The sequence below is a fragment of the Rhodothermales bacterium genome (assembly GCA_040221055.1).
In the GTDB taxonomy this organism is placed as follows: Bacteria; Bacteroidota; Rhodothermia; order Rhodothermales; family UBA10348; genus 1-14-0-65-60-17.
Window position 1 is genome coordinate 230344 of the sequence record JAVJVN010000014.1, and the last position, 57671, is coordinate 288014.

At 61.8% G+C, this 57671-nt stretch carries 51 protein-coding genes (2 of these 51 only partly in view); 19 read left to right on the forward strand and 32 right to left on the reverse strand.

The window, feature by feature from the left end; all coding sequences use genetic code 11:
- Positions 1-1075: the 5' portion of a carboxypeptidase gene (locus RIE53_08670; GenBank protein ID MEQ9104757.1), read on the reverse strand. The gene continues 401 nt to the left of window position 1, outside the view; only the first 1075 of its 1476 coding nucleotides appear in the window; it begins with the start codon at positions 1073-1075; its stop codon lies off the left edge, out of view.
- A gap of 308 nt (positions 1076-1383) precedes the next feature.
- Here RIE53_08670 and RIE53_08675 point away from each other — a divergent pair, with 308 nt between their 5' ends.
- Positions 1384-1689 carry an RNA-binding protein gene (locus RIE53_08675; GenBank protein ID MEQ9104758.1) on the forward strand — a complete coding sequence of 102 codons (306 nt, stop codon included), beginning with the start codon at positions 1384-1386 and terminating at the stop codon, positions 1687-1689.
- 139 nt (positions 1690-1828) lie between these two features.
- Positions 1829-4135, forward strand: coding sequence for a DPP IV N-terminal domain-containing protein (locus RIE53_08680; protein ID MEQ9104759.1), 2307 nt, complete (start codon positions 1829-1831; stop codon positions 4133-4135).
- Here RIE53_08680 and RIE53_08685 read toward each other — a convergent pair.
- The 3 genes from RIE53_08685 to RIE53_08695 all read right to left on the reverse strand — a co-directional run bounded on the left by RIE53_08685 (position 4132) and on the right by RIE53_08695 (position 9634).
- Complete coding sequence (locus tag RIE53_08685) at positions 4132-5031, reverse strand: prolyl oligopeptidase family serine peptidase (protein MEQ9104760.1); 900 nt, start codon at positions 5029-5031, stop codon at positions 4132-4134. The genes RIE53_08680 and RIE53_08685 overlap by 4 nt on opposite strands.
- A gap of 77 nt (positions 5032-5108) precedes the next feature.
- On the reverse strand, positions 5109-8228 hold the full coding sequence (locus RIE53_08690; protein MEQ9104761.1) for an efflux RND transporter permease subunit: 3120 nt from the start codon (positions 8226-8228) through the stop codon (positions 5109-5111).
- Between the two features lie 26 nt (positions 8229-8254).
- The gene (locus tag RIE53_08695; GenBank protein MEQ9104762.1) at positions 8255-9634 is read right to left on the reverse strand and encodes an efflux RND transporter periplasmic adaptor subunit; all 1380 of its coding nucleotides are present in this window, start codon (positions 9632-9634) and stop codon (positions 8255-8257) included.
- Between the two features lie 216 nt (positions 9635-9850).
- Between RIE53_08695 and RIE53_08700 the strand changes: the two genes are divergently transcribed.
- Positions 9851-10399 carry an HmuY family protein gene (locus tag RIE53_08700; protein ID MEQ9104763.1) on the forward strand — a complete coding sequence of 183 codons (549 nt, stop codon included), beginning with the start codon at positions 9851-9853 and terminating at the stop codon, positions 10397-10399.
- 103 nt (positions 10400-10502) lie between these two features.
- Here RIE53_08700 and RIE53_08705 read toward each other — a convergent pair whose 3' ends face one another.
- Entirely contained in the window at positions 10503-11003 is a 501-nt protein-coding gene (locus RIE53_08705) for a plastocyanin/azurin family copper-binding protein (protein MEQ9104764.1), read from the reverse strand.
- A 121-nt stretch (positions 11004-11124) separates the two neighbouring features.
- Complete coding sequence (locus RIE53_08710; GenBank protein MEQ9104765.1) at positions 11125-12678, reverse strand: AbgT family transporter; 1554 nt, start codon at positions 12676-12678, stop codon at positions 11125-11127.
- Positions 12679-12793: 115 nt separating this feature from the next.
- On the opposite strand from RIE53_08710, the gene RIE53_08715 reads away from it, so the two are divergent.
- Entirely contained in the window at positions 12794-15199 is a 2406-nt protein-coding gene (locus tag RIE53_08715; protein MEQ9104766.1) for a choice-of-anchor B family protein, read from the forward strand.
- Between the two features lie 167 nt (positions 15200-15366).
- Positions 15367-15819, forward strand: a complete 453-nt coding sequence (locus tag RIE53_08720) for a DUF2231 domain-containing protein (GenBank protein MEQ9104767.1) — start codon at positions 15367-15369, stop codon at positions 15817-15819.
- Between the two features lie 25 nt (positions 15820-15844).
- Here the strand turns inward: RIE53_08720 and RIE53_08725 are convergent, their stop codons facing one another.
- The 11 genes from RIE53_08725 to RIE53_08775 all read right to left on the reverse strand — a co-directional run bounded on the left by RIE53_08725 (position 15845) and on the right by RIE53_08775 (position 26427).
- Entirely contained in the window at positions 15845-16129 is a 285-nt protein-coding gene (locus RIE53_08725; protein MEQ9104768.1) for a hypothetical protein, read from the reverse strand.
- Positions 16126-16617, reverse strand: a complete 492-nt coding sequence (locus tag RIE53_08730) for a VOC family protein (GenBank protein ID MEQ9104769.1) — start codon at positions 16615-16617, stop codon at positions 16126-16128. The genes RIE53_08725 and RIE53_08730 overlap by 4 nt, the downstream gene beginning before the upstream one ends.
- Positions 16614-18278 (reverse strand): SulP family inorganic anion transporter, encoded by a 1665-nt coding sequence (locus RIE53_08735; protein MEQ9104770.1) that lies wholly within the window; start codon positions 18276-18278, stop codon positions 16614-16616. Before RIE53_08735 ends, RIE53_08730 begins: the two co-directional genes overlap by 4 nt.
- 2 nt (positions 18279-18280) lie before the next feature.
- A complete protein-coding gene (locus RIE53_08740; protein ID MEQ9104771.1) occupies positions 18281-20248 on the reverse strand; it encodes a proline iminopeptidase-family hydrolase in 1968 nt (655 codons plus the stop codon).
- A gap of 48 nt (positions 20249-20296) precedes the next feature.
- Positions 20297-21643, reverse strand: coding sequence for a DUF5009 domain-containing protein (locus RIE53_08745; GenBank protein ID MEQ9104772.1), 1347 nt, complete (start codon positions 21641-21643; stop codon positions 20297-20299).
- Positions 21636-22250 carry a carbonic anhydrase gene (locus RIE53_08750; protein MEQ9104773.1) on the reverse strand — a complete coding sequence of 205 codons (615 nt, stop codon included), beginning with the start codon at positions 22248-22250 and terminating at the stop codon, positions 21636-21638. Before RIE53_08750 ends, RIE53_08745 begins: the two co-directional genes overlap by 8 nt.
- Positions 22247-24313, reverse strand: a complete 2067-nt coding sequence (locus RIE53_08755) for a cation:proton antiporter (GenBank protein MEQ9104774.1) — start codon at positions 24311-24313, stop codon at positions 22247-22249. The genes RIE53_08750 and RIE53_08755 overlap by 4 nt, the downstream gene beginning before the upstream one ends.
- Before the next feature lie 72 nt (positions 24314-24385).
- Positions 24386-25414, reverse strand: coding sequence for a lyase (locus RIE53_08760; GenBank protein ID MEQ9104775.1), 1029 nt, complete (start codon positions 25412-25414; stop codon positions 24386-24388).
- Positions 25411-25809, reverse strand: a complete 399-nt coding sequence (locus RIE53_08765) for a hypothetical protein (protein ID MEQ9104776.1) — start codon at positions 25807-25809, stop codon at positions 25411-25413. The genes RIE53_08760 and RIE53_08765 overlap by 4 nt, the downstream gene beginning before the upstream one ends.
- Entirely contained in the window at positions 25802-26170 is a 369-nt protein-coding gene (locus RIE53_08770; protein MEQ9104777.1) for a hypothetical protein, read from the reverse strand. The genes RIE53_08765 and RIE53_08770 overlap by 8 nt, the downstream gene beginning before the upstream one ends.
- Entirely contained in the window at positions 26167-26427 is a 261-nt protein-coding gene (locus RIE53_08775) for a DUF2164 domain-containing protein (protein MEQ9104778.1), read from the reverse strand. Before RIE53_08775 ends, RIE53_08770 begins: the two co-directional genes overlap by 4 nt.
- Positions 26428-26530: 103 nt before the next feature.
- Between RIE53_08775 and RIE53_08780 the strand changes: the two genes are divergently transcribed.
- Positions 26531-28714 carry a right-handed parallel beta-helix repeat-containing protein gene (locus tag RIE53_08780; GenBank protein ID MEQ9104779.1) on the forward strand — a complete coding sequence of 728 codons (2184 nt, stop codon included), beginning with the start codon at positions 26531-26533 and terminating at the stop codon, positions 28712-28714.
- Here RIE53_08780 and RIE53_08785 read toward each other — a convergent pair.
- The 3 genes from RIE53_08785 to RIE53_08795 are packed head-to-tail and all read right to left on the reverse strand — an operon-like array spanning position 28687 to position 32056.
- Positions 28687-30186: a Na/Pi cotransporter family protein gene (locus tag RIE53_08785; protein ID MEQ9104780.1), complete on the reverse strand. Its 1500-nt coding sequence runs from the start codon at positions 30184-30186 to the stop codon at positions 28687-28689. The genes RIE53_08780 and RIE53_08785 overlap by 28 nt on opposite strands.
- A gap of 45 nt (positions 30187-30231) precedes the next feature.
- Positions 30232-31338 carry an acyl-CoA desaturase gene (locus tag RIE53_08790; protein MEQ9104781.1) on the reverse strand — a complete coding sequence of 369 codons (1107 nt, stop codon included), beginning with the start codon at positions 31336-31338 and terminating at the stop codon, positions 30232-30234.
- A gap of 37 nt (positions 31339-31375) precedes the next feature.
- On the reverse strand, positions 31376-32056 hold the full coding sequence (locus RIE53_08795) for a hypothetical protein (protein MEQ9104782.1): 681 nt from the start codon (positions 32054-32056) through the stop codon (positions 31376-31378).
- A 60-nt stretch (positions 32057-32116) separates the two neighbouring features.
- Here RIE53_08795 and RIE53_08800 point away from each other — a divergent pair, with 60 nt between their 5' ends.
- Entirely contained in the window at positions 32117-33829 is a 1713-nt protein-coding gene (locus RIE53_08800) for a GMC family oxidoreductase (protein MEQ9104783.1), read from the forward strand.
- Positions 33826-34437, forward strand: coding sequence for a gluconate 2-dehydrogenase subunit 3 family protein (locus RIE53_08805; protein MEQ9104784.1), 612 nt, complete (start codon positions 33826-33828; stop codon positions 34435-34437). The genes RIE53_08800 and RIE53_08805 overlap by 4 nt, the downstream gene beginning before the upstream one ends.
- Positions 34438-34457: 20 nt before the next feature.
- Here RIE53_08805 and RIE53_08810 read toward each other — a convergent pair whose 3' ends face one another.
- From RIE53_08810 to RIE53_08820, 3 genes are read right to left on the reverse strand one after another with little or no spacing between them, the layout of a single operon-like run.
- Positions 34458-35084 carry a thioredoxin family protein gene (locus RIE53_08810; GenBank protein ID MEQ9104785.1) on the reverse strand — a complete coding sequence of 209 codons (627 nt, stop codon included), beginning with the start codon at positions 35082-35084 and terminating at the stop codon, positions 34458-34460.
- 55 nt (positions 35085-35139) lie between these two features.
- Positions 35140-35910: a creatininase family protein gene (locus tag RIE53_08815; GenBank protein MEQ9104786.1), complete on the reverse strand. Its 771-nt coding sequence runs from the start codon at positions 35908-35910 to the stop codon at positions 35140-35142.
- Positions 35911-35923: 13 nt separating this feature from the next.
- Positions 35924-36814, reverse strand: a complete 891-nt coding sequence (locus tag RIE53_08820) for a hypothetical protein (GenBank protein ID MEQ9104787.1) — start codon at positions 36812-36814, stop codon at positions 35924-35926.
- A 35-nt stretch (positions 36815-36849) separates the two neighbouring features.
- Here RIE53_08820 and RIE53_08825 point away from each other — a divergent pair, with 35 nt between their 5' ends.
- Complete coding sequence (locus RIE53_08825) at positions 36850-38121, forward strand: T9SS type A sorting domain-containing protein (GenBank protein MEQ9104788.1); 1272 nt, start codon at positions 36850-36852, stop codon at positions 38119-38121.
- Here RIE53_08825 and RIE53_08830 read toward each other — a convergent pair whose 3' ends face one another.
- The 5 genes from RIE53_08830 to RIE53_08850 form a co-directional block, all read right to left on the reverse strand.
- Positions 38122-40074 (reverse strand): hypothetical protein, encoded by a 1953-nt coding sequence (locus tag RIE53_08830; protein ID MEQ9104789.1) that lies wholly within the window; start codon positions 40072-40074, stop codon positions 38122-38124.
- A gap of 56 nt (positions 40075-40130) precedes the next feature.
- On the reverse strand, positions 40131-40835 hold the full coding sequence (locus RIE53_08835) for a DUF305 domain-containing protein (GenBank protein ID MEQ9104790.1): 705 nt from the start codon (positions 40833-40835) through the stop codon (positions 40131-40133).
- Between the two features lie 16 nt (positions 40836-40851).
- Complete coding sequence (locus RIE53_08840) at positions 40852-42168, reverse strand: serine hydrolase (protein MEQ9104791.1); 1317 nt, start codon at positions 42166-42168, stop codon at positions 40852-40854.
- 98 nt (positions 42169-42266) lie between these two features.
- The gene (locus RIE53_08845) at positions 42267-43340 is read right to left on the reverse strand and encodes a hemolysin family protein (protein ID MEQ9104792.1); all 1074 of its coding nucleotides are present in this window, start codon (positions 43338-43340) and stop codon (positions 42267-42269) included.
- Between the two features lie 35 nt (positions 43341-43375).
- Complete coding sequence (locus RIE53_08850) at positions 43376-43942, reverse strand: fibrobacter succinogenes major paralogous domain-containing protein (GenBank protein ID MEQ9104793.1); 567 nt, start codon at positions 43940-43942, stop codon at positions 43376-43378.
- A gap of 94 nt (positions 43943-44036) precedes the next feature.
- Here RIE53_08850 and RIE53_08855 point away from each other — a divergent pair, with 94 nt between their 5' ends.
- The 3 genes from RIE53_08855 (at position 44037) to RIE53_08865 (ending at position 46485) form a co-directional block, all read left to right on the forward strand.
- On the forward strand, positions 44037-44435 hold the full coding sequence (locus RIE53_08855) for a PCYCGC motif-containing (lipo)protein (protein ID MEQ9104794.1): 399 nt from the start codon (positions 44037-44039) through the stop codon (positions 44433-44435).
- Between the two features lie 113 nt (positions 44436-44548).
- Positions 44549-45376, forward strand: coding sequence for a DUF2911 domain-containing protein (locus tag RIE53_08860; GenBank protein ID MEQ9104795.1), 828 nt, complete (start codon positions 44549-44551; stop codon positions 45374-45376).
- A 164-nt stretch (positions 45377-45540) separates the two neighbouring features.
- Complete coding sequence (locus RIE53_08865; protein MEQ9104796.1) at positions 45541-46485, forward strand: hypothetical protein; 945 nt, start codon at positions 45541-45543, stop codon at positions 46483-46485.
- Here the strand turns inward: RIE53_08865 and RIE53_08870 are convergent.
- The gene (locus tag RIE53_08870; protein MEQ9104797.1) at positions 46479-47327 is read right to left on the reverse strand and encodes a hypothetical protein; all 849 of its coding nucleotides are present in this window, start codon (positions 47325-47327) and stop codon (positions 46479-46481) included. The two genes, RIE53_08865 and RIE53_08870, sit on opposite strands and share 7 nt — an antisense overlap.
- Before the next feature lie 178 nt (positions 47328-47505).
- Here RIE53_08870 and RIE53_08875 point away from each other — a divergent pair, with 178 nt between their 5' ends.
- On the forward strand, positions 47506-47874 hold the full coding sequence (locus RIE53_08875) for a hypothetical protein (GenBank protein ID MEQ9104798.1): 369 nt from the start codon (positions 47506-47508) through the stop codon (positions 47872-47874).
- 2 nt (positions 47875-47876) lie between these two features.
- The gene (locus RIE53_08880; protein ID MEQ9104799.1) at positions 47877-48290 is read left to right on the forward strand and encodes a hypothetical protein; all 414 of its coding nucleotides are present in this window, start codon (positions 47877-47879) and stop codon (positions 48288-48290) included.
- An 18-nt stretch (positions 48291-48308) separates the two neighbouring features.
- Here the strand turns inward: RIE53_08880 and RIE53_08885 are convergent, their stop codons facing one another.
- Entirely contained in the window at positions 48309-48443 is a 135-nt protein-coding gene (locus tag RIE53_08885; protein ID MEQ9104800.1) for a hypothetical protein, read from the reverse strand.
- Between the two features lie 492 nt (positions 48444-48935).
- Here RIE53_08885 and RIE53_08890 point away from each other — a divergent pair, with 492 nt between their 5' ends.
- From RIE53_08890 to RIE53_08910, 5 genes are all read left to right on the forward strand, one after another.
- On the forward strand, positions 48936-50816 hold the full coding sequence (locus RIE53_08890; protein ID MEQ9104801.1) for a T9SS type A sorting domain-containing protein: 1881 nt from the start codon (positions 48936-48938) through the stop codon (positions 50814-50816).
- A gap of 48 nt (positions 50817-50864) precedes the next feature.
- A complete protein-coding gene (locus RIE53_08895) occupies positions 50865-54815 on the forward strand; it encodes an ATP-binding protein (protein MEQ9104802.1) in 3951 nt (1316 codons plus the stop codon).
- 89 nt (positions 54816-54904) lie between these two features.
- The gene (locus RIE53_08900; GenBank protein ID MEQ9104803.1) at positions 54905-55102 is read left to right on the forward strand and encodes a type II toxin-antitoxin system VapB family antitoxin; all 198 of its coding nucleotides are present in this window, start codon (positions 54905-54907) and stop codon (positions 55100-55102) included.
- Positions 55099-55446 carry a type II toxin-antitoxin system VapC family toxin gene (locus RIE53_08905; protein ID MEQ9104804.1) on the forward strand — a complete coding sequence of 116 codons (348 nt, stop codon included), beginning with the start codon at positions 55099-55101 and terminating at the stop codon, positions 55444-55446. The genes RIE53_08900 and RIE53_08905 overlap by 4 nt, the downstream gene beginning before the upstream one ends.
- A 134-nt stretch (positions 55447-55580) precedes the next feature.
- A complete protein-coding gene (locus tag RIE53_08910) occupies positions 55581-55979 on the forward strand; it encodes a hypothetical protein (protein ID MEQ9104805.1) in 399 nt (132 codons plus the stop codon).
- On the opposite strand, the gene RIE53_08915 is transcribed toward RIE53_08910, so the two are convergent.
- Together RIE53_08915 and RIE53_08920 are read right to left on the reverse strand one after the other, a co-directional pair.
- A complete protein-coding gene (locus tag RIE53_08915; protein ID MEQ9104806.1) occupies positions 55937-56995 on the reverse strand; it encodes a WYL domain-containing protein in 1059 nt (352 codons plus the stop codon). The two genes, RIE53_08910 and RIE53_08915, sit on opposite strands and share 43 nt — an antisense overlap.
- A 107-nt stretch (positions 56996-57102) precedes the next feature.
- A protein-coding gene (locus tag RIE53_08920; GenBank protein MEQ9104807.1) for an FTR1 family protein crosses the window boundary here: on the reverse strand, positions 57103-57671 show its 3' portion. It continues 1393 nt past the right edge of the window; the window shows 569 of its 1962 coding nt (coding positions 1394-1962); the start codon falls outside the window, past its right edge — the gene reads right to left on this strand; its stop codon occupies positions 57103-57105.

The window sequence follows — 57671 nt, forward strand, 5'->3', positions numbered from 1 at the left end:
CGGTCAGGGCGGGATCGAAATCGTACCGTTCGCCTGCATCCACGGCGTCCTTTCCACGGTATCGGGAGTCCAGACGGCCAACCGTCAGGCCTTCGTCACGCATGAGCTCCTTCCAGAAGAACGAGGTGGATACGCGCAGGTTGTGCTCCAGGAGGACGTCGGCCGAAAGCCCGGACCAGCGCGCCATTTCGGCCGCCAGCTCCCGGCGCTCCGATTCCGGCAGTGAACCTCCGCGTGCCAGGGCGGGAAGGACGGTGTCCAGGGTATAGGCTTCCACGACGGGGAGCAGTTCGTCCAGGTCCTGCTGCTGCAGGTCCGGGGGCAACTGCCCGTGGTACCAGGCGGTCGCCGTGAAATAGGGGAGATACAGTGCATCGCTGACCGGGCCGCTCCGCTCCACCCCCAGCCCCGTCGGAGACACGAGGATGACGCCGTTCAGGTACATCCAGTGGCTGTTCTGCAACCGGTTCGCGAGGCCCGACACGCGGGTCGTGCCATACGATTCGCCGATCAGGAACTTGGGGGAGGGCCAGCGCTCTTTCCGGTTGACGAAGGTGTTTATCCATTCGGCGAGGTACTCGATATCCTCGTTCACACCGAAAAACTGCTTGTCGTCCACGCCCGGCAGCGCCCGGCTGAGCCCCGTATTCACCGGGTTCACGAACACGATATCCGCCGCATCAAGGATGGAGGACGGATTGTTCCGGACGCCGTAGGGACGGACGGGGAAGCCCTCGTCATCGATGACCAGCTGTTGGGGGCCGGTGTACCCGATGTGCATCCACAACGAAGCGGAGCCCGGCCCCCCATTGAACGAAATCACCAACGGGCGGACAGCCGTGTCCTCGATCCCGTTGCGGGTGTAATACGTGTACTGGAGCGCGGCGATCGGCTGTCCTTCATCTCCGTACACCGGCTGGAACCCGAATTCACGGGTGTAGGCAAACGTCTGCCCGTTGATGGTGGCCCGGTGCTGGGACACGATGGCCGTATCCACCGGTACATGCGTGGACTGGGCGTGCGTGGCCACGGGAAGGGCGATGACGGCGAGCAGAAGAACGATGAAAAGTCGCATGGAAAGACGTGGGTGCGGTGGCAAATTCAATTCAAATACGGCGCAATTACGAAGGTCCGATTGCAGCGCCCCGGGAAGGAGACTGCACGAAAAGTAGGGTATTTCGGGGTATACTTGCATCATGGGCGGGGTGATGACGTATATTGCTTCTTGATTCCATATCTCCGCCCCGCACTCTGCGGCTCGCTGCGCTCTGAAGTTGGTTTGTCTGACCCAGGTACGTTCCGAATCCAGTCCATGTAAGGTGTAGATCCGGAATCGGTAACCCTGTTAGATAAAACTGAGCCTTTCAGGCTCGAATGACCGATATGAAAAAGCTTTTTGTGGGCAACCTGCCCTGGGGTGTTGATGACCAACAGCTCGAAGAAATGTTCGCTTCCTATGGACCTGTGGCCTCGGCCAAAGTCATCCTGGACCGCGACACGGGCCGTTCCCGTGGATTTGGATTCGTTGAAATGGCCGACGGCGCTGCTGCCGACGATGCCACCAACGGACTCAATGGACACGAGATTGATGGTCGCCCACTGCGCGTCAACGAAGCCAATGACCGTCCCCCGCGTCGTGAGAACGACCGTCGTGGCGGTGGTGGTGGCGGCGGTGGAAACCGCTGGTAGTCTGACGTCGCACTCCGACTGACGGAAAAGGGGCGGGCCGAAAGGCTCGCCCCTTTTCTTATGCCCTGACGGCACGTCCATGCTGAATTTGCATGCTGGTTGTACCTTCCCATTTCCCGTTCACCATGCCGCGCCAACCATGAAGCACGTTCCCGCATTCATCCTGATCCTGATCGGCCTCACGTTGACCGTTCCTGTCACCGCTCAGTCACTGACGGCCGAGGATTATGCCCGCGCCGAAGGATTCCTTTCGCGCTATATGAGTCCGTTGGTCCACCGGGCCGATGTCTCCCCCGAATGGATGGAAGATGGTCGCTTCTGGTACAGCGTCTCGGTCCCCGGCGGGAACGAATTCGTCGTGGTGGATCCATCCGCACCGTCCCGGGGCCCGGCCTTCGACCACCGCCGAATGGTGTCATCAGTGAATGCAATATCGGGCGGCGGCCAGATGGAGGCCCTTCCATCCGGATCGCTTGACTTTGCGACCGGGCAAGCCACGTTCCAGGCGGGACGTCAGACGGTCATCTGCTCGATGTCGTCTTACACGTGTACGCGTTCCGAGGATGGCGACGGATCCGGGGCCAACGGCGGCGGCCGGTTCTTCCGCAGTCCGGACGTGGCGTCGCCCGATGGTACCATGGAAGCCTTCATCCGGGACAACAATCTGTGGGTGCGTGTGACATCGTCCGGCGAGGAATTCCCGCTCACCACGGACGGCGCCGAAGATTACGGCTATGGTACCAACAATGCGGGCTGGACCAAGAGCGACCGACCGGTCCTGGAATGGTCTCCGGACTCGAAGAAAATCGCCGCGTTCCGGCACGACGGCCGCCAGGTCAGCATGATGTACATGGTGAATACGCAGGTGGGTGCTCCGGAACTGGAGGCCTGGCGTTATCCGTTCCCTGGGGACGACCATATTTTCATGATTGAGCGCGTGGTCCTGCACGTGGAGGACCGGAAGGTGGTCACATTGGATATGCCACCGGATGCGCACCGATCCACGATCACGGACCACGTAGCCTACGGTGGCGGATGGGCCGACATACAGTGGTCCGACGATTCCGAGCGGCTGTTCTTCGTATCGAGCTCGCGCGATCACAAGCGTGCAGCCCTCCGTGAGGCCGACATCCACACGGGTGCCGTGCGTGACATCCTGGATGAAACGGTCGACACGTTCTTCGAGTCAGGCTACCGGAACATCAACTGGTCGGTGCATCCGGATCGCAACCAGGTCATCTGGTATTCCCGGCGTTCGGATTGGGGACACCTGTACCTGTACGACCTGCAGACCGGATCGCTCATCAAGCCGCTCACGGAGGGGGACTGGAACGTCCTGGCCGTGGACACGGTCGAGGACAACCACATCGTGTTCACGGGCGCGGGACGCGATGGGTCCGATCCGTATTACCAGTACCTGTACCGCGTGGACATGCGGACGGGGGATCTCGTCCTGTTGACCCCGTCCGTCGGCAACCACAGCATCCAATGGTCTCCCGGAAGGGACTACTTCGTGGATACGTGGTCCACGCCTGTTGAGCCCCCCGTGTCCATCCTCCGCTCGGCGGATGGCCGGGCCGTGATCGAATTGGAATCGGCCGACATTTCGGCGCTCCTGGCGGCCGGTTGGCAGCCCCCCACCCGTATCCAGGCCAAGGCCCGCGACGGCGAAACGGATATCTACGGGCTCATGTATACGCCGACGCACCTGGACCCCGCGAAGAAATACCCCGTTCTGAACTACGTCTACCCGGGGCCGCAGAGCGGCAGCGTCGGTTCGCGATCATTCTCGGCCGCTCGCGGCGACAAGCAGGCCATTGCGGAACTGGGCTTCATAGTGATTGAAGTCGATGCCATGGGCACGCCCATGCGGTCGCAGTCCTTCCATGAGGCCTACTACGGCGACATGGGCGACAACGGTATTCCGGATCAGATCGCGGCCATCCGGCAGATGGCGGCTGCGCATCCGTACATCGATCTGGACCGCGTCGGGATCTGGGGCCACTCCGGCGGTGGATTCGCCTCGACGGCGGCCATCCTGGACTATCCCGATTTCTACAAGGTGGCCGTCTCCCAGGCAGGTAACCACGACAATGCCACGTACGAGGACGACTGGGGGGAAAAGTGGCATGGCCTGCTCGAAACGTACGAAGATGGCTCGACGAACTACGACTCGCAGGCCAACCACATGAAGGCGCACAAGCTCAAGGGCAAGCTGTTGTTGGCGCACGGCACGCTGGACGGCAATGTGCCGCCGAACAATACGCTCCTGGTGGTGAATGCGCTGATTGATGCGAACAAGGATTTCGACCTCATCATGTTTCCGAACCGCCGACACGGATTCGGCAACGAGCCCTACATGATGCGTCGCCGTTGGGACTACTTCGTCGAGCACCTCATGGGCGCCGAGCCTCCAAAGGAGTTTTCCTTCGGTCAGCGGGACTAGCGCCGGTTGGAGAGCATCCAGTCGTACAGGTCCTGGCCCGCGTATACGCGTTTCCATGCGTCGTGGCCCATGTCCTCGTGGATGGTCAGCCGGATGTCCGGATGGCCGGCGTCCTCCAGCGCCGCGGCCATCGTGTACAGCCAGTGGGGCTTGATGGCGGTGTCTGCACCCCCGCCGAACATCCAGATGGGGGTGCCGGCCTGGGCCAGTCGCGGGGCATCGGCCGGATTCCCGGTGCCTACGATGGGTGCGATGGCCGCCCACCGGTCGGGAAAGCGGGCCGCGTAGTGCAACGCACTGAATCCCCCGTAACTCAGGCCCGTGACGTAGACCCGGTCGGGGTCTCCGTTCCAGCGTGCCAGCACGGAATCCACCATGGCCATGACATCCTCGGCCACCAATTCCCAGCCCTGAGGCAGGAGGCCGTTCTCGGGGTAGTCGCCATAGCGCTCATGGGAGCCGGACGGGAACGATGCCGCATTGTCGCGGACCAGGGGCGTAGCCGCCTTGAACTCGGGATTGGCCTGTCGTCCATGGGGTGGTCGCGGTGCGGGCGGTCCGTCCGGGCGTGAGAGGTCCGGCGCCGTCCTGTCCGGATTGTACGCGGGTTGGTCGAACTGCGGCAGTTGCGGGGCGATCATGATGAACGGCAAATCCCGCTTGCGTTTCCACGCCTCCATGAGGGGTCCGTGGACAATGGCATGTCCCAGGTCTTCGCGACCGTTCCCCCGCTCCCCGTTGCCGTGGAGGAAAAGGATGACAGGCCATTGCTGCGTACCGTCCGTGTGTCCCGATGGCAGGTACAGCAGGAATTCGCGGGTATCGCCACCGGTGGCCGTGCTCGTGTACGGCACGCGCACGAGGGCGGGTTCGGGCGGAGCGGCTTGTTCAGGCATGGGTGGGGCCGAGGACGACGGCGTGCAGGAGGCCAGGAACAGGGCCAACACGCCGACGGTGTATCGTAGCCCGGCCATCAACCCGTCGCCGTTACCGGACGTTCCTGGAGGGCACCGCGACGCGCATCCCGCCAGTCACGTACGCGGTCGAGCATGCCGTGTGTGGAGACGTACACCGAGGGAATAAGGACGAGCGTTACGAGCGTCGATGCCGTCAAGCCGCCAATCACAACGCGGGCCAGCGAGGCCTGGATTTCCGCACCAGCCCCGAAGCCCAGGGCGAGCGGAAGCAGTCCCAGGATGGTGGTCAGCGTGGTCATCAGGATGGGGCGCAACCGCAAACGGCCAGCCTCCACCACGGCGTCCATCACATCCATGCCTTGCTCGCGGCGCAGCAGGTTGATATAGTCCACGAGCACAATGGCATTGTTCACCACGATGCCGACCAACATGACGACCCCCATGATGCTCTGCATGTTCAGGCTCGTACCGGTCAGGAGCAGCGTCGGGACCACGCCCACGATGGCCACCGGAACGGAGAACATCACGATGAGCGGATCCAGGAACCGTTCGAACTGGCCGGCCATGACCATGTAGATGAGTACGAGCGCCAGTATGATGGTCAGCAGGAAGTCGCGTTGGGCCCGTTGCTGTTCTTCATATTCCCCCCCGATGGACGCGGAATACCCGCGCGGGAAGGTCATCTGTGCAAGATTGGATTGGACAAGCTCCACGACGTCTCCCAGGGGCACACCGTCTTCCAGGTTGGCATTCACGTAGGTGACGCGCTGGCCGGATACCCGCTGGATGGTGGTGGGGGCTCGGGATCGGTCATTCCGGATGAGCGTGGAGACGGGAATGGTCTCCCCGTTGCCGGCGCGGACCGAGATGTTGTCCAGGTCCTGCAGGCTGAGCCGGTCTTCGGGCCGCAGGCGCACCATGATGGGAAATTCCTCGCCGTCCACCCGGAACTGTCCGGCCCGACTGCCGCCCAGACTGGTCTGAACGGCCCGTCCGACCTGCTGGATGGTCAGGCCGAGGTTGGCAATCTTCTCCCGATCGAAGACCAGGTTCTCTTCAGGACGGCCTTCACGGCGGCTCAGACGAGCGTCGGCCACGCCCGGAATGGCTTCCAACCGGTCGCGGATTTCGCGAGCCAGGGCATCGGCAACCTTGAGATCATAGCCCCGGATTTCAACTTCCACCGCCTCGGTCCCTCCGCCTGAGCTGAACAGACGCCGCAAGATCCAGAGTCCGCCCTGGGCATTCACCCGAAGTGAGACGCCGGGCAGGGTGCCCTCCAGTTGCCCCCGGAGTTGGTCGGCCAGTGCGGAAGGATCGATGGTCCGTTCGCCGGCCGGCTTCAGGTTGACTTCGATGGAAGCGTTGCCCCAGCGCACCTCCGTCGCTACATCTTCGATCTGATCCATGGGGAGCAGGGGCAGGACGCGGGTCTTCAACTCGTCCAGGTACGTCTTGACGACCGCGATATTGGTGCCCTCGGCCATGTCCATGCTGATCTCGATCTCGTCCGCCTCGGTGGGTGGTGCGAGTTCAACCGGGATGAGGGGGAGTGCCAGGACGGAGCCCACGACCAGGACGACGGCGGTCCCGAAGACGATCCAACGGCGGTTGACGGCGGTCTTGAGGGACGACGAGTAACTGGATTCCAACCGGGTAAAGAATCGCTGGAACGCCGATTTCTTCTGGTGCTTCTCGTCCCCGGCCGTGAGAAAACGGGACGCCAGGACCGGTACCAGCGTGATGGCCACCAGGAGCGATGCGGCCAACGCAAACACCACGACGATGGCGAGTGCCTGGAACATGTCACCCGTCGTGGAGCGCATGAACACCAGCGGGACGAAGATGACACAGGTGGTCAGCGTGGAGGCGATGATGGCGCCCACGACCTCCCTGGAACCGGTACGCGCGGCTTCCATGAGCGAGGCCTTCTTTTCTTCCCGGTGTCGGACAATGTTTTCCAGGACCACGATGGCATTGTCCACCATTAATCCAATGCCGAGCGCCAGTCCACCGAAGGTCATCTGATTGAGGGTCATGCCGCCGAAGAACATCAAGCCGAAGGTCGCGATCACCGATATCGGTATGGCCAGCGCAATGATGAACGTGGAGGAGCCGTTCCGCAGAAAGATGTACAGCACGAAAATGGCCAGCAGGCCGCCCCATAGCGCGGATGACTGCACGTTCGAGATGCTCTGCCGGATGAACGTGCTCTGGTCGCTGATGACGTGGAACGTCATTTCGGTCTGCTCGGCGTGAATGCGCTCCACTTCCCGCATGACGTTGTCCGCGACCTCGACCGTGTTGGCACCGCTCTGCTTCTGGATATCGAGACGCAGGACGGGGATGCCGTTCAGTTCCGACATCCGGTCGATGTCGGAAAAGCCGTCCACGACAGTGGCCACATCCTGGACCCGAACCGGCTTGTCACCGACGTACCGAATGACGGTATTCGCAATCTGCTCGACCGATTCGAATTCGCCGGAAGAACGGACGTACAGGTCTTTCACTCCTTCCTTCACGTTGCCCCCGGGCAGCTTCACGTTTTCGGCCGAGAGGGCCGACTGGACATCCTGCGGGGTGAGGCCGGCGGCCTGGAGCTTGTCCCGCTCCAGTTCAATCCGGATTTCCCGTTCGATGCCACCGCGGAGTTCGATAGTGCCGACGCCCGGAATCTGTTCGAATCGCTGGGCGAACTCCCGTTCAATCTTGCGGGTGGCTTCGTCGAGAGGGAATGTGGACTCCACGGCCAGCGTGACCACGGAGATGTTGTTGGGATCGAATTTCCAGATGCCGGGCGCCTGCACTTCGGGGGGCAAGCCGCTCCGGATCCGGTCGAGGGCAGAGCGGACGTCGTTGGCCGCCTCGTCGGTGTTGGTCCCCTGGACAAACTCCAGGGTCACGCGCGAATTGCCTTCCGACGAACGGGACGTGACCCGCTCCACGTTGGGGATGCCGGCTACGGCGTTCTCAATGGGGTCCGTGACGATTTGTTCGATCTCTTCGGGTCCGACATTCGGGTAGTTCGCGAAGATGGTCAGCCGAGACAACTCAATGGGAGGCAACAGGTCGACCGGCAGATACCTGAATCCTGCCATCCCGATGGTGATGATGATCAGGTAGAACATGGCCGTCGCTACCGGACGGCGGACAGAGAGGTCGGTCAATGAGGACATGGGCGCTCCCGGTTACGCTGGTGGTATTACTCTGCTGTGGCGGCCGCTGCTGCGGAAGACGGTGCTGAAGCTGCATCCGTCGTGGATCCCGAGGATCGGACGCTGTCGGCCAATCGCTGCTGCTTTTCCATGAACTGCAGGAGAAGGTCCTGGTCCTGGAGTGCCTGCAGGCTGGCCACGCGCTGCCACGGCACGGGCCGTGCGCGTGCCGACACATCCCCGGTGCGGCTGGCCAACATGTCCTGACCGACCGTGACGACCCAGTCGCCCATGACTATGCCCGTGACACCGGCAACGCCGCGCCCGCGCGCCATGACATTCACCGGCCGGAACTGCACCGGCGTCGCCTCCGTGAGGGGTGGTGGATTTGACGGATCGAATTCATCCGGCTCTTCAATGGGCGTTTCCTGGGCAAGGGAGGGCGCTACAAAGACGCCCATGAGCCCGGACGTCGGGTGCTCGAAGAGGGCGCTTTCCGGGACGAGGGTCGCCTGTTGCGATTCGCCATACAGGACGTCCACGGCAACGAACATGCCCGGTCGCAGGACACGTCCGGGATTCGGTACGTCGATTTCAGCCGATGCGCTGAAACTACCCGCCTCCAGGAACGGCGAAATCCGGGACATGCGCGCGGTGATGAGCGTATCCGGGCGGCCATCAATGGAAATCAGGGCCGTCTGCCCGCGTTCAATGCGTGACATCATTCCGTCGGTAATGGAGACCTCCACCCGGACTTCGTCGAAATCACCGATCATGAAGAGCGGTGTGTTGGTGTCCACGCGTTGCCCGGCATCCACATTCCGCTGACCGACCATGCCGGAAAAGGGTGCCCGGACGATCGTTCTGCGGAGTGCCTCCTGGCGTTCCCGCACCGTGGATTCCGCCTGTGCAATGCGGGCGAGTGCTTGCAGGTGCGCCGCGCGGGCCGACGCGACGTCGGTCATGGCCGCGTCGAATTGTTGCTGGCTCTGCAATTCTTTCTTGAACAGTTCCTCGGCGCGTGCAAACCGGGCTTCGGCCTCGTTGAGGGCCGCCTGTGTGCGCTCGGCGTCGGCTTCATTCAACTGGAGCTGAGCTTCGGCCTGCCGAAGCTGATCCTGGAACTGCTGGTCGCGCAAGTAGACCAACGCATCGCCGGCCTGGACGGTGTCGCCGTTCCGGACGGCCACTCGTTCCACCGGCGCCGAAATTTCGGGGTAGATCATGACCTGGTTGACCGCGCGAACAATACCGGACAGGCGCTGCTCCAGCGGGAGGGAGCCTACGCGCGCCTGGATGACTTCCACGGCCGGAGTGGTCGGTGCACCGAACCGACCCATGGGTCCGCCCCCCGAAGGGCTTTCAGAGCCGCAGCCGGAAAAAAGCAGGAAAACAGCGGCCGCGGTAAAAACAAAACGTGGGGACATGTCGAATTTGGCAGGTAGAAACGTTCAGATCAGAACTTTGAATGATTCTGTAAGTGTTAGACGCCCGGACGGTTCTGTCCATTCCATCGAAATGACGACGTTTATCGTAAAGAATCGGGGAAGTTGACGCCTCAGAGGGTACATCCCGATCGTTGAACGGTTTGCAAACGGATGATCATATCCGAAACTCACATTCCACCAGTCATGCAGCGCATCATGAAACCTTTCATCGCAGCTTGTCTCCTGGCCGTATCATTCGTGGTGCCGGTCCAGGCCCAACCGGCTTCCGCCGTCCGGACGGCATCGTTCGTCGACGCCTCCGGCGATACGCCGGTCTTCTATTCATTGGAATCCAATACGCCGGTTTCGGCGACTCAAGCTGAGTTCGGCGGATGGGACATCTCCATGAAAGGCACGGAGTTGCGTGTGAACGGGGGTGTTGTCATGGTCGATTCGGCATTTGCTGAAGTCACCGAAGCCCCCGCTGACGGTTACGTCTCCGATACGCCTGAACAGACGGCCATTCCCGGCGGCAGCGGGAAGGGGTGGTTCAATTACGATCCGACCACACACATCATTACGCCGGTCGAGAACCGGACGTTCGTGCTGAAACTGAAGAACGGTCGCTATGCCAAACTGCGTGTGACGGACTACTACCGCCAGGAGTTCACGGCCGCGGGACCGCAGCCGGTCCCGCGCCACTGGTCGTTCCGGTTCGAACTGGCCCCGGAAGGTTCGCGGCAGTTCGAGGCAGCGAAGGACTGACGGGCATGGCTGGTTCGTCCGGAACCAGCCTGCTCACGCGTCAAGCATAAAAAAAGGGGGCGTCCTCACGGACGCCCCCTTTTTTACATCAGCCTGTTGAGGCTTATTCGACGATCATGACACCGCGCATGGTGCCATAGTGACCGGGGAACGTGCAAAGGAACTCATAACGTCCCGGCTCGCTCGGAGCCATGAACGTGATGGTGTCTTCCTCGCCCGGGCCCAGGAGGGCCGTGTGTGCCAGGGTCTGGCTCATGTCCATTGGAAGGTACTCGTTGTCGGCATTGGCCATGGCACCGGTGGCGTATTCGACCAGGTCGACACCCGCGTTCAGGAATACCAGGTTATGGCCGAACGTTTCTTTCGGCAGCGAGCCGACGTTCTGCAGCGTGACCGTGACTTCTTCGCCCGCCGCAACCGTGAACTCGGTTACACTGAACTGCAGCTGGTCGTTGGCTTCAATGACAATGGCGTCAGACGCCGCTTCTTCCATGGCCGGAGCCTGCTCTTCAGCCGTTTCGGCGGATTCGCCACCGCAACCGATGAGGGCGACAGACAGGAACAGCGCAAAAAAGAGCGTTGTCGGGGTAGAAAACAATTTCATGATAGTGGGTTTTGGTAGGATGGGACAACACCGGTCCTACCGGAAATCCGAGGGACAGATCCTCCCTGATTGCCTGTTCGGGCGAATTCGGGAATGGTTCACACTCACGTGTCGACAGGCCCTACATCGGCGGATAGGTATAGGAAGCCCCGAACCCGAGCGGGATACCCAGTGTCCAGTACAACAGCAGGAAGGCCGTCCAAAGCACCAGGAAAACGATGGTATAGGGCAGCATCATGGACGTGAGGGTGCCGATACCCGTCCGTTTCACATACCGCTGGCAATACACCACGACCAACGGGAAGTACGGCAAGAGCGGCGTGATGATGTTCGTGGACGAATCTCCAATCCGGTAGGCGGCCTGCGTAAGGTCCGGAGAGATGCCCACCTGCATGAGCATGGGAACGAAAATGGGGGCGAGGAGCGCCCACTTGGCCGATGCCGAACCCACGAACAGGTTTACAAAGCCGGCCAGGAAGATGATGCCGATCATGGTGACGGATCCGGGGAGGGCGAGGGCTTGCAACAGGGAAGCGCCCTTGAGTGCGAGCAGCGCCCCGATGTTCGATGCGCCGAACGCATACACGAACAATGAACAGAAGAAGGCCATGACAATGTAGTAGGACATGCCGTGCATGGCCTTGGTCATGGCATCCACCATGTCCTTTGCCTTGGTGAAAACGCCGGCGACGTATCCGTAAACGACACCCGGAAGCAGGAACAGCAGGAAGATGAGGGGCACGATGGACTGCATGATGGGCGCGGAGAACGAATTCAGCGAGCCCGTCGCATCCCGCATGGGAGAACTCTCGGGAATGAGCACAAGGACCAACAGGGCCACGCCGGCCAGCAGCGTGGCGGTGCCGGCGAAGAAGGCCCTGCGCTCGCGCGGACCAATGGTGTCCATGTCACCCGAGCCCTCGGCATCGGTGTCGACCGGGGTATTCCGGTTCAGCCGCGGCTCAATGATCCGATCGGTCACGAACCAGCCCATGAGCACCACGGGAATACTGGAGATGGCCGTAAAGAAGTAGTTGTTCAGCGGATTGACCAACATGTCGGGGTCAATGAGCTGCGCTGCCGGTTGGGTAAAGCCCTGCAACAGGGGATCGAGTGCGCCGGGAATGGGATTGGCACTGAATCCACCCGATACGCCCGCGAAGGCGGCTGCAATGCCCGCGAGCGGATGGCGACCGGCTGCATGGAAGATGATGCCACCAAGCGGAATGACCAGCACATAGCCGGCATCGATGGCGCTGTGGCTGATGAGTCCGACCAGGATGACGGCCGGAGTCAGCAAGGCGTCGGGGGTGACCCGAAGCATCAACTTGATGCTGGTATTGAAATACCCGGCCTCGTCTGCCACGCCGACGCCGAGCATGGCCACCAGCACGACGCCCAGTGGAGCGAAACTGGTGAAAATGGTCACCATCTGGGACAGGAACGTAGCCAAGGCCGAACCCGTGAGCAGGTTGATGACACTCAGAGGCTCACCGGAACGGGGGTCGATTTCACTGAAGGATATGGGCGCGAGCAAGGCCGAAAGGACCCAGACCACGAACAGGGAAATCAGGAACAGCATGGCCGGATCGGGCAACTTGTTGCCGATCGTTTCGATGTGACCGAGACTTCGGTTCACCCACCCGTTCTGTTTGGCGGACGCGTTGTTGGACATGGCAGCAGGGGATTGTGACGATCGCCAAACCTACGGAATCGGTTCGATGGATGCGAACCGGAATTTCACAATGGAGTATGTTCCATCCGGCAACCCATCAACCTGACCGAAGATCATGATATCCACATTTCGGGCGTTCACCGCCCTTTTTCTTTTCCTGGCCGTTCCGGCCGCCCCGACGGCCATGGCCCAGACCTTTCCGGGCTCGTCCGCGGAGTACATGACCGGCCTTGGTTTTGGCGGTGCGTTGGCCGCCGGAGAGCATGAGATTTTCGCCGGTTCGGCGCCCGTGGGCTGGCCCCGTGGTGACGAGCCCGCCGGCGAGGTGTACCAGTTTGTGCTTTCTGAAGGCGCATGGACCGAGGCAGCGCGCATGACGGCCCCCGAGGCATCCATCGGCGATGATTTCGGCCGCACCATCGCGCTCCAGGGAGATCGCCTGGTGGTCGGTGCACCGGGTCTGGCGACCGCGTATGTCTACGCCCGTGCTTCTGACGGCTCCTGGACCGTGGAGGGACGCTTGACGCCCTCGATCCTGGAAGGCGATGCGGAATTCGGTGGTGCCTACGCCCGTGGTGGTGCCCGGCGTCAGAATATTGCCATCGGCGACGGGTTCATTGCCGTTACGGCCTATGATGCGACGGTCAATTCCGGAGCGGTCCACGTGTTTGTTCACCAGGGAGATGGTTGGCATGAGACGGCCCGTCTGGATGTGGACGGGGGTGAGGCCGACCGGTTCGCATTTGCCATTGCCGCACATGGTGCCCACCTCGTGATCGGTGCGCCCGGTGAGGACGAGCGTAAAGGCGCCGTGCACGCGTTCCGCATTGACGTGGCCTCGGGAGCCGCCGAGCCCCTGGCGCGCATGGTGCTGGAGGGCGTTGACGGTCCTGCAGGATTGGGCAGCAGTCTGGGCATGCATCTGGACCATGTCGTGGTGGGCGCCCCCATGCTGGACCGCACGGGAGCCCTGGTCGTATTCGACGGTTACAATGGCTGGGTGGAAATGGCCCGTGCCGCGGCGCCCGACATGGAGGGCGTCCGCATGTTCGGATTCGGATCGGGTCTTGCCGTCTCGCGGACCGATGTGGCGGTGAGCACGTCCACAGGTGCCGTCCTGGTGTCTCCGTTCGCGGCCGAACCCCGGTTCTCGCTGATCACGGCACCCGACGAGCGCCGTACGCCGAGCTTCGGTACCGGCTTGGCCATCCACGGCGATGTGCTGGCCATAGGTTCACCGGGTGCGGATTTCGAGGCCGGTGTGGCCTCGGCCTATGAGCGGAGCGCGGCCTCCGGGCGCTGGATGGACGCCGGCATCCTGACCAGCGACGTGTCGTATCTGGATGCGATCACCGGAGGCGAGGTGAAGTGTGAGGATGGCAAGGCCGGTACTTTCGGATGCGAGGGGGTGGACCTGGTCGCCTTCCTGCCCATTTCGGACGTGTCATCCAACCGGGGCGTCGGCATGACCGACATCTGGGGATGGACCGATCAGGAGACCGGTAAGGAGTGGGTGCTCGCCGGTCGTACGGAGGGCATTTCCTTCATCGACATCAGCAATCCGTCGAATCCGGTCTACGTGGGCGAATTGCCCAAGACAGCCACGTCTCCCGGAAGCGGCTGGCGCGACGTGAAAGTGTACAGGGACCATGCATATGTGGTCGCCGATGGCGCGCGTCACCACGGTGTCCAGATTTTTGACCTGCGGCAACTCCGTGATGTGGATCCGGCCGACATGCCGGTTACGTTCATGCAGACGAACTGGTACGGTGGCGTGGCCAGCACGCACAACTTCGTGATCAACGAGGAGTCCGGTTTCGGATTCGCCGTCGGGAACGGTTCGGGCGGTGAAACCTGTAACGGGCAGCTGCACATGCTGGACCTTCGCGATCCAGCCAACCCCGTGTTCGCCGGGTGCTATTCACACCCGGAGGCGGGCGGCACGCACGATTCGCAGTGTGTGAACTATCACGGACCCGATGCGGAGTATCAGGGCCGTGAAATCTGCCTCAACTCCAATGGATCATCGTTCATCGTGGCGGACGTGACCGACAAGGCGAATCCGGTCACCGTAGCGCGGGCCACGTATCCCCTGACGGCCTACACGCACCAGGGGTGGCTTACGGAAGACCACCGGTATTTCTACATGAATGATGAGCTCGACGAGTTGAACAACCTCGTTTCCGGCACGCGTACGCTCATCTGGGACATGCAGGACCTGGACGATCCGCTGCTGGTGGGTGAATACACCGCCGACAACAATGCGAGTGATCACAATCTGTATGTCCGCGGGAATCTGATGTATCAGGCCAATTACCAGGCCGGCCTGCGGATCCTGGACATATCAGACCCGCTGAACCCGATTACGGTCGGACACTTCGACACCGTCCCTTTCGGCGAGAACGAGGCTGGCTTCGGCGGCGCGTGGAGTGTGTTTCCGTATTTCGAGAGTGGCGTGTTGCCCGTCACGAGCCGCGGCGAGGGCCTGTTCCTGCTGCGCAAACAGGAGCAGGATCTGTAGGAGCCAGGGCGTAGTGTGAACACGCCCTGATTGAACCCGGCAACCTGACGCTCTGGCCCGGCACGGCCCGTAGGCGATCTCCCCGCATGGCATGGGCCAATTCCCCCCCTGTTGCGGGTCGGGCAGCATGTGTATGCTTCCGTTCGGTAAACCAAACGGAAAAACACATGCTGCCCGACCCGCTTCACCCCGCAGTGGTCCACATGCCGATCGCGATGGCTGTCCTGGCTCCCGTGTTGGTCCTTGTGGCGTTGGTCCTGATCCGGAAAACCGGATCCATCGTGGCCCCATGGCTGCCCGTGGTGGTCGTCGCCCTCATGATGGGTGGCTCGGCGTATATGGCTCTTGAAACCGGCGAAGACGAGGAAGACCGTGTCGAGCAGGTGGTCTCCCGGGACGCCATCCACGAACATGAGGAGCGCGCCGAACTCTTCCTGTGGTCTGCGGTCGTCCTGGCCGTGGTCGCACTCGGCGGACTGCTGAAGGGGAAATGGGGATCCATGTTTCGATGGACCGCCCTGGCCGTATGTCTCGTCGCCCTCGTCCTGGCCGTCCGGGTCGGCGGCTCGGGTGGCGAACTCGTCTATGATCACGGAGCGGCGTCGGCCTACGTCGAGTAGCCCCTTGTCCTGCCTGGAAGATTGTTTACCGGATTCGACATGTCGGGTCCGGAGGGAGGGGGATACCGTTCACGGACCGGATCCGGTCCAGACGGATGGTTTCAGTCCCGGTTGCGGTCTGAAGGACCATCCAATCGGCCCCGTCGCGGGCAAACACGTCTGTGATCAGCCCGCTGACGGCGACCTTTTCAAGAACTACGTCCACAGGAACCCGTCGGACGGCATAGTCCTCCAACCGATCATGGAAACCACAATCGATGGGTGTGTAGGGGACGGTTGCGTTCGGGTCACTTCTGTTCAGGGATTTCACGAAGTTGCCTCTTTCAGGAGCGCATCCAGGTCGAGCGGGCGGGTGTACATGCGCAGCGTGCCGTCAGCCTCCCGGGGCCATTCGGATTCCGGTCGATCGCGGTACAGTTCCACCCCGTTCTCGTCCGGATCGCGCAGGTAGATGGCCTCGCTGACTCCGTGATCCGCGGCGCCATCAATGATGATCCCGGCCTCGAGGACACGGTGCACGGCGGCGGCCAGGGCGGCCCGGTCCGGGTACAGGATGGCGGTATGGAAGAGTCCGGTCGATCCACGCGGAGGAGGATGCCCCCCGAGGCTTTCCCAGGTATTGAGTCCGATGTGGTGGTGATACCCGCCAGCGCCCAGGAAGGCAGCCTGGTTGCCCATCCGCTGGGAAACCTCGAAGCCAAGCACACCGACGTAGAACGCCAGGGCGCGGTCAAGATCGGCAACCTTCAGGTGCACATGACCAATCCGGGTGTCAGGATGGATGGGCCGGTTTTTCATGGGGCAGTAAATTCAGGCAGCAGGGATTTCGCGCGGTCGACGGCCTGTTCGAACGCACTGTGTACGTTTTCCGGTCCAATCCGGTCCATGAATCCGGAGCGTTCCAGCAGGACGAGCGGTTGGGCATGGATGCCCGACAGGACCACCGACGTTCCATGCTTTGCGGAATCGGACAGGAACTCTTCCAGTACGCGAAGGCCCGTTGCGTCGAGCGCCAATACGTGGCGCATCCGGATGATGAGTACGGCGGGTCGACGCTGTATGGCGGACAGGGCCGTGGCAAACTTGTGCGCCGCACCGAAGAAGAACGGGCCGTTGACCTCATACACCTCGACGCCGGAAGGCAGGGACCGGAGCAATTCGGCCTCGGCCGGGGGCAGGTCTGTCTCATCATCCCCCAGGGAACGGATCTGGGCGACTTCCGACATGCGTTTCATGAAGAGGAAGGCCGCCAGCACCACGCCCACCTGGATGGCGACGGTAAGGTCGACGAAAACGGTCAGCCCGAACGTCACCAGAAGGACGAGCGCGTCCCCGCGTGTGCTGCCCAGGATCCGCTTGAAGAGGTGGGTTTCCGCCATATTCCATGCCACAACGAGCAGGATACCTGCGAGGACGGGCATGGGTATGAGGCTGGCCAGATCGCCCGCTGCCACCAGGAAGACGAGCAGCACGAGCGCATGCACGAGGCCCGCGACCGGACTGGCGGCTCCGCTCTTCACGTTGGTCGCCGTCCGCGCGATGGCACCGGTTGCCGGAAGGCCTCCAAAAAAGGGCGTCACGATGTTGGCAATGCCCTGGCCGACCAACTCGGCGTTCGATCGATGCCGGCGTCCGGTCATTCCGTCGGCAACGACGGCCGACAACAGGCTCTCAATCCCGGCCAACAATGCGATGGATACACTGGCCGAGACCAGCCCAGGCATGACGGCCCAGTCCACTTGCGGAAGATGCAGTGATGGGAGCGCGGAGGGCACACCGCCGAGTTGGGAGCCGATGGTCGCCACGGGCAAATGGAAAAGATGCGTTGCAGCCGTGGCCCCTACCAGGGCTATCAGCGACGCCGGAATCCGGCGCACGATCTTCGGCCACATCAGCAGCGTGAGGACGGTCACCGCAGTCAATACTACACTCCAGGGGTTGAATGCCGTGGCAACCTCGGCGTAAGCAACGAACTTTGCGATGAAAGCGGCCGGGATATCACCCATGGGCAGACCGAATGCATCCTTGATCTGACTGGATGCAATGACGACCGCAATGCCTGACGTGAAGCCCACCGTGACCGGATAGGGCACGTATCGGATGAGCGTCCCCATGCGGGACAGCCCCAGGGCAACGAGCAGGATCCCTGCCATGATGGTGGCGACCGCCAACCCGTCGTACCCGAATTCCTGCACGACGGCGTAGACGAGGACAATGAAGGCCCCGGTCGGGCCACCGATCTGGAACCGGCTTCCGCTGAACAAGGAAATCAGGAAACCGGCAATGATGGCCGTGTAGAGTCCCTGTTCGGGCTTCACACCCGAGGCAATTCCGAAGGCGATGGCGAGGGGAAGGGCCACGACGCCCACCACGATTCCTGCCACGAGGTCCCGGGAAAACATGTCCCGGGTGTACCCTTCATGGAGGACCGTAAAGAATTTCGGCGTGAGTGAGGACACGGTCAGAATCGGCCCATCATGCCATCAATCAGGGTTTGTACCAGTTGTTCATCGTCGGGCAGCAGCTCCGCCTCCGGCAAACGGCGTATGAGTTCCGCCCAGCGTTCATCCTGGAGATACGCCCGTCGCAGATACGGAATGGCCTCGTCCAGTCGGTCCACGCTGGCGAGAGTTGCGCCGACCCAGAAGGGGGCCTCGCCGTTCGTGGCTGCGTCCGGCAGATACGACATGGCCAGGTTGTACTGTTCCAGCGCTGCTTCCATCTCGCCCACGGTCAGGAAATCATCCCCGGCCCGCATGGCATTGTAGGCGCGTTGCAGGGTGACGAGCCGCCGGAGTTCTGCGACCGGCTCCGGGTGATCCTCGACCCGCAGATCGAACACCCGGTCTACCCACGGGCGACCCGTGTTTTCGGCAGAAACGATGACCATGGCCGCGGATTGCTTTCCGCGGATGTCACCGCCCTCGGCCTCGGCAGCCTCCAGGGCCGCCAGCAATCGTTCGGCCAGGTCACCCTCGGTTGCTTCGTATGCGTGGGCCATGGCGGGCCAGACCGTGTCATTTTCCATCATGTTGGCCTGGACCGTGTACTGATCACCCACGTGGTGACCTGCCGCGCGGATGGCCAGCCGGCCGGTATGGGCTGCTGACCGGCCCAGCGCGTCGACCATGCCGACCTGACGGACCGCCTCGCCGGTATCGGTCGAGACCAGGGCCGCGAGGGCTTCCGGAGCAGAGCGTCCGGTACGCATGAGTTCCAGCCCGAGCGGCCCGTACCGGGGGTCCACGAACGACTGGGTGGCCACGGCGCCTACTCCGGCTTCGGCGAAGGGAACAATGGGACCGACAGAGAACCAATGTGATTGGACCGCCACGCCCATCTGGCCGGTCTCCGGGTCGCGGGCTACGATGGAGTACGTGGCGACAGGGCGGTAGGGGGAATACCCGGACGTTGGCGTGGCCATATTGTCCGGTTCCACGAGTGCCGGATCGGCGAGAGACGCACTCATGGTTGGCTGCCCTTCAACCCTCCGCATGTAGGCCTGGATGGCCGCGGCGAAGGCTTCCGGTTGGTCCACCATCGAGACGTGCCCGGCATCAGGCAGGATTTCAACCGTGGCGTCCGGAATGAGCGCCGCGAATTCATGCATGGTTTCGGGGCGTGCCTCGTCCCATTCGCCCGCCAGCAACAGGACCGGAAGGTCTATTTCGTGCAGTCGATCGGTCCGGTCGTACTCCAGGAGTGTGCCGGTGGCCGTGAACTCACTCGGGCCCCACATGGCCTGGTACATATCGGAATTTCCGTCCACACCGTTGCACTCCGGGACCTCCCGCCGGGGCTGCTGATGGTACAGGAAGCGGGCGTAGAACGAATCGGTGGCGGCCACGTAGGCTGGATCGTCGAACGTCCCGGCCGCCTCATGCGTCCGGATGACCGTCTGGAGATTTTCCGGCAACAGACCGACGAGGTAGTTCGCATCCTCCAGCCAACGGGGGGTACTCAGCAGCGGACCGGCAAGGATGAGGGATTCCACCCCCGTGGGCTCGGCGGTGAGGGCGTACTCCGCGGCCACCGTGCCGCCCCAGGAGGAGCCCAGGATGTGCAACGTATCCAGGGCGAGGGCGTCCCGCAGCATATCGACTTCCGAAACGAACCACGGCAGGTTCCACCAATCCCGTCCCGCCGGCCGGTCCGAACGCCCGGTCCCCAGCTGGTCGTAACGGATGATGGGCCGATCGGTGATTTCTTCATCGATCAGACCGAAATAGCAGCTCGTCGAGCCCGGCCCGCCATGGATGAGCAGCAACGGTACACCTGGAGCCGCGGGGTGGTACATCTCATAAAAGATGCGTCCCTTCCCCGTTTCGACGAAGCCGGTTACGGATCGGGGCGTCTCCTGATCGGCCGGTTGACAGCCCGTCTGGACGACAAGCAGGAGGCACGTGGCAAGCAGGGCAAATCGTTTCATGGTCGTGAAGGAAGGTGAAGAACGACGGACAGATGGAACGCAGTCGCATCAAATCTTGAGATAAATCCTGACCCGGTCAAGTTGCCAGGCCACAACGGCCCAGAAGGCTACGAACAGCAGGCCGAACAGCATGGAAGCGAACGTCGGCGAGCCAGGAAGGGCGTGCCAGGCCGCGGTCGTGAACCATGTGCCGTCAGGGGTCCTGAGTTGGCCCAGGGTGACGGCCATCATGCCCGATGCCACGAATGCGAAAATCGCATTCCGCCCGTAGGCGACCCACGGATACGCCCACCGTCGCCAGCCGCGCATATCGATGGCCCAGTACAACATACCCAGCGACAAGAGCGCCATTCCGGCAGTGAAAACGGTATACGAACTGGTCCACAACCGCTTGTTGATGGGCATCCAGATGCTGAACACCAGGCCCGCCAACAGCAGCAGGCAGCCCGCCACGAACAGCCCATTCAGGCGCTCGGCAGACGTCATGTCGTCGCGGCGCATCCACCAGCCGGTGAGCACCCCGAACAGCACACTGCACGTGGCCGGCACGGTGCTTATGAGTCCCTCGGGGTCGAACGACCACACCAGTCGACCTGCATCATCATACAATTGACGATAACTCCAGGTATGTTCGCCGAACACGTGGTAGTCGATGTAGAAGGCCCAATTGGAGAACAGTTCGCCCGGTGGGGTCGACGCGGTCGGAAATCCCCGGGAAAGATCGGGCATGCCGTACCCGGGGACCGGAATGAGCATCATCCAGACGGCATAAGCGCCCAGGAGTCCGGCAATCCACCAGGCAATGGCCCGCGGGGTTGGTGTCAGGAACCAGATGGCGCTCGCCAGGGCATAACACCAGCCAATACGAACCAGGACACCGGGAATACGCAGTCCGGACAGCCGTGCCAGCAGCGCATCGGTGGGCGGAAGCAGGGAGGCGGCCACGGCGAACAGGAGGATACCCACGCCCAGCATCACCCCCCAACGGCGCATATGGGACGTGCCTGCCAGCAGAACGACGGCACTGAGAACGGCCACGACATATCCGACGCGAAGTACCCCGCCCACCGCCGAGCTGTCACTGAACACCACCGGGGACCACGATGCCCCCCACCAGCCCAGGATCATGAGCGCCAGCGCGCGGCGCAGGACGTGCCCGAACAGTGACCGCCTCGATTGCCCCTGGGCCATCCGCTTCGGGAAGGAATACATCATGGCGATGCCCACCATGAACAGAAAGAACGGGAAGACAAGGTCGGTGAAGGTCCAGCCATTCCACGCCGCGTGCGCAAGGGGCCCGTAGATGTGGCTCCATGACCCGGGATTGTTGACCAGAAGCATGGAGGCGATGGTCAATCCCCGGAGCGCATCGAGGGAGTCCAGGCGGTCATTCATGGAAGAAGGTCACCACGCCTGTGTCCAACGCGTATTCAGCCCCCACGATCACCAATCCGTCATTCGCAATCAGACCGTCCAGGATGGGAGAATCCTGTCGCAACTGGCGGACCGATGCATGCACATTGGCCCGGACCGCCATCTCCAGCAGATGATCGCGGTCCAGGTCCGGGTTGGCATCCTTGAGGGTCCGGATGGTCGGCCAGACCCGTTCCTCGATGGAGCGCACGCTCGGGGAGCGTACGACGCCCGGATGCTGCATGTCGTCCAGGGAGGCCGATACGAGGCCGCATTTCGAGTGGCCAAGGACCACGACCAGGCGCGTTCCCAGGGCTTCTGCGGCGAACTCGACACTTCCCGTCACCGAGGGGCCCACGATGTTGCCGGCCACACGGATGACGAACAGATCTCCCAAACACTGGTCGAACACGATTTCAGCCGGAACGCGGGAATCGGAACACCCCAGGATGATGGCGAACGGTTCCTGTCCGGCCACGAGTTCAATGCGTTTGGTGTCGTCGGTCAGGATGCAGCGGGACAATTGGTCGTTGACGAACCGCTCGTTGCCTTCCCGCAGGAGTTGGAGTGCTTCCCGGGCTTTTATCATACTTCTGGTGGGGTTTCTTTCCGGAAAAGCCCGGCGCAATGGGCGAAGCGGTCGGCGGTTCCGACCATCACCAACCGGTCCCCGGCCCGGACACGGAAATCACCGGCCGGGCTTGAAATGGTATGACCGTCGCGCCGGACGGCGAGTACGGTCAGGGCGTGCTCGCGACGCAATGCCAGTTCTTCCAGTGTCCTTCCATCTGCCGGTGTGCCCTCCCGGACCGCGACGGCGCGGGTATGCATGCCGTCCTCGTCCAGGCCCTGCAGCACCATGAGATGGGCTTCCTGGATACTGCCCCGCATGATGCCGTAATCCTGGGACCGGATGATGCCGATTTGACGTTCCACTTCTTCCCGCGGAATCATGTAGGCGCCGAGCACGTGGGAGAAAATCCGCACCGTGGTTTCCATCTCCTCGGGCACCACGATATCCGCACCCGCCTTCTGGAGGCCATCCATGGTTTCCAGGTACCGTGTTCGGGCAATGATCTGGAGGGTCGGATTCATGTAGCGTGCCACCCGGATGATCATGGGCGTGATCGTGGCATCGTTGATGATGAGTACGCACAGCTTCGCTTCAGAAATGTGGGCTGCTTCCAGGATGTGGCTTCGCGATGCGTCGCCGAAGACCACGCGGATGCCCTGCTTGCGGAGTTCCGAGACCGACTCCGGATTCATCTCAACGACCACGAACGGGATTTGCCGGTCCTGCAGGACCTGGACCAGACGGCGTCCTGCCGCTCCGTAACCGACGACCACCACATGATCCTCGAGGTGGTCGACCTGCGCGGACGCGTCCGGCAAGGAGTCGTTGTCGTCCCGTCGGCCGGGAATGGGGAGTCGTGCCACGAAGGCGCCGAACCGATGCGAAAACTGCATCTGGAAAGGGGTGAGCAGCATGAGCAGGACTGTGGCGGCAATGAAGGTCTGGGCCCCCGGCTCGCCCATTCCCGCCGGGGAAAGTCCCTCCAGGCGACCCGCCCGTTCCAGAACGAACGAAAACTCGCCGATCTGGGCGAGGGCCAGTCCGGTGGCTGCGGCAATCCTGAGCGGATACCCCAGGATGACCACACTTCCCATCGTAAGCAGGATCTTGACCACGATGACGGCGGCTGCGGCCGCCAGGACCAGAAGGGCGTGTTCAGCGAGGAAGGAGACATCCAACAGCATGCCCACCGACACGAAGAAGACGGCGTTGAATATGGTCCGGAGTGGCAGGATCTCGCTGATGGCGTGGTCGCTGTACTCGCTCTCACTGACGACCAGACCGGCCAGGAAGGCGCCGAGTGCCAGGCTGACACCGGCCATGCTCGACGCTGCGGCCGTACCGAAACAGATGGCGACCACGGTCAGCAGGAACAGCTCCTGTCGCCCCGTGCGGGCTACAATGCCGAGCAGCCATGGGACCACCTTGCGGGCCAGGACGAGGATGCCCACGATGAGCAGGACGGCCTTGCCCAGGATGAGTCCGATTTCGACAGCCGAGCTCCCTTCGCCGGCCAGGATCGGGATGATGAGCACCATCAAGATGATGGCCAGATCCTGGAAAATCAGGATGGCCAGGGACAGTCGGCCCGTGGGGGAGTCGGTTTCCCCCCGTTCGGACAGCAATCCGAGTACAATGGCCGTGGAACTCAGCGCAACCAGGCATCCGGTATAGATGCCTGCCTTGATGTCCAGTCCGAAGGCCAGCATGACCCCGACGACCAACACAATGGTGGCACCGACCTGCATCCCGCCGCCCAGGAATATCGAACGACTGATTTTCGACAACTTGGCCAGGCTGAATTCCATGCCGATGGTAAACAGCAGCAGGATGACTCCGATCTCGGCCAGGATATCCACCAGTTCCTGGTTCTGCACGAGCCCGAGCGCGCTTGGTCCAATGATCACTCCGGCAATCAGGAAGCCCACGATGGGGACCAGCCTGAACCGGTACGAAACGTACGCAATGAGGACGGCCACCACGAACAGGGCCACCAACTCATTCAGGAACGGAAGGGTTACGGCAAAGTGAGGCGTGAACACTGAAGCGAGCAGGGATGGAGTGGCGGCAGGAATCACATGAACTGCGGTCTGTGGTTACCAGGGCAACATACGAAACGACCGTCGCACCACGATGTCGGGGATTACCGGCTATGGTAACGTCGCCTTGCCCAGGTAATTGGTGTCCGTGCCGAACCAGATGGCCCCTTCTGCTGCGTCATAGTACATGTGGCGCACGGTGCCGCCACCGCTGGGGACGGGTCCAGGGCTCAGAAAGGTCTCCGTGGCGGTGTCGAAGGCCACGAAAAGATTCGGGTCCACACCGGTTTCCACTACCCATACGCGATCCTCCTCGTCCACCTGCATGGCGTACGGCCGCGACGACGCACCGCTCGGCAAGGCCCACTCGGCGTACGATCCGTCTGCCGGATTGTACGCGCCCAAGTAACCGCGCGTATAGTCGCCTACCCAGACACGGTCGTCCGACGTGACGACCAGGCGCCGAGGGCGGGTATCTTCGTGCGGCAGTTCGATTTCCGTCAGTGTCAATGTTGCCGGCTCCACATGCGCCAGTTTGTTGGTCCCGAACAGGGCAACCCAGGGCTCATGGTTGGAATCCAGCCAGATACCATAGGGGCGGGCACCTTCGGTGGGCACATCCAGGAGCTGCACCTCACCCGTTGTGCGATCCAGATGACCGACCATGTTCGATCCTTGGAGCGTGAACCAGATGTTTCCGTCGGGCGCCCAGATGAGCGTGTGGGGGTCGCGGGCATCCTCACGGGGCATGGCGTACTGTGTGATTTCGCCGGTTTCCGGGTTCAGCATGCCAATGTGGGCGCGCCGGTTTCCGGCGTACCAGACCATGCCTGCATCATCCACAATCAGATTGTGCGGTCCGGCCCCTTCGCCCAGGTCGTATTTGGTCATTTCGCCGGTCGCCGGGTCGAATACCGCGAGGTATCCACTGCGTTGGCCACAGAACCACACGCGGCCGTCTGGCGCCACGTAGGGATCCCGGGGGCGGGAGTCCTGCCATTCGACCGGCCATTCCTGGATGGTCAGGGACGTGGCTTCGGCCGGGGTTTCCTCCATGGCAGGGGTATCCGTGCCCGATCCGCACGCTGTGAGCAGGGCAACCGTGAAAATCGTTGAAAGGACTCGGGTGGTGCTGTTCATGGCATGTAGGGGGAAGGGTTCCGTGGATCGGTATCTGTGTCGGATGCGGGCTCCGCGTCGAGCAAAGCCAACGCCTGGGTCGTCAGGACGCGCACTCGTTCCCCCTCGCGATTCCACACCGCCAGGAACAGGAGAGCTGCACCGATGGCAATGATCCCCATGACCAGGTCGGAAGTCCTGCCGCCAGCACCGTAATCAATCAAGTTCAGGATGCCATTGAAAGAAAACGTGATGGCCAGTCCAATGCCAAGCCAGACCTGGATGCGGGCCCGACGCTGCATGCTGTGGGCAAAACCGTGCAGATCCCCGGCGGCCAATTGCTGCTTGTCCTTGTACAGCAGCGTCGTGTGTACGCCTTGCAGCAATTCCAGGGCAATGTCGCGTCGTTCACTCATGTCTGGCACTCTTTCCTACCGTAATGCGATGGTTGACCTCGAAAACGAATTCCCGTGAGGTCATCCGGTGTTTGCGCCAGACCTTGAGGCACAACTCGCCGAGGTGCTTCCCGGGCACGGTGTCCAGCAATTCCCGGGTTTTCGGGATGATATGGATTTTGTCCTTGAGCAGCCCGGTTTCAAAGTGGATGCTTCGGAGCGCCGTCGGCTCGATCTTGACGATGCGGTCCTCCTTGGATATCTCACCGAACAGGGCCGCCTCGACCTCCAGGGTCAGGAATTCATCATCCAGATAGGCCACGCCTTTCACTTCGGTGAAGCCCATGTCGATATCCGGCAACGTGAATGGCAGTGGGCTCATGGCGTCCTGTGGCGTCTTGAAAGCGGGAATTCGCTTTCATTGAGTTCAAGGTCCACTTCGGCAATCCGTGCATGCAGGTGCTCCTGAACGGCGCGCACACCGGCATTGTAGATGCTGGGACCAATGTCCGTGACGATATGGTCCAGCAGATTGTCGGCTGCCAATGATCCGGCTTCAATGTCGAACTCGTCCAGCAAGTACTGCCGGAGGGACGCATTGGCCTCTTCGCGGGCCTCGTCGGTCAATTCCAGGGACATGGGAAGAAATTCTGCGGTTTGGGCAAATCCATGATACATTATCGGATCCATTCATTCCATCCTGCCGGCGGGGTCCGTCCTGCTGGCCCCGTCCCCCGGAATCATGATACGCCTGGTCCTGTCCTGCCTTTTCTTCGTCATGGCGCCCGCCCTGCTGGCACACGCCCAGTCGATCGATACGGTGCCGCTGACCCCGGGAATGATCATTGAACGCTCGGTCACGATCACGCCAGGCCACTATGTCATCCCCGCGGACAGTACCGGTGCCATCATCATCCGCGGAGACGGAATCGAGGTGGATTTCGGGGGCGCCGTCCTGGACGGCGCCCCGCAAGGAACGCTTCCGGATGCCTTCTTCGGCACGGGAATCCGCGTGGAGGGGGGGGCGGACATCATCATCCGGAATGCGGTGGTAAGGGGCTACAAGGTCGGCCTCTGGGCCATGGACACCCCCGGTATCCGGATTACGGAGAGTGACTTCAGCTACAACTGGCGGCAGCGTCTGAAAAGCACCATCGAACGGGAGCATCTGGATGATTGGATGAGCTACCACAACAACGAGAACGATGAGTGGATGCGGTATGGAGCCGCCCTTTATCTGCGGCGCGCGGACGGTGCACAGGTGGATCATGTGACCGTGACCGGCGGGCAGAATGCGCTGATGCTCACAGAGGTCAATGACGGGTTGTTCTACAACAATACGTTCACGTTCAACTCGTCGCTCGGAATCGGGATGTACCGGAGCAGTCGCAATCGTGTACAGCACAACCAATTCGACTGGAGTGTGCGGGGATACAGCCACGGCGTCTACAACCGCGGGCAGGATTCGGCCGCCATCCTTCTGTACGAGCAGTCCAATGAGAATATCTTCGCTTACAATTCAGCCACCCACTCCGGAGATGGACTGTTCCTGTGGGCCGGACAGACCACCATGGATACGGGCCAGGGCGGGTGCAACGACAACATCATTTACGGGAATGATTTCTCCTTCGCCCCCACGAATGGCATCGAGGTGACCTTCAGCAGGAATCACATCGAGCGGAACCGGATGGAGGGGTGCTGGCACGGCATCTGGGGTGGCTACTCCTACGATACGGCCATCATCGACAATATTTTCGTGGACAACGATGAGCACATCGCCATCGAACACGGCCAGGATATCCACATTGAGGGCAATACCTTCGCAGGGGGCGAACTGGGTTTGTACGCCTGGGAACGCCCGACGCAACCGGCCGACTGGGGGTATGCGGAACACCGCGACGTCCGGAGTCGCGATTATACCGTGGTGGAGAACACCTTCGACGGCGTCACCAAACCTTTCCAGGTGCGGCAAACGACCGGGGTCCGCCTGGCAGACAATCACCTGAGGGAATTCGCGGAACTGGAGATGACGGGTGCAAGCGGGAACTGGGATGTGGACCAGGACGCCGGTGGGGAGGTGGAAAGGGAGGCAGGTGGCCCGCCCCGTGTGGCTCCTCCGGCCACGATTCCGGGAGCCATGGACGTTTCCTGGCCTGAGGCACATCCGTGGACGCGGGAATACATCCTGGTGGATGAATGGGGACCCGTTGATTTCCGGTCCCCTGTTCTGTGGCCCCGTTCACCCCGGAAAGATCGGGTCCAGGAATTCGAGCTCGTCGGGCCTCCCGGTCGGGTGAGCCTGGTGTCGGCCTCGGGCGTGGATTCCATTGCGTTCCATGGAGGGAGCGTCCCCGGACGCGCCACGGTATGGCTGGCGGACCGTGACGTCGTGGATCTGGATATCCAACTGGCGTTCCGCGGTGCTGAGGTGGTAGACAGATTCGGAAACGTGACACCCGCCGGCGCGCCATACCGGTTCGGCTACCGCTACTTTTTTGTACCCATCACATGGGATGTGGCCTGGTTCAATTATGACGAATCCACGGATCCACGTGAGCAGCCCGACGCTTTCCGGGAGTTGATAGCCGGTTCGCCATCCGTAACGGCCACGGTCCAGGACCTGGGATACCAGTGGTACCGCGCTCCTGCGGAGGGTATAGGGCAGGACCACTTTGCCACAGTGGCAACGGGCCGGTTGTCCGTGCCGGACGGACACTACGTCATGGATTTGACGAGTGACGACGGCGTCCGGGTGTGGGTCGACGGGCAACTCGTGCACGACGACTGGACGTATCATGCACCCCGGCTCGAACAGATCGGACTGGATCTGGGGGGAACGCACGAAATCCGCATTGAACACTTTGAAATCACGGGCTACTCGACGCTTGTCGTGTCCCTTCAACGTGTGTCGGGCCGGGATAGATGATGCGCGCATCGCCAGGCATGGTAGGCCACCCGATCGCGCCAGGCTTCCATGAGCAGTCTGTCCTGCGCGGCGTCCGGTGACACTTCACCCAAGGCAGTCTGCTCCAGGGTTTTCTCCCGACTCGTCCGGCGCTGTTCGGCTTGCCCTTGGGAGCGGATGCGCAATTCGTCAAGAGCGGCCGGTGAAACCGTTCCATCCGTGTCCAGGAGCGCATGGGCCGACTGGAACTCCCGTATGAACGGGGGGATGTCAGCGTCCGGAAACGGCACGTCCAGTCGAGCCCGGGTGAGTCGCTGCAAGTGGTCCCCTGCATGTACCAGGTCCAGTCTATGCTTGGTCAATTCGGGGTCGTCCACGTTGTGGCCCAGCGACGCAATGAATTCAAGAACGGTCCGGACATCGGCCCGAAGCGCGAACAGGGCGTCCCGGTCGGGTTCGTGAAGCGCCTGCCGGAGGCCGTTGTGAAGGGCACGGTGGGCCGCTTCAATGGCAACCGCCGGTGTGAGCAGCAGGGATTTGTCCAGATTCCGGGCGATGGATGGCGTCCGGTCCGGTACGAGGTGGACCACCAGCCAGACCAGCGCGGACAACAGGGGAAGCGCCACGATCGCACCCAACACATTGAACGTGGTGTGGAATGCGGCAATCCGGATGGCCATGTCCTGTGTCCCGCCCGTCAGCCATCCGGTGAAATCAACGAGGGGGGCGGCCAGCACGAAAGCGAGCGTGCCCGTGACCAAATTGAATATGATATGCCCTGTTGCGGCACGTCGTGCCGGAACCGATGCGCCGACGGCCGCAAGCGCGGCGGTGATGGTCGTACCCAGATTCTGCCCGATGACCAGGAATACGGCATGATGAAGCCCGATCGCTCCGCTTGCCAGCGCCGTCAATGTGAGGGCGATGGCCACGGAGGAGGACTGGACGATGGCCGTCAGGCCCATGCCGACCAGAACCAGGACCAACTGTTCTCCGACGGTGCCGGCGCCGAAATCAGAAAGATCCACACGCGTGGCAACACCGGACATGGCGGTCTGGAGGACGTCAATACCGATGAATATGATGCCGAAACCGGCCAACGCCATCCCCAAATGGGCGCGTCGACCGTGAAGGAGGAAATTACCCAGCGCTCCCATGCCGATCAGCGGGAGCGCCAGGGCACCCACACTGACCTTGAACCCGAGGAGGGAGACCAACCATCCGGTGCTCGTCGTGCCGACGTTTGCGCCCACGATGACCCCGAGAGAGCCGTTCAGCGTCAGGAGCCCCGCACTCACGAATCCGATGGTAGCGACCGTGGTAGCGCTCGAAGACTGGATGAGTGCCGTAATGCCGAGGCCCGAGAAGAAGGCTGAAATACGCGATGTGGTCCATCGCTCCAGGACTGTATGCAAGGCGCTGCCTGCCGCCGCCTTGAGGCCGTCGGACAGGAGCTTCATTCCGATCAGGAATAGCCCGACTCCGCCCAACAAATGCGATATGACAGCGGTTTCTGGCGTAGCGTTGACAGGCCCTTATCAGGCCCAGGCTTCGGTCTGGTCAGGATGGGTTTCCCGACCGAACTTGCGGAGCATGCGCTGATGGGAGCGGATGGCCGCCGTCAAGGTCGGATTGTAGTGGTACGGTACGCCATATTCATGGGCCGTCTCCCGCACGATCCGGCCGATGACCGGATAGTGGATGGAACAGATCTGGGGGAAAAGATGATGCTCGATCTGGTAATTCAACCCCCCGATGTACCAGGACAACAACCGGTTGTCGGCCGCGAAATTGGCCGTGGTGTGCATTTCGTGGATGAGCCAGTTGTATTCCATGTTGCCATGTTCGTCCGGCTCCGGGAATTCAGGACCTTCGACGACGTGGGCCAACTGGAAAATGACTCCCAGGATGACCCCGGCCGTCAAGTGGGTGGCCAGGAGTCCGATGAGGTACTGCCACCACGTGATGTCCAGGACAAAGAGGGGCGCAACTACGATGGTGATGGCCACAACCTTGCCAATGAGAAGGGTGGCCCATTCCTTGGCCGGATGCTTCTTGTCGGTATACGGTCCGATGTTCTTCTTGGTGAACTGCTGGAAATCCTTGACAAAGAGCCAGTTGAGCGTCGCCATGCTGTAGGCGGGAAAACAATACCAGGTCTGGAACCGATGATACCACTTCAGCGGGGCTTCCGGGGACAGACGCAGGATGGGAGAAACCGTCAGGTCCTCGTCAATGCCCTGGATGTTCGTATACGTATGGTGGATGACGTTGTGGGTGATCTTCCACATGTATCCATTGGCACCCAGCAAGTCGAAAGTATACCCCAGAAGACGGTTCACGGTATCGTTGGACGAGTAGGCCCCGTGCAACGCATCGTGGGCGACGGAAAATCCGATCCCGGCAATTCCGATACCCAGGAGGATGCAAAGGAAAAGCATCTGCAAGGGGGTGAACCATCCGGAAAGCAGGAGCGCGTAGGTCAGGACGGACCCCCCGAGGATGATGATCGTCTTCAGGACCATCCGCCAATCGGCGTGCTTGCTTTTCCCGGTTTCGTCGAACCAGGCATTCACACGGGCACGTACTTCAGGGACGAAGTCGGCAACCTGCTTGTTGTTGAATTTGACGCGTCGGTTGGACATGGATTTCAATGCGTGTGGGACCACGCAATGTACGTGCTCAACGCTTGAAAAACCGTGGGTTACGCGTAATGAAGTCGTGAATCCAGCGCTCCAGGAAGGACTCCCGCCGGTCGTTGCGGATGTAATAATATCCGAATACGGCTATGGCCAACCCACCCAGCGCATCGACGATCAAGTCCCACATGGTATCGCTCAGTCCGGACGGGTCGCTCAGCATCTGCTTCTGCATGCTCATTCCGAACAGCTGATCCATGGCAAATTCGAAGATCTCCCACATCGTACCCATGCCGACCGCAAACAGGAAGGCAAAGAACGCGACGAATCCCGGCTTGAGGGTCACATTGACCCGTTCTGTCTCATTCAGGATATAGACCAGCAGGAATCCCACGATTCCCAGCAGTACGCCGGAACCGGCGTGCAGCACGGTGTCCCACCACCAGAACCGGTAGTAATAGTCCCGGACCTCCCCGAGGAAGAGCGTCGCAAATACGAAGACCAGCGCCAGGAGCTCGATTTCGGCGGGAATGTACACGTTGAAGTGTCGTTCCACCACGATGGGGAGGAGGGTCAGCAGCACGATCCCGAAGGTCGTGAATGCCATGAGCCATTCCCCCTGCCACAAGGCCAGGCCCATCCCGGCCAGAAGGATGCCCTGGAGTGTGAAGCTGACGCGTCGATGGATGATCTCGTTCATGCCCTGAATATAGCGGTCCGGCATGCATGGGTGTCGCGTGCTACATTGGGCGTCATGAACCGAACGTGAAACAGTCGGGTGAACATGGAAGAATTCGATGTCTGTATAGTCGGCTCCGGTGCCGGCGGCGGAATGGCGGCCAAAACCCTCACGGAGGCCGGTGCGAAAGTGGTTCTGCTGGAGGCCGGTCAGGACTGGGATGCGGTGCGCGACGGCGCCATGCTGACGTGGAACTACGAATCGCCCCGTCGTGGCAAATCCACCAAAGACCGGCCGTTCGGGGAATTCGATGCGTGCATTGGCGGGTGGCAGATTCCCGGCGAGCCCTATACCACCACCGAAGGAACGACCTGGGACTGGTGGCGGGCCCGGATGCTTGGCGGTCGGACGCACCACTGGGGCCGGATTTCGCTCCGGTTCGGCCCTGATGATTTCCGGCGCAAGTCGATTGATGGCAAGGGGGATGATTGGCCCATTACCTATGACGACCTGAAACCGTACTACGATCGCGTGGATCGGATGATCGGAATATTCGGGAATGCCGATGGTGTCTACAACGAGCCGGACGGGATATTCCTTCCGCCCCCCAAGCCCCGCTGCTACGAACAGCTCATCAAACAGGGGGCCGAGCGGGCCGGGGTACCGGTCATTGCGTCCCGGCTGTCCATTTTGACGCAGCCGCTCGGCGGTCGTCCTGCCTGCCACTATTGCGGACAGTGCAACCGGGGCTGTTCCACCCGGTCGAATTTCTCGTCACAGTCCGTCCTGTTGCCGCCGGCCCTCGAAACCGGCAATCTGACGCTCGTTACCAACGCCATGGCGCGAGAGGTGCTGACAAACGACAAGGGCCTGGCGAGCGGCGTATCGTACGTCGACACGGTAACCCGCAAGGAATACCAGGTGCGGGCGAAGGTCGTCGTCCTGGCGGCCAGTGCGTGCGAGTCGGCCCGCCTGCTGCTGAACTCCGTGTCGCATCGCTTTCCGAATGGTCTTGCGAATTCCAGCGACGTCGTGGGCCGGTATCTGACCGATTCCACCGGCGGCGACGCCATGGGATTCTTTCCGCAACGGGTGGATCAGCAGGCGCACAACGAGGACGGGGTGGGTGGCATGCACATCTACATTCCCTGGTGGCGTGAAAAGGACCGCAGCCTGCCGTTTTCCCGGGGTTACCACATTGAGGTCTGGGGCGGACGCGGCATGCCGGGGTATGGATTCGGCGGGGGCATTCACCGGATAAACGGGAAATTGCAGGGGGGCGACCGGTCACGCGGAGGTGGCGGATTCGGTGCCCAGCTGAAGGACGATTATCGCCGCACCTGGGGATCGTTCATCGGTATGTCCGGTCGGGGCGAAATGATTGCCCGGTATGAGAACCGGTGCAGCATTGACCCGGACGTGGTCGACCAATACGGGATTCCTGTCCTGAAATTCGATGTGTCGTGGAGCGACGAGGAATTGCTGCAGATGAAGCATTTCCATGAAACGGCCCACGAAATCATCCACGCGTCCGGAGGCGAGCCCGTGTGGGACATGCCGACGGCCGAAGACAACTGGGGCATCACACGGCCGGGCCAGATCATCCATGAAGTCGGGACAACGAGGATGGGGAACGATGCGCGCACGTCCGTGCTGAATGCGAACTGCCAGGCGCATGACGTCAAGAACCTGTTCGTGGCCGATGCGGGTCCGTTCGTATCGCAGGCCCACAAGAATCCGACCTGGAGCATCCTGGCCCTGTCCATGCGGACGAGCGAGTACCTGATTGACGAAATGAAACGGGGGAACCTGTCATGACGCTGACCCGGCGGGAATCCATGAAACTGATGGCCCTGGCGGGCCTCGCCACCACCATTCCGGGGTGCATGCCGTCCGATGTGGACCGCGCGGCGGAGCGCGTGGCGGAGGCTTCCCGGCAACTGCCCCTGGCCGACCGGGTGCCCACCGTGTTGACGGCCCACGAATACCGTACAGTTGAAGTGTTGGTGGACTACATCATTCCGGCGGATGATCGCTCCGGCAGTGCGACCGATGCGGGCGTTCCGGCCTTCATCGACTTCATTCTGGAGGATACGGACGACGTGGAAACGCCTTTCCGGGGAGGTCTGTCCTGGTTGGATTACCAGTGCACCCGTCGCTACGGGGGCGTTTTTGTGGATGCGTCACCGGATGATCAAGTGGACATGCTGAACGCCATTGCCTGGCCGGAAAATGTGGAGCCGGGGATGGAGCCCGGGGTGCGGTTCTTTACGATGCTTCGCGATCTGACAGCGTCGGGCTTCTGGTCCAGCCGCATGGGCGTGGAGGATCTGGGATACACCGGCAATCGTCCGCAGGCCTCCTGGGACGGCTGCCCACCGGAAGCCATGGCCCATCTCGGGCTTGGGCACGTCGACACGACCTGAACCCGGGGAACGGCGCGGCGCTATTTCTGCGTCGCGCCTTTGCGTTCCATGATGGCCAGGACTTCCTCGATGGTCGTTCGTCCGGCATCCTCGTCGTACCATGCGCCCTTTTCTTTCACGAAGGTGCCCGAGTCCAGATCGGCCCCGGCAGTCAGGGCCCATTCCTGCAGCGGCGCCGGGCGTTCAATGAACACCCCGATCTCGTTGAAGTCGGCGTCCAGGACCACCACGGTAGGGGTGGCTGCACGGCCGTCCGGTGTGCGATGGGCTTCCATGATTTCCCGTCCGGCGTCGGGCGGGATGATCCGGAGCTCCAGTCCATCCACGGCCGCCGCGAGACGGGCCAGGTAGGGAATGGTGTTGACCGAGTCGCTGCAGGCATCCACGGCCACGGCCAGCAGATACGTGGGTCCCTGAACGGTCCGGACATGGGCACGGGCGCTTTCAAGCAGGGCATCGGGGATTTCACCGTAGTTCTGGTTGCGTTCCCACAGGGCGCGCCGTGCCTTGGCCTGCCCCATGAAGATCTCGACCGGGGTGCCGCTCTCGTACAGGGCTTTGTAGTCCGGGTCGGGGCCGGGACAGGGGCCTGTGGAGGGCCCCACACCGCTTGCCAAGGTGGCCAAAAGGGCGATCATGTACAGCATGGGGAATCCGTGTCAGGGAGCAGGGTCTGTAAGGGCAGGGACTGGGAGAGCACGTTCAATCCGAAGTGTACAAATCGTCGGGGTCGAGGGCCGCAAGTTCTTCGAAGAATCCCGAAAGGCGGTCCGAGACCTGCGCCAGGTAAGCCGCGCCCCTGTCGGCGGTGGCACGGGCGGGATTTCCGACGCCCGAGTCGTCGGTGACCTGTCCCCAGTCCCGTGGTGCCCATGCCCATCCTTCCCTCAGGGCCCGGACCCGGAAGGAACGTCCGTTGCCCGGGCCGGCTTCGCTCAATGGGCGGACCAGATCCGGATGGATGTGCTGCATGACGCTCGTTTCCAGTTCACCGGCATGATCCCCCGGCTCGTCGAACGTCGAGTTTGCGTCGCCCACCGTCCACCAGTTCACGACGGTCAGGAACACCTCCGTGCGGGCCTGCAACTCACGGACCATCTGGCGGAAGTCATTCCCGCCATGACCGTTGAGGATGACCAGGTTGGGGACTCCGTGCGCGGCAAGGCTTTCCACGATGTCCTCCAGGACCAGCGCCTGGGTGGACGGATTCATGTTCACCGTGAGCGGGAAAGCCATCTGTTGCGCATTCACGCCAAAGGGCACGGCAGGCAGTACGGTGACGTGGGTTCCGGCCTCCCAGGCTTTCCGTGCGGACTCCGCCGCCACATGTTCGGCCTGGAACGTGTCGGTTCCGTACGGCAAATGGAGATTATGGGCCTCGGTGGCTCCCCAGGGCAGGACCGCCACCTGCCAGGAATGGGCCCCGGCTTGCGGCAACACGGCTTCTTTCAGGATGTAGGGGCGTCCAGGCATGGTGGGGCAAGGCTCAGTGGGTTCGGGAACGGGAAACGGTAGATCCGGAGCCATCGGTCTGATCATCGATGAGCGGGTCCAATCGAACGGCTGGCCCGCCTTCGTGTGCTGGGTGGGCCATGCGTTCCGCTTGGGCGGACGGCAGCTGAACGAGTGGAGCGCTATCGCTCAACAACACCGAAACCTCATCGGCCAGTTCAGCCAGCTGTCGGTGCTTGGAGGCGCGCCAGCGGGTGTCCAGCAAGAAGACCAGCGGAGCAAACAAGGCCAGCGCCGCCAAGAAGGAAAGCACGCCCAGTCCGCCCGAATCCAGCGCCGCGGCGCTGACGAGGGCGGCAAAGAACGAGAGGATGCCTCCATAGAGCATGGACTCCACAATGGGACTTGCCAGGCCCACCCGCTGGCTGAATCGGACATGCATGGCCTCCTCACGCACCCGGACGAGTACGCGGGTTTCGATACCCGACAGGCTGGTGTGTTTCCACTCGATGTTCCGGCCAATGCGATCGACGGAACTGGCGCCATAGGTGCTTCCCATCGCGGACCCCAGGTCCGTATCGAAGCGATGCCTGAGATGGGCCACCATGTTTTCGAGCGCGTCGTCGGTGCATGCACCCGGGACCACCCGGTCGATATAATTGTGCGTTGAATTCGTGGATTCGCCTACCTTGACAGAGGCCAGTCCCCGCACACCGGTCGCGGAGCCGATAGTCGCCATTTCCCGGGCAGCCGTCCGGAGCAACTGCGGATCGAGTCCGGCCTCCTCTGCAATCTGCTCCAACTCGCTCAGGGTGAGTCCTGGTCGTCCGTCGTGTTGTCGGCTTTGCTGCAATTGAAGTTCGGCGGTACGCTCCAGCAGGGCCGCGACTTCCTCCTTCGTGAACGTATTTTCATTCTCGGACATAACCGCATACCGGGCGTACCGGCTTGGATGATTCCATGGCAAGAAACGAAAGAACGGCATCCGGAGCATACAGATCAGGTCGTGCAGCGTGGCCTTTTTCGGGATGGTTGTCGCGCGGTCGCATTGTCGGCTGCATGTTGCTGCTGTCCGGACTGCACCCGGTCAGTCTCCTGGCCCGCCAGGTGGCCGATCCGACCACCTTTGTCCGGTTGGAGGTCGGAGGCCTGCCCATCCTGTTGAGTGCCCCTCATGGCGGAGGGGAGGAGCCTGCCTGGATGGCCGACCGGACCTGCGCCAATTGCGTGACGGTCACCGATGCGTTCACGACGGAGTTGACGGATGAAATTGCCAGGGCCCTGGAAGAGCGTACCGGTCGACGCCCATGGGTGGTGGCCAGCCTGCTTCGACGCACCAAACTCGATCCGAACCGGGAAATCGGGGAAGCCGCAGACGGCGATCCACATGCCGAGGCCGTCTGGCACGTCTATCACGGCACCATGGCGGCGTGGCGGGATTCCATTGCTGTTCATTTCGGTACCGGACTGGTGCTGGACATCCATGGGCATGGCCATGCCATTCCGCGCCTCGAGTTGGGTTATCTGGCCAGCGCCGGGGATCTGCGCGCGACCAACACGGATCTGAATGCCCTGCGCGGAACGCGGAATTCCATGAATCACCTGGTAGCCACGCATCCCGCGGGGATGTCCTTCGCCGAAATCATCCGGGGTCCGCAGTCGCTGGGTGCCCTGTTCGAGGCGGGGGGCTATCCGGCCGTACCCAGCCCCTCCACATTGACGCCATTGGCTGGCGAGGCGTATTTCTCCGGCGGGTATATCACGCAGCAGTATGGGTCCCGGAATGGTGGTGTGGTCGATGCGGTGCAGATCGAAGCCAACCGGAACGGCGTGCGATCCACGGAGGCGGAACGCCGGGCCTTCGGATTGGCTGCCGCGGATGCGCTCGTGGCGTTCTTCCGCGTCCATTACGGGATGGATCTGGAGGCCTTGTCCACCGGCGTCGATGGTCGCGCGACGTGGAGCATGCCCGGGATGTCCGTGTGGCCGAACCCCGTCCCTGCCGGTGCTGTCGGTCCGGTCCGTATCCAATTCCGGATGGAGTCCGCCGGCCCTGCCAGAATTTCCATCCACGACGTGCTTGGCCGCACCCAGAATGAAATGGGGGCCGGGCTCCTTGAGCCCGGCCCCCACACATTCCACTGGGAGCCCGGAGGGCTGCCCGCGGGCGTCTATCTGGTCCGAGTGACCACGCCGTCAGGAGCGGCCGTCCGTCGGATCGTTCTCAACTGATTACAGCGCGCGCAGCACGCCGGCCAATGCCTGGGCTTTCGCGCTGCCACCGGCAAAATCAGCGGCCAGTGAGCTCAGCGCTGTCCGGCGCGCATTGCCCGAAGACTGCTCTGCACGGTTCAGGGCCTCACGCGTGGATGCCACCTCGGCGCGGGACAGTTCGCCGGAACGCTCCATCTGGTCCACGTAGGCGCGGGCCAGGTGGAACGTGTTGGGCCACGTCATCTGCGGCTGTCCTTGTGGGTTCAGATAGTCAAACACCACCGTCTTGGCTGCGGCTATTTCGTTTTCCGAGAGGAAGCCGCTCGGCGTCAGTTCAAAGATGTCCAATCCACGGGCAATCTCCGAACTCACAATGAGGCCATTGTACCAGTAGACCGACCATGAACCGCCGTTGCCCATTGCGTTCGCATCGACCGGGCCCCGGTCGTGGAAGGCGATTTCGTAGGGATTCATGGGGTCCGTCCAGTCGAAGACGGAGATGCCGCCCTGGTACCAGGCCTGGACCATGATATCCCGGCCCGGAATCGGAATCATGGAGCCGTTGTGGGCAACACAGTTCTCCACCGACGTCTGCGGTGCGGGCAGCTTGTAATAGGTCTGGAACTTCATCTTGCCGTTTTCGAGCGTGAAAATGGCATTGGCGCCCCACTCTTTCGGATCGTCCTCACGGCACTTGGGCTGGCCACCGCCACCCCACTCGTCCGTGAAGAGCACCTTGGTGCCATCGTTGTTGAACGTTGCCGAGTGCCAGTACGAGAAATTGGAATCGGCCACGGCGTCCATGCGGTACGGGTTGGTCGGGTCCTTGATGTCCAGGAGCAGTCCGTACCCTTCGCAGGCGCCACCAGCCATGCCGATTTCCGGATATAGCGTGATGTCATGGCACTGCGTCGGTCCCGGGCGGGGGCGATCGGAATCCTCGTCCTGGTTGCGTGCACCGAAGCGTGCTGCCAGGATGCCGGGAAGGGCTTCGCGGAATGCTGCGCTGTCCGCGGCCGTGACCTCATCGCGGCCCTGCTCTTTCACAAAGGATTCGAGCATGGGGCGGACCATGCGGGCGGGAATGACCCGCTCCTGGCCGAACAGTTCAGCCACAAACTCACCGCGGGCCTTGGCCTCCTGGATTTCCCGGATATCGGCCGGGGACATGCCATGCTGCGGAGGAGCTGTCAGGTCCTCGAAAATCCGGGGGGACGACACGATGGCGGCCTGCTCGGGATGCGCCAACGGCACCTTGATGACCTCAATCCGGAAGAGGGCCGAATTCGGGTCCTCCCAGGGAGCGGCGGCTACACAACCGGGCAGCTCTTCTTCGGGGCGTACGGAAGCCGAGCCGGAAATGTAGATATAGATGTTCTCATCGTCATTCGGGTCCTTCAGGACCGAATGCGTGTGCGATCCACGGCAGGTCTGGACATTGGAGACGTAGGCCGGGTTCTTGACATCCGAGATGTCAAAAATGCGGATGCCGCGCAGGCGATCGTGGCTGACCGCTTCTTCAATGCCTTCATCGCCACAGTCCAGGCGACCACTCAGGCCTTCACCCGAAATGAACAGCAGATTGCCGTACACACTCACGTCGCTCTGCGAAGCGGGGCACACATATTCGGCCACCAACTGCGGGCGCGCCGGGTTCGTGATGTCCCACACCATGACGCCGTTGTAGTTGCCCTGGAACACGTAGTTGCCCTGGAAGGCGAGATCGGAACTCGTCACACCCAGGAACGCCTCTGCGGGAGGGGTCGTGGAGACCATGTTCAGGTTCCAGAAGGCCTCCTCTGCATCGAAAAGGCCCGCTCCGAGGCCGATGCGTGGATCCGGTGATGGAGGTGTGGTGGACATGCCGGACGACATGCTTGTCGACCCGGTCGGGGCGGACATCTGTTCGGGCGAGCATCCAGTGGCAGCCACAAGGACGACGGCCGCAAAAAGGGAAAACAGTTTATTCATGGTGGATTGGTTCCGTGGGGAGTCTGTTGGAGGAAGAGTCATACAATTGAAGACGGTCAATTCGGGGGCGAGAGCGATTCGAGCATGCGCTCCATTCGGGCAATCTCGGTAATTTGGTCAACGTTGATGTCGGTTGCAAGCCGGAATGCATCTTCGTCCTGCCCGGCACCGTCCGTGCTGAACAGTTTTTCGACCATCGTGACCGCACCCCGGTGGTGCTGGATCATATACGTCAGGTACAGTCGATCGAACTCGGCACCTCGTGCCGCCGCCAGTTCGGTGAGCTGTTCCGCGCTCAGCATGCCGGGCATGTGCATGTGGTGGGCGTGATCCGTGGCCGCGGCCATGGCGTCCGGGACGTCCTGCCCGCGCAGACGCAACCAGCGTTCCATGGTCGCGATTTCATCCTTTTGTGCGTTGATGATCCGGGCCGCGAGGATCTGCAATTCCGGGCTGGCCCCGTTCGGTTCGGCATAGTCCGACATGATGAGCGCCTGTGCGTGGTGGCCGATCATCCCGGTCATGAAATCCACGTCCGCCTGCGTGAACTTGCTCCGGTCGGCTTCAATGCGTGCCCAGTACAGCTGCTCCAGGCGGGCCGTGTTGGAGCTGTCCTGCATTTCTGTTTCGGGTGTAGCCGTTCCCGTACCCCGTGGGCTTGAGCCGGCGCATCCCGTCAAAACCAGGACCAGGAATACAGGCAGGAACGATTGAAGAGACGTGTACACGGCGGGTTGATCGCGAAAAATGGGGTGCTTCATGATCCGTTCAGGTGGTTCATTTCGCCTGGAGCAACCGGGCGGCTTGTTTCATGAGACTGGAAAAGGCGAGTTGGTCGACATTGGCGTCGGGATCGGACTGGCTGGCCGTGAGCACGTACCAGTCGCCGGAAGACGATTGCAGCAAAAAGGACATGTTCAGGACGCCGGGTTCCGAACCGCCTTTGTACCCAATGTACGGCCACGCCGACACATCGAAATCCAGTCCGGGGTTCACGGCCATGATGCTCCGGGCCACGGCCCTGGCTGGAGTCTCTTTCGTGAACCACGCCAGTACGCGGCCCATGTCGGCGGCACTGGCAAACCATTCAATGGTGTCGATATGTGTCGGCGACGTGGGGAAGGATGCGCCGTCCGGCTGCGCGTCGGCAATGGAATGGAGCATGTCGCGACGCGCAGCCGGACCGGCGGCGGCGAAGGCCGCGGCCATCGATGCGTCGCTCTTGATGACGAACAATTCCCGTGTGGTCAGGAACGGGTCGTTGAGGCTGGCATGCTCATGGCCCATGTCGGTCTGGAAGGCGGCAACGCGGTCCCGCCCCATGACATGGACCAGCACATCGGTGGCCGTATTGTCACTCATGGAGATCATGAGGGTGGCCAGGGTGTGGAGCGTCACGGGAGACCGGTCCGGCCAGGCCTGTGAAATGCCCGAGGGGAGGGACTTCGCACGAGGGTCGAGCTCGACCACATCGCTCCAGGACCGGTCTCCCGCCTCGATATCGGCGGCCAGTCGACCCAGTACGAACAACTTGAACGCCGAGCCGAGTCCCAGAGCCTGTTCTGCCTCATAGCTACCGAACATCTCTGTGCTCCCTTCCGCAGCCACGCGACCGGCCATGAAGGAAACCGACCCCGGAAGCGCTGCGAACGACTCCGCGACGGCTGCAAGGTCCACGGCTTGTTCCACGGGCTCGGGCAGGCCCAACAACAGGCCGGTAATCAAATGGGGAGGCTCGGCGGCTACGGCAATGCCTTTCACGGGCACCTGGATGCCCTTCTCGAATACGAGCATGAAAACGCCTTCCAGCGGTCCCCGCTTCGAGGTCGTTTCGGTGGAAACGACGGCACCACCCTGCGACCAGTACTGTCGGAAAATGGCGGTCAACTGGGCGTCGGGAACGGCGTTCCGGAAGGTCGGGGCGAACAGCTCGGCGTATCCTCCGGGCAGTACGCTCGCGGGCTCAGCGGTGAACAGGGACGTCACGCGCGCGAGTTGTGCATCCACCGGATCCTGGGCCATGGCGATCGAGACGGTCGGCGCCGGGGCGACCGTCAGGATCAGCAGGATGAGAGCAGGAAGAAGAGGTCGCATGGTGGTGGGCGCGATCAGGCATGGATATCTCATTTGACGATCAGGTCAACGGGCGCATTCCATGGCGTGGAACGAATTCACACTACAGACGACCGGGGTCAGTCGCGTTCTTCTGCCGGTGTGATGCCAAGGGCTTCTGCCCGGTCCGTCCACAGTTTCCGGGCCCAGGCGCGCATGTCATCCACTTTGTCACTTTCGTCCATGATTTCGGCGCCGATGAGCGTCTCGAGCACGTCCTCGAGCGTGACCAGTCCCCGCGTTCCTCCGTATTCGTCCACCACGAGGGCCAGGTGCCGCCGGTCCTTGAGCAGTTGTTCAAGGAGTTGGGAAAGGGAGACCATCTCGGGCACCACCAGCACGTCGCGCCGGAGCGGATGCAGGGAGGGCAAGGTTTCGCCCCGTGCCATGCGAAGCAGGATGTCGTCCTTCAGCACGAACCCCAGGATGTCGTCGCTGTCCTCGCCGTACAGCGGGTAGCGGGAGAAGGGCAACTGGGTCACGTCATCGAACGCTTCCCGGAGGGACTGATCGACGGCCAATGCCGACATGACCGGACGGGGGGTCATGACGTCCCGTGCCTGCAGCCCGTCCAGCCGGAACAGGTTCCGGATGACCCGGAACTCGTTCATGTTGATGAGCCCCGCCTGTTCGCCCACCCGGGACATGGCAATGAACTCCTCCCGACTGAAGATATGGGTGGATTTGCCGCCCGCAATCAGTTTGGTGAGTCGTTCCGACACCCAGACCAGCGGGTACATGGTCAGGATCAGGATGCGGACAAACACCGCCGTTGGCCGCGCAAGGGTCGTCCAGTAGACCGCACCGATGGTCTTGGGAACGATCTCCGACAGGAAAAGGATGAGCAGTGTCATCACGGCCGAAAACACGCCGAACCATGCGCTTCCGAAGACGACGTTCGCCTGTGCGCCGGCCCCGATGGCGCCGACGGTGTGGGCAATGGTGTTCAGCGTCAGGATGGCCGCAAGCGACTGGTCGATGTTGTCCTGCTTCAGCTTGCGGAGCAACTCGGCGAAGCCCGGGCGGGCGGATTTCTGCGCCTCGATATAGGACGGTGTTATGCTGAGCAATACGGCCTCGGCAATGGAGCACATGAAGGAAAAGCCCAGTGCTGCCGAGACGTAGACCAGAAGGAGAAGAAGGTCGGTATCCATGATGGTGCATCCATACCCCGATCCGTGAATTCTGTTCACCGATCCCGGATGAGCCGCACCGACATGCCGTAGTAGGTGCTGCTTTCTCCCTGGTATAGTTCTGTGTAATCCGTACCCACGCCCCGGAAGTACACGTACCAATCGTCATCCGAACGGACCGTCGTGGTCCACCAGCTGCCATAGGTGCCTTGTCCGTCATACTCCCCGGTATAGTGCCGGAACCCGTCCAGTGTCGCGCGGAAGTCGTTGTGTTGCAGTCGCCAGCCGGCACTGTCCGCGCCCAGGGTTTCAGCCAGTGCACTCCAGTCCTCGTTCGAGGGGGCCCGCCATCCGGGTGGTCCGAGGCCACGCGGGTCCATGAACGCATGCCAGTTGTAGAGAACCGTTCCGTCTGCCTGGCGCATGAATGCGCCCTCGCCGGCCTCACCGGCTGACCAAAGTTCGTCGGCGGTCGCGGCATGCGGAATCGGGTCGCCGTTCCGGTAGAGCGTATCGGCCAGATTGGTGGCCATCCACGTCTGTCGGCCGAAGGTTACGGATTCGGGCACCCGATCCTGTTCTGGCTCCGGAGCGCATCCTCCCTGGAACAGAACACTGATCATCCAGACGGCAAGGAGCGGAATCGCCCCGGGGTGCAACACACGCACCCGCTTTTCTGTACTTTCATCCATCCAACCATTCTACGACATGGCCGACATGCATTCACGGCGAACCTTCCTGGGCCTCTTCCTGGGCGCATCGGCGGTTTCTGCCGTCAAGAAGGGGGCATTCGCCCGATCCATCCACCCCGAACCCCGGGAAGGCATCACCGCCGAGCTCGTCCGGCCCGACGAGGAAATCGCCCACATGGGTGAGAAGGTCGTGGAGGTCTTCCGGATGGTACGCGAAATCCCGCACGTCGTGGACGGCATAGGATGCCATTGCGGATGCTCGACGCGGGAGGGGTACTACTCCCTGCTGACGTGCTTCCACGAAGACGGCCGCGCGTGGGGCTGTCCCATCTGTCAGGGCGAGGCCAGGCTCGCCTATCGCCGCCACAACGAGGGGCAGACCCTCGATCAGATCCGGCGGGCCATCGATGCCCGTTTCGGATGATGCGCGCTGCGGCCTTCCGTCACCGGACCGATAGCTCTGGGTCGTGGTGGGGTGTACTTGGGGTTTTTCTGCTTCTCGGCTCTGCGCCCACCGATGCGAGCGCGCAGGTCCTCATGAGTCCCAGGGGAAGTGTCTCGCAGACCATTGACGGTACGACCATTGACCTTGCGTACGGCCGTCCAGCCTTGCGTGGACGGGAAGGCCTGTTCGGCGGACAGGTTTTCTGGGGTCACATCTGGACGCCGGGCGCGGACGAAGCCACGACGTTGACCATCAACAAGGATATTGTTGTGGACAGCGTGGCCGTTCCGGCTGGTAAATACTCGGTATGGTTCGTGGTGGCGCCCGGAGACTGGGAGCTCGTCCTGAACCCGGAATGGGACCTGTATCATGTTCCGGAGCCGGAGCGTGCCGACGATTGGATATCCATCCACGTGACGCCGGACACTACCGCACCGAAGACGGAAGTCCTGACGTTCGACTTCCCGGAGAATGAGGCGTTTTCCACAGTGCTCCGATTCCGATGGGACACGCGGGAGGTGCGATTGCCCATCGCCGTGGAGCCGAGCCTGGACCTGGAGGTGAGCGCCGAGGAGGTGGCCCCTTACGCAGGGGTATATGAGACCGAGATGATGGAAGGGGAATGGAACGCCGAGGCATTCACGTACCGCCTCCGGTTCCACTACACGGACGGCGGGTTCTTCGCGAACATGCACTGGCAGAAGCCCGCCGATCCCGAAAATCCCGACGGAGGCCAGGATTGGCAATTGTTGCCCCGTGTGCCTCAGATCTTCCACCCGGTGTTCTTCGAGAACGGACGCCTGTTGGCGTCGGCTCCCATTTTCTTCGAGTTCCTGATGGGCGACGACGGTCGCGCCGCATCCTTCGAGTTCCGGGACCAGACGGACGAACTCATCATGCGCGGGGAGCGGGTGGAGTAGGAGATCAGGCGACTCGCCGCCGACCTGCTCAAGCGAACGTTTCACACAGGCTTTGGTTGACGCCCGTTTGGTTCTTGTTTGGACCAGGTCTAAATTAGACTGAGTCTAAACAAGCCTGTCCGACCGGTCCCATGTCGCTATGTTGCCGCCGGCCTGTCCACCCGATGACCTCCATTCAGCCTCTGCTTATGTGGCTGTTGTTGCGGCTTGTGGTGGTGCTGATTCTTGTATTTGCTGCATCCCGGCCGTCCCATGCACAAGCCGTTCCTGAAGGGCTGACCCGGGACGAAATCGGCGTGGTGTTCATGCCGCACGGCGCTGATTCCAGCTGGAACGCGGCCATGCAAAGCGCGCTGGCGCCGCTCTCCGAGCACTACACAACGGCCGATGCCTACAGCATGGCGGACACCGACAAGGTGGAGGCCGCCCTCCGCGAGCTTGAGGCCAAGGGGATGCGTGCCGCTGTGATCGTGCGGATTTTCTCGCTGGAAAGCAGTTTTCGGGCCGCAACGGAGTATATGATCGGGTTGGGGCCGGACCGGGACCACGCCAACCACACCACTCACACGCGGTCAGGCGGTCGCGGCGGGCATCATATGTCCCCGCATCGACGCATCGACACGCCGCTTGCGGTCGTCACGACGGGGGGAATGGAGGCGCATCCATTGCTTGGACAGGCCATGGCGGATCGCGTCCGGGCGCTCAGCACGCATCCGGAGCAGGAAACCGTCATCCTGACGGGTCACGGGGCGGCGACGGATGCTGACGACGCGCATTGGATGGACAATCTGGCGACCCTGGCGCGCATCATCCGGGAAGACACCGGTTTGCCCTTCCGTGACATCCGGATGGGCACATGGCGTGAGGACTGGCCAGAGAAGCGGGACTCCAGTGTGGTGCGCATCCGGCGTCTGGTCGAGGACGCCACACAGGATGGCGGAACGGCCCTGGTCATTCCGGTCCGGACCATCGGGCAGGGTCCGGAGGACCGCTGGCTGGAGGGCCTGGACTACCGGCTCGGCGAAGGCTTCGCCCCACACCCGGCATTCGTCAAATGGGTGGCCTCTGAAATCGAGGAAGGCGTCGCGGAATTGCTCTTCGATCAGTAGGTCCCGTTGTACGCAGCGGCACGTTGTTCGGGGGAGAGTCCCGGAACGGCGTTCAGGAACGCCACAGACCGGGCGCTCAATGCGTCATCTCCGGTTCGCCGGGCCATGGACGTGGCCTGACGGAACAGCGCCATGGCCGAAGAACGGCCCATGAAAACCGGGTGGCGTTCCGGGTTGAATTGGTTCATGGCGTTGTACGCCCGGTCGGCCGATGCGAGTTCAGTGTAAAGCAGCTCGACGTTGGCGTGATAATGTCCGGCGTCAGCCAGTTCTTCCAGTGTTTCCAGCGCAGCGGCTTCGTTCACCTCAAGTCCGCTTTCCTCGGTCCAAATGGATTGGGTGCGCTCGGCGACGGCCCGCAGGTACCGTGCATCTGCGTCCGTCGCGGCTGAGATGGCCGACCAGTCAAGTCCGCCGTCAGCGTCCCGGTATGCCGTAAATGATGGTCTCATGAGCACGTCCGTCAGCCATGCCGTGTAGATTCCGGCCTCACAGCCTCCGTTCCGGATGGAGCGCTCCATGAAGCGCCGCGCGACTTCGTGGTCGGGTGTTATTCCGGTATACCAGGATCCCGGACGCCCGCGGCCATATCGGCTGAGGGCCTCCGTCCGAGCGTAGCGGGTGTGCAGGTATGCGGCCGTTTCCTGCGCGCAGGCATCGCCCTGTGCTGCCCGGCGCATGATCCACACGGTTTCTGCGCGCTTGACGACCCAGTGGCCGTACTCCAATACGTGAGAGGGCGCTTCGAGCGCCACTTCCGTCGCGCGGTCCGGGGACGACGCCCCGTACCCGAGGACGACCAGGAGCGTGGACAGCAGGGCAAGCATCTTGAATTGGGTCATGTCAGCCGGTCTTCAGGTGATTCCATGGAATCGGTATCGGCGGGTTTCGGCGGATTTTCAAGGATGCGTGAAGGTGCCTGCGTATTTGCGTGTTGAGGCGAATGACTTCATAGGGCTTACGCATAGTGGCGCAGGTGCGCGCCGACGTGTATGATGAGGGCATCATTCCACGCACGCCATGCCGCTGCTCAGCCGCCTCCTCATAAAGACCGCCTTCGTTAATCTGTTTGCCGGACTGCTGTTGGGCGTGGTTTGGTCACATCCTTCCGTATTCCACCTGCTCACGGTGGGATGGCTCACACAGCTCATTTTTGGCGTGGCCTACTGGCTGTTTCCCCGGCACTCCAAGGAGGCGCCATTCGGCCGGTTCCGCCTGGTGGGAGCGGCCTGGGGACTGCTGAATGTCGGCCTCCTCCTGAGAGTCACCGCCGAGCCCCGCGCCAATGAAGCATACTGGGGCGGTGTTCTGGTTGCGTCAGCGGCGCTTCAGGCCGCTGCGTCCTTGCTGTTTGTGGTCTACTTCTGGAGCCGTGTGAGGACCAAATAACCATGCCGAAGCACAGCGTTCTTCTCGTGCGATGCGCGCTCCTCTGGTTCCTGGTGGGGGTTGGCCTGGGCGTGGCCATGCTCTTGTCCCGGGCGGACTTGGGCTGGTCCGGCGTGTGGCTCCTGCGCCCTGACCACGGCTGGATCATGCTCGCCGGGTTCATGGTGCAGCTGGCGCTCGGCGTCGCCCACTGGATTCTGCCTCGGACCCGCCACGTATCGCCCCCCGGCGCAGCTCGGTTGTGGACGGCCCTCGTGCTGTTGAATGCAGGGGTGCTGGTGTTGGTGGCTGGCCCGCTCATGCCCATCGGGCCGACACCCGGGCTCCTTTTGCACGCCGCCGGCATAGCCCTCATGGTCCACAGCCTCTGGCCGCGGATTCAGTCCATCGAGGTGCTGCGAGGGGAGGGTTCCTGATTCATGCCCCAATCTCCATCATCCCGAAACGACGACATCTGCACGGATTGTGGCAATCCGGTGCCGGTGTCCGCGGCCCTGTGCCCATACTGTGGAGCCGTGGGCCGCGCTGAATTGGCGCGGGTCGACTTCGTGGAGTTGGATATCGGGCATGCCAATATGACGTGGAAAGAGGCATCCGAGACGTTGCACGTTTTATTGGTTGATGCGCGCTCGGCGGCGATCCCGATTCTGCTCGTTATACACGGATATGGATCCAGTGGCCAAGGGGGAAGCATCCGGCAACACGTTCGGAAGTTGTGCCGCACACTGCAGAGCGATGGATCTATCGCCGGATGGATGCGCGGAGAAGACTTCGGTGCATCGTCAAGCTGGGCCACGGAATTGATCAAACGCTACCCCGGGCTCCGCCAGACACCGCATTGGAATGCCGCCAATCCAGGTATCACCCTGATCTCGCTTCCCGGATAGGGCGCTGACTTCACGGACGTGACAAATCCCTGACGACACCTGCCAATGCGCGCACTGGGGCTGCAAATGCGCATTTTATCGGGGTATCTAGTGCTCGTCCCGCCGGAATGGTGGGCCACTGAACTCTCCCCTCATTCAGCAGCAAGCACTACAATGCGTTTCTTCCCCTCCATCATGGTCGCCGTATTCCTGGTAGCGGTCGGCGTGGCCCCAGCGACTGTTCATGCTCAATCGACTACCGGTGTCTATTGGCTGGATTCCGGGCCAGAGCGTGGTCCCTACAATGACCAGACGCTGCGCCACGGTCATTATTCGGCCAGTGACGTCTTCTCGAATTCGGTTTTCTTGAGCCTTCCGAACTACAACGTTCCGATGGGGCTCGCTGTTGATGCTGGCGAAGGCAAGGTCTATACCAATCACCGCAGCCTCTTTACCGGAATTATCACCATCCGGAAAATGAACCTCGACGGCTCTGGCCTGGAGACGCTTCACACCTTCCCGGGTGGGGCATACGGCCAAATGGAGTTCAATCCGGCTGACGGCAAGTTGTACATTTTCAACGGTGCCAGCTTCGCGAGGATGAATGCCACTTCTGCCGCCATTGCGGCTGGCGGAGGCGTGAACGTCGAGCAAATCCCTTTTCCAGCTGGTTATTCAGTCACGCGAGGAGATATTGACCTTGTCAACGGTACGCTGGTCGTGATGAATACGGCTGCCCCCGGGAACTGGCCGTTCGTAGCCATCGATTTTGACGGATCCAACCCGACCCCGCTGGGAGCTGTTTGCCCTCCACATACCTGCTATCAGGGTTTTACGGTCGATGCCCGTTCCGAGAAGATCTATTACTCCCGCCGCGGACAAGGTGCTGACCCACTGGGCTACGTCTACGTCCAGAATTATGACGGCACGGATAACGTCCAACTCTTCGGTCCTTCGGGAAGCAATCAGTACCTGAATGCGGTGAGTTTGGCCATCGATTTCGAGGACGACAGGCTGTACATGGGAGTCGGTCGTGAAGGATTTGGCGCATACATGAGTCGGGGCAAGCTGGACGGCAGCCAGTTCGAGCTCCAGTACAATACAGGAGGGCTTGACGCGGCACCTGTGTTCGTTGCCCTTGGCTCAGTCCCGAGCGGCGGCGGCGGTGGTGGCCCGGTCGATACCGACGGTGACGGCGTTCCGGACGACGAAGACGCTTTCCCGAACGATCCGACGGAATCGGCGGACACGGATGGTGACGGCGTTGGCGACAACGGTGACGCATTCCCGAACGACCCGACGGAATCGGTTGACACAGACGGCGACGGCGTTGGCGACAACGGTGACGCATTCCCGAACGATCCGACGGAATCGGCGGACACGGATGGTGACGGCGTTGGCGACAACGGTGACGCTTTCCCGAACGATCCGACGGAATCGGCGGACACGGATGGCGACTCGGTCGGTGACAATGGAGACCTTTGTGCGGTCACCGTATACGACACGATGGAGCTCAACCCCAACCAGTGGGCGCTTCGAGAAGGGTCGACCAACTTCATTCAGGGAGTGAACCGGAAGGGCAAGTCGTCGGGTGGCTCCTACTCCATTACTGAGACAGGAGGCTGTTCCTGCTCGGACATCGTGGAGGCTGCTGGTCTTGGCCAGGGACACCTCAAGAAGGGTTGCTCGAACAGTGTCATGGCGGACTGGGCCGCGCACGTGGCCAGCACCTTGGGCAAAGGCGGTACGCCGTCCGCACCGCTGAGCCAGCGTCTGGATGCGAACCAGGAGCCTGCCAACGGTGCGCTTCCGACGGAATTCGTGCTGACCGGCAACTACCCGAACCCGTTCAATCCGCAGACCAGCATCCAATTCGGTCTGCCGGAAGCGGCCCACGTCACGCTCGCGGTCTATGACCTCATGGGTCGTCGGGTGCGGGTCTTGATTGACGGCACGATGTCGGCCGGTATGCACCAGGCGAGCTTCGATGCCGGGTCTCTGCCGAGCGGGGCGTATCTGTATCAGCTCACGACGCCTGCCGGAAGCATCACCAAAACCATGATGCTGCTGAAATAATCGAGGCCCTGAGGGGCACCGGTTCGCGGGCACACGCTACATTCCACCATGCGTATTCCCGCACAGCATCTGCTTTCGACGTGCTTATTGTGGATCCTGGCCAGCCTGGCGCCCATCGGGCGCCAGGCTGGCGCACAGGATACCACGGCCTTCCACACGATTGGAACGGACGAGGGCTTGTCCCACAATACGGCAGTCTCCCTGGAAATCACCGCACGGGGCGAGGTCTGGGTCGGGACGCTTCGCGGGTTGAACCGGTACGAGGGCACGAGGGTCGTTTCCTACTTCTCGGTATCGAACGACTCCAGGAGCCTTCCCGCATTCCGGGTCGATGCCATCAAGGAAACGTCAGCGGGCGATCTGTGGGTAGGCCTGTCTGGCGGCTTTGCCAAATACAGTGCACAGACAAATGATTTTGATCGGTTCGAGCTCGATACTCCGTTTCCGCCCATCGTCCACGATATCGAGGAGGGTCCGGACGGCATCCTGTACCTGGCCACGTGGACCGACGGACTCATAAAGTTCGACCCCGCAACCGGCGCGTCCGAACGGGTCTTCAAGGTGCCGCACGCGCAGCTGGACGGTCCCACCCAGGACGGACTGACCATCCGGGAAATTACCTTCACGGATCAAGGGACGGCCTGGGTAAGCAGCTACACCGGGGTCTATACGTTCCATGCGGACTCGGGCACCCTCGGCCACCCTGCATGGCCAACCGCCACGCTGGATCGGCTTGCGCGTATTCAATCCTTGTCTGTTCTGGACCTGGAGCAGGTCGTGCTTTTCGCGTCATTGAATGGCGTGGTAGCGGTCGACAAGGAAACCGGGCGGGCCGTCGATTACCTCATTCACCCGGATCCCCGGAATGACTGGAACTACGTCGGGGACATGAAGCAGGCATCGGACGGCAGCATCTGGTTGGCGACGGGCGGCGGTGTGGCCCGCTGGGTCCTGAATGAATCCCGAATCGATCGACTTGTCCCAAGCTCCCAGACGGGTGCGCTGCTGGACACCGGGAGGACGTTCGCTTTGGAATTGGATGACATCGGAGATGTCTGGGTCGGCACGTCGCGCGCCGGACTGCTGCAAATGGACCGGACATCCTACCCCGTTCCACGGGTCGAGACGGGGAATACGGAAGACCGTTCGTTGCCGGACGGTCATGTCTGGGCGGCCGCAGCGGGGTCTCCAACCGAAAACGGTTTCTGGCTGGGTATGCCCGAGGCGTTTGGATTCTGGGACGCACAAACGAATACGTTCCAGGAAACCCGGTTTGGCGGGCTCGGCGCATCGGGCGTCTCGGCCATTCATACGCAGGGTGACGGGACGTACATCCTGGCTACACGACGCCACGGCGTATGCCGGTTCAACCCCGCCACGCGTGCGTGCGGATCCCTTTTCAAAACAGCAGGGACGATCTACGCCATTGCACGGACGCCGGATGGCGATCTGTGGTTTGCCCTGTTCGGCCATTTGTACCGCTACACGCCAGAGACCGGCCTGCGCCGCGACTACATTGGCGCGCTGGGCGGATTGGGCTCGGCCGTGCCCTTGGTGATGGCCCTGCATGTGGACAAGAACGGCGTCCTGTGGGTGGGTATGGAATACGGTCTGGCGAAGTATGACGCTGCAAGCGACACATTCGTGCCCGAAGCCACGCAGCAGGACCGGCTCGTGGTGTCGGGTATCCATGAGGCCGGGGACGGAAGGCTTTGGCTCTCGGGGAACGATATTTTCCTGTACGATCCGGCAACCCGCACGCTGACACCCCGGTCGCTCCGCCCGGGAGAATTGTCAACCGGACAACTGACGGCCGCGGTTACCGACCTCCATGGGACGCTCTGGGTGGACATGGGCAGCTATTTATTGGCTCTCGAGGCGGATGGTGTCCGTGAGACCGGTCGCATTCCGCTGGCGACGGTCCGCCGGAATGTGGACTTCACGACAAGCGCTGCCATTCGTGCGCCCGATGGTCGCGTCCTGTTCGGATACCAAGGTGGTTTCCACATCTTCGACCCCGAGTCGGACTACACGCCGAAGCGGGACAGCCGGGTATCGATCGTGTCTTACACGGCGAATGGACAGGAGCACCGGCTGCTGGGAGGAGAAACTGTCCACGTGGACCACGGGACGCGGGTCATTTCCTTCACGTTTGCCACCACGGGTTACCTGCCGCCCTCAGAGCGCGCATTTGAAATACGCCTGGACGGATTCGAGTCGGAGTGGCGGGCAGTCCGGTCGTCCGACGTCACCTATACCAACCTCCCGCCGGGCCTCTTCACGCTTCATGTCCGGCGGATGGGCCTGATCCCGGGATCCGATGTGGCGGGAACTACGGTCACAATACAAGTCGCGCCTCCATGGTGGAGTCGTCCATGGTTCATCTTGCTGGTCGCGGTGTCCGGAATTGCGCTTTTGGTTGGCGTTGTCAAATGGCGCGAGCGGGACCTGGTCCAGCGGGGCGACATGTTGAATGCACTTGTTGTGCAGCGAACCGCTGAACTGGCCGAAAAGGCCGACGAGTTGCAGCGGGCCAACGAATTGAAGTCCCGGTTTTTCTCGAACGTCAGTCACGAGTTGAGGACGCCGCTTACCCTCATCAAAGGGTACCTGGAGGATGCGGAATCCACGGCACCCGATCCCCGGCTGCAGCGCGCCATCGGGCTGTCGGAGCGGCTCGATGCGCTCGTATCGCAACTGCTGGACCTGGCCCGCTCCGATGGCAAACGCCAGAAGCTGGAAGCGGCCGATGCGGACCTGGTGGCGTTCACGCATCGCATTGTATCGCATTTTTCGCATGCCGCGCGAAAGAAGGGCATCGACTTGACCTTCGAGCACGATCAGGCGGCGCTGTGGTCCCGGTTCGATGCCATCAAAATGGACCAGATCCTGTCCAATCTCATCGGGAACGCACTGAAATTCACGTCGAGTGGTGGATCCATCTGGGTCATTCTGAACGCGGTGGAGGAACGTACAGTGCGTTTGACGGTCGCCGACAGTGGTGAAGGCATACCGCCGACCCTGGTAGACCGGGTCTTTGAGCGGTTCTTCCAGGTGGATGACGAGCTGACGCGCACGCACGAGGGACTGGGGATCGGACTGGCGCTGACCCGCGATTTTGTGGAGCTTCACGGTGGTCGCATATCCGTTCAGTCCGAAGTCGGCTCGGGTTCGGTCTTCACCGCCGAGTTCCCCCAAATGCTGCTGCACGAGGGGCTGGCCGCATCGCACGCCCTGTACCACGATCTGTCCGAGTATGAACCGGGCCTGTCCGGTCCGAAAAAGAAATTGCTTGTGGTCGAAGACAATGCTGAACTGCGGGGCGTGCTTGCCCGGCAGTTGTCGGTGGACTTCGACGTCAGTACGGCTGCGGATGGTAGGGAGGGATGGTCGTTCATTCGTTCCAACGAGGTGGACCTGGTCCTTAGCGACGTCATGATGCCGGGCATGAGTGGGTTGGACTTGCTCAGGGAAGTCCGGGCGTCAGAAGCGCATGCCCACCTGCCCTTCGTCCTGCTCACGGCCCGATCGGGCGAGGATGCGCAGGTGGAAGGATTGACCGCACTCGCCGATGACTTTGTAGCCAAGCCGTACAGCTCACGCGTCCTGAAGGCCCGTTTGCTGAATCTGGCGCAGCGCGGCCGGGCCATTGCGCCAGCTGCGGCCGCGGCCGCCGCTGCCCAGCACCCCCTGTTGATTCAAATCCACGCGTACGTGCTTGAGCATATGGCAGACACCGATGTATCCGTACAGGACGTGGCCGATGCCGTGTTCATGAGTCCGCGTACGTTCCAGCGTCACGTCAAGGAGATCACGGGGGAATCGGCGGCATCCCACATCCGGTCCGTTCGTCTGGAGCATGCCCGAGAGCTGCTGGAGGAGGGGCATCTGTCCTCGGTGTCGGAAGCGGCGCATCGTACGGGGTTTGCGAATGTATCGCACTTCTCCAAAGTGTTCGAGGAGACGTACGGGTTGAACCCGAAATCGTACATGTCGTGAGAGGGTATGCGGCCACGCTGTTTGTATCTACGGTGGAACAAAGAATTCATTGCCGACATCAAGTGGTGACAATAATGATGCATAACCCTATGCGAACCACCATAAATCTTGACGACGCCCTGCTTGCAGAAGCACAGCGACTGACGGGAGAAACAGAGCGCACGTCCTTGGTCCGGGAAGGACTGAGGGCGCTGATTGAGCGCGAGAGTGCCCGTCGGCTGGCGGCCCTGGGGGGCTCGGCGCCCGAACTGGAAGACATTCCGCGTCGCAGGTCCCGCGAGTCATGATTCTGGTCGACACCAGCGTGTGGACTGACCACTTCCGGAAGCTCAACGCCCGCCTTGTCCATCTGCTTCAACTGAATCAGGTAGCCATTCATCCTTTTGTCGTCGGCGAATTGGCGTGTGGCAATTTGCCGGATCGGGTTGAAACGTTGCGCTTGCTGGATAGCCTTCCAACGGCGCCGGTGGCATCGGACCAGGAAGTGCGACAGATGATAGAACAACGTTCGTTTTACGGTATCGGTCTGGGTTGGGTTGACATGCACTTGATGGCCTCTGTGCTGCTTTTGCAAAACGGGCAGCTCTGGACCTTGGATCGTCGTTTGGCGGACGCGATACCCAAGGGATGATTTTTTACCCCGATTTTTGGTCGTTGCATCGCGATCTGGCGGGATCCGAGCGCAGGGGCACGGGTAGGGCCGGGTCGGAAACACCCGACCAAAATCGTTCAATACCCGATATGCCGATGTCCTGGACCCGATTCATGGGGTCAACCCTTTTGTTCGCCGCATCCCTGTTCATGGTGTCCTGCTCCTCCGATTCCGGAGCCGACAATCCCGATGAGGCCGTTTTCCGGGTGGAGGCCTGCGGCGACGAATCGTTCCGCATTTTACTGAGGGATCCGGATCTGATCGCCCAGGCCGAGGCCCAGATCGGCGCCGAAAACCCGAAGATCGTGAATGGTGCCCTCGTGGCCGGCGATGGAGGGTTCAACGAACCCTGGAGTTGGCACATGGACCCGACGTCCATTGAATTCGTGGACATGACCATAGAAGTCTGCGACGGCTGCCCCCATATGGTCGAAGAGGATCTGGATCAATGGATCAACGTGGTTGGGCGCTACTGCTCGTGGTCGTCCAAGGTGGTGGAGCGCATCCGCTGACTTGCCCCGTCCCCGTTCTCGTCCCTTGACCAGGTGCGAGTCGTGTAAAGAGCCTGCATCTTTTCCACTTCGTACGATACGGTTCGCCGCAGGAAGTCCGGTTCCAGGACTTCCGCATCGCTCCCGAAGGACAGGATCCAGCGACGCACGTCCACAATGCCGGTGACGGTCAGATCGACCTGCAACGAGCCGTCCGGAAGGTCCGTCATGACCTGTGAGTCGTGCCAGCGGTCCTCTTTTATCCACCGGGCCACCCACGGACTGAAGCGGACCTTGACCGGGTAGGACTCCTTGTCCTTGAACATGCCGAACATGGACCCGAGGAAGGCCTCCAGGTCGAATCCCTCCTGGACGTCGAAATACACATCCAGGGGTTCGATGGAGCGGATCCGGTCCATGCGGAAGATGAGGACATCTTGTCGCGTATGGCAAAAGGCAATCAGGTAGCCTCGTCCATCGCGGGAAACCAGTCGGTACGGGTCCACATCCCGCTCCGACTCGGCATCCCGGTACATGGTGAAATAGCGGATCCGCACCGTCTGCGTTTGTTCTATGCACGCGCTGAAATCTTCCAGCCATGGGAGGGGCGTTTCGGGCGCGGGGCCCCGCAGGATGGACAGGCTGGGCGCAAACGTTCCGAGATCCGGGTCGGCCAGGTCGGGCATGAGCTCACGGACCCGCTGGAGAACCCGGTCCACGGCCTCGGCGAAGGGGGCGGCACCGAAGGTGGTCAGCACTTCCTTCGCTACACGTATGGCGGCCAGTTCGGATTTGCGGATCCGGGGTACGGGGAGTTCCCCGGTTGCTTCGGTGAGTTCGAAGCTCCGCGTCTGGTAATTGTATTCGATGGCGTGTCCGAGCGCGCGCATCTGTTCCAGGTCCTGCATGACCGTACGACGGCTGACCTGGAACTCCTCGGCGGCATCGTTGGCATTGAACCGGCGGCCAGCCACCAGCCATTCACGCAATTGCAGTTGACGCCATGCTTGTGGATGCGTCAGAGTATTTCGGGGCATGAGGGGAGGGTTGAGGGATGATGGCCGATCCATCAACCTATGCAACCAGGTGTACAGCCCGACTTCACACCCGGAAACGTCCCTGTTTGATGGACCAATCCAACTCCCTAAACGGAACTTCCCCGTGAAATACGACGCGCCAGGACCGTGGCCAGCAAAATGGTGACCACAACGAGTTGCGCCGCGACGGTCTCCATGCTCGGATAGACACCCAGAAGGGAAAACCGGAGCGGCGCATCGAGGACCGTGACCGACACCATACCTGCCTCCTGCAGGGCGTGGATGCCCTTGCCGGCGAGCATCACACACAGGACCGCCATCACGAGCGACGAGTACCGGAAGACCTGGCGGACCGGCAAGCGCATGGAATGCCGGAGGGCCAGGGGAGCCAGCGCAAGGATGAGCGCAATGGCCGACACGGCGCCACCCACGACCGCCAGTTTGTGCCCGTCTCCCTGCTCCAGTGTCAGGGCCGACAGGAACAGGACCGATTCGAACGCCTCCCGGAATACGGCGAAGAAGGCAATGGAGGCCAATCCGACCAGGCTTCCTGTCCCCAGTTTGTGGAGGATGCGCTCTTCAATGAAGGCCCGCCATTTCTTCGATTCGGTCATGCTGTGCAGCCACAGGCCGACATACATGAGCACCCCGACCGCCAGTAGCGCAATCACTCCTT

Excerpts from the sequence above, each read along its gene's own strand:
- RIE53_08675 (MEQ9104758.1), top strand. The coding sequence starts at position 1,384 with ATGAAAAAGCTTTTTGTGGGCAACCTGCCCTGGGGTGTTGATGACCAA.
- RIE53_08680 (MEQ9104759.1), top strand. The coding sequence starts at position 1,829 with ATGAAGCACGTTCCCGCATTCATCCTGATCCTGATCGGCCTCACGTTG.
- RIE53_08685 (MEQ9104760.1), bottom strand. The coding sequence starts at position 5,031 with ATGCCTGAACAAGCCGCTCCGCCCGAACCCGCCCTCGTGCGCGTGCCG.
- RIE53_08690 (MEQ9104761.1), bottom strand. The coding sequence starts at position 8,228 with ATGTCCTCATTGACCGACCTCTCTGTCCGCCGTCCGGTAGCGACGGCC.
- RIE53_08695 (MEQ9104762.1), bottom strand. The coding sequence starts at position 9,634 with ATGTCCCCACGTTTTGTTTTTACCGCGGCCGCTGTTTTCCTGCTTTTT.
- RIE53_08700 (MEQ9104763.1), top strand. The coding sequence starts at position 9,851 with ATGAAACCTTTCATCGCAGCTTGTCTCCTGGCCGTATCATTCGTGGTG.
- RIE53_08705 (MEQ9104764.1), bottom strand. The coding sequence starts at position 11,003 with ATGAAATTGTTTTCTACCCCGACAACGCTCTTTTTTGCGCTGTTCCTG.
- RIE53_08710 (MEQ9104765.1), bottom strand. The coding sequence starts at position 12,678 with ATGTCCAACAACGCGTCCGCCAAACAGAACGGGTGGGTGAACCGAAGT.
- RIE53_08715 (MEQ9104766.1), top strand. The coding sequence starts at position 12,794 with ATGATATCCACATTTCGGGCGTTCACCGCCCTTTTTCTTTTCCTGGCC.
- RIE53_08720 (MEQ9104767.1), top strand. The coding sequence starts at position 15,367 with ATGCTGCCCGACCCGCTTCACCCCGCAGTGGTCCACATGCCGATCGCG.
- RIE53_08730 (MEQ9104769.1), bottom strand. The coding sequence starts at position 16,617 with ATGAAAAACCGGCCCATCCATCCTGACACCCGGATTGGTCATGTGCAC.
- RIE53_08740 (MEQ9104771.1), bottom strand. The coding sequence starts at position 20,248 with ATGAAACGATTTGCCCTGCTTGCCACGTGCCTCCTGCTTGTCGTCCAG.
- RIE53_08745 (MEQ9104772.1), bottom strand. The coding sequence starts at position 21,643 with ATGAATGACCGCCTGGACTCCCTCGATGCGCTCCGGGGATTGACCATC.
- RIE53_08750 (MEQ9104773.1), bottom strand. The coding sequence starts at position 22,250 with ATGATAAAAGCCCGGGAAGCACTCCAACTCCTGCGGGAAGGCAACGAG.
- RIE53_08760 (MEQ9104775.1), bottom strand. The coding sequence starts at position 25,414 with ATGAACAGCACCACCCGAGTCCTTTCAACGATTTTCACGGTTGCCCTG.
- RIE53_08765 (MEQ9104776.1), bottom strand. The coding sequence starts at position 25,809 with ATGAGTGAACGACGCGACATTGCCCTGGAATTGCTGCAAGGCGTACAC.
- RIE53_08770 (MEQ9104777.1), bottom strand. The coding sequence starts at position 26,170 with ATGAGCCCACTGCCATTCACGTTGCCGGATATCGACATGGGCTTCACC.
- RIE53_08775 (MEQ9104778.1), bottom strand. The coding sequence starts at position 26,427 with ATGTCCCTGGAATTGACCGACGAGGCCCGCGAAGAGGCCAATGCGTCC.
- RIE53_08780 (MEQ9104779.1), top strand. The coding sequence starts at position 26,531 with ATGATACGCCTGGTCCTGTCCTGCCTTTTCTTCGTCATGGCGCCCGCC.
- RIE53_08790 (MEQ9104781.1), bottom strand. The coding sequence starts at position 31,338 with ATGTCCAACCGACGCGTCAAATTCAACAACAAGCAGGTTGCCGACTTC.
- RIE53_08795 (MEQ9104782.1), bottom strand. The coding sequence starts at position 32,056 with ATGCCGGACCGCTATATTCAGGGCATGAACGAGATCATCCATCGACGC.
- RIE53_08800 (MEQ9104783.1), top strand. The coding sequence starts at position 32,117 with ATGGAAGAATTCGATGTCTGTATAGTCGGCTCCGGTGCCGGCGGCGGA.
- RIE53_08805 (MEQ9104784.1), top strand. The coding sequence starts at position 33,826 with ATGACGCTGACCCGGCGGGAATCCATGAAACTGATGGCCCTGGCGGGC.
- RIE53_08810 (MEQ9104785.1), bottom strand. The coding sequence starts at position 35,084 with ATGCTGTACATGATCGCCCTTTTGGCCACCTTGGCAAGCGGTGTGGGG.
- RIE53_08815 (MEQ9104786.1), bottom strand. The coding sequence starts at position 35,910 with ATGCCTGGACGCCCCTACATCCTGAAAGAAGCCGTGTTGCCGCAAGCC.
- RIE53_08820 (MEQ9104787.1), bottom strand. The coding sequence starts at position 36,814 with ATGTCCGAGAATGAAAATACGTTCACGAAGGAGGAAGTCGCGGCCCTG.
- RIE53_08825 (MEQ9104788.1), top strand. The coding sequence starts at position 36,850 with ATGGCAAGAAACGAAAGAACGGCATCCGGAGCATACAGATCAGGTCGT.
- RIE53_08830 (MEQ9104789.1), bottom strand. The coding sequence starts at position 40,074 with ATGAATAAACTGTTTTCCCTTTTTGCGGCCGTCGTCCTTGTGGCTGCC.
- RIE53_08835 (MEQ9104790.1), bottom strand. The coding sequence starts at position 40,835 with ATGAAGCACCCCATTTTTCGCGATCAACCCGCCGTGTACACGTCTCTT.
- RIE53_08840 (MEQ9104791.1), bottom strand. The coding sequence starts at position 42,168 with ATGCGACCTCTTCTTCCTGCTCTCATCCTGCTGATCCTGACGGTCGCC.
- RIE53_08845 (MEQ9104792.1), bottom strand. The coding sequence starts at position 43,340 with ATGGATACCGACCTTCTTCTCCTTCTGGTCTACGTCTCGGCAGCACTG.
- RIE53_08850 (MEQ9104793.1), bottom strand. The coding sequence starts at position 43,942 with ATGATCAGTGTTCTGTTCCAGGGAGGATGCGCTCCGGAGCCAGAACAG.
- RIE53_08855 (MEQ9104794.1), top strand. The coding sequence starts at position 44,037 with ATGCATTCACGGCGAACCTTCCTGGGCCTCTTCCTGGGCGCATCGGCG.
- RIE53_08860 (MEQ9104795.1), top strand. The coding sequence starts at position 44,549 with ATGAGTCCCAGGGGAAGTGTCTCGCAGACCATTGACGGTACGACCATT.
- RIE53_08865 (MEQ9104796.1), top strand. The coding sequence starts at position 45,541 with ATGACCTCCATTCAGCCTCTGCTTATGTGGCTGTTGTTGCGGCTTGTG.
- RIE53_08870 (MEQ9104797.1), bottom strand. The coding sequence starts at position 47,327 with ATGACCCAATTCAAGATGCTTGCCCTGCTGTCCACGCTCCTGGTCGTC.
- RIE53_08875 (MEQ9104798.1), top strand. The coding sequence starts at position 47,506 with ATGCCGCTGCTCAGCCGCCTCCTCATAAAGACCGCCTTCGTTAATCTG.
- RIE53_08880 (MEQ9104799.1), top strand. The coding sequence starts at position 47,877 with ATGCCGAAGCACAGCGTTCTTCTCGTGCGATGCGCGCTCCTCTGGTTC.
- RIE53_08885 (MEQ9104800.1), bottom strand. The coding sequence starts at position 48,443 with ATGCCCGATATCCAACTCCACGAAGTCGACCCGCGCCAATTCAGCGCG.
- RIE53_08890 (MEQ9104801.1), top strand. The coding sequence starts at position 48,936 with ATGGTCGCCGTATTCCTGGTAGCGGTCGGCGTGGCCCCAGCGACTGTT.
- RIE53_08895 (MEQ9104802.1), top strand. The coding sequence starts at position 50,865 with ATGCGTATTCCCGCACAGCATCTGCTTTCGACGTGCTTATTGTGGATC.
- RIE53_08900 (MEQ9104803.1), top strand. The coding sequence starts at position 54,905 with ATGCGAACCACCATAAATCTTGACGACGCCCTGCTTGCAGAAGCACAG.
- RIE53_08905 (MEQ9104804.1), top strand. The coding sequence starts at position 55,099 with ATGATTCTGGTCGACACCAGCGTGTGGACTGACCACTTCCGGAAGCTC.
- RIE53_08910 (MEQ9104805.1), top strand. The coding sequence starts at position 55,581 with ATGGGGTCAACCCTTTTGTTCGCCGCATCCCTGTTCATGGTGTCCTGC.
- RIE53_08915 (MEQ9104806.1), bottom strand. The coding sequence starts at position 56,995 with ATGCCCCGAAATACTCTGACGCATCCACAAGCATGGCGTCAACTGCAA.